General features: G+C 62.8%; 52 protein-coding genes, 1 tRNA gene and 2 pseudogenes (2 of these 55 running past the window's edge). 37 read left to right on the forward strand and 18 right to left on the reverse strand.

Annotation, left to right across the window (positions count from 1 at the left end):
- The 5 genes in view from dctA to QCM77_RS04065 are tightly spaced (at most 42 nt apart) and all read left to right on the forward strand, a layout consistent with a single transcriptional unit that may run on beyond the window.
- On the forward strand, positions 1-1281 hold the 3' portion of the coding sequence (dctA, locus tag QCM77_RS04045; RefSeq protein ID WP_279662786.1) for a C4-dicarboxylate transporter DctA. Its footprint begins 18 nt before the window's first position; the window shows 1281 of its 1299 coding nt (coding positions 19-1299); its start codon lies off the left edge, out of view; its stop codon occupies positions 1279-1281.
- Between the two features lie 42 nt (positions 1282-1323).
- Entirely contained in the window at positions 1324-2037 is a 714-nt protein-coding gene (locus QCM77_RS04050; protein ID WP_279662785.1) for a PIG-L deacetylase family protein, read from the forward strand.
- Entirely contained in the window at positions 2034-2717 is a 684-nt protein-coding gene (locus tag QCM77_RS04055; RefSeq protein WP_279662784.1) for a 4-carboxy-4-hydroxy-2-oxoadipate aldolase/oxaloacetate decarboxylase, read from the forward strand. Before QCM77_RS04050 ends, QCM77_RS04055 begins: the two co-directional genes overlap by 4 nt.
- Positions 2718-2738: 21 nt before the next feature.
- The gene (locus tag QCM77_RS04060) at positions 2739-3608 is read left to right on the forward strand and encodes a substrate-binding domain-containing protein (protein ID WP_279662783.1); all 870 of its coding nucleotides are present in this window, start codon (positions 2739-2741) and stop codon (positions 3606-3608) included.
- Positions 3608-4531 (forward strand): DUF1932 domain-containing protein, encoded by a 924-nt coding sequence (locus tag QCM77_RS04065; RefSeq protein WP_279683627.1) that lies wholly within the window; start codon positions 3608-3610, stop codon positions 4529-4531. The genes QCM77_RS04060 and QCM77_RS04065 overlap by 1 nt, the downstream gene beginning before the upstream one ends.
- A gap of 12 nt (positions 4532-4543) precedes the next feature.
- On the opposite strand, the gene QCM77_RS04070 is transcribed toward QCM77_RS04065, so the two are convergent.
- Together QCM77_RS04070 and QCM77_RS04075 are read right to left on the reverse strand one after the other, a co-directional pair.
- Positions 4544-4855 (reverse strand): hypothetical protein, encoded by a 312-nt coding sequence (locus QCM77_RS04070; protein WP_279683629.1) that lies wholly within the window; start codon positions 4853-4855, stop codon positions 4544-4546.
- 213 nt (positions 4856-5068) lie between these two features.
- Positions 5069-6310: an amidohydrolase family protein gene (locus QCM77_RS04075; RefSeq protein ID WP_279683631.1), complete on the reverse strand. Its 1242-nt coding sequence runs from the start codon at positions 6308-6310 to the stop codon at positions 5069-5071.
- A 143-nt stretch (positions 6311-6453) separates the two neighbouring features.
- On the opposite strand from QCM77_RS04075, the gene QCM77_RS04080 reads away from it, so the two are divergent.
- Complete coding sequence (locus QCM77_RS04080) at positions 6454-6873, forward strand: nuclear transport factor 2-like protein (RefSeq protein WP_279683633.1); 420 nt, start codon at positions 6454-6456, stop codon at positions 6871-6873.
- A 177-nt stretch (positions 6874-7050) separates the two neighbouring features.
- Positions 7051-7959 (forward strand): amino acid ABC transporter substrate-binding protein, encoded by a 909-nt coding sequence (locus QCM77_RS04085; protein WP_279662778.1) that lies wholly within the window; start codon positions 7051-7053, stop codon positions 7957-7959.
- A gap of 180 nt (positions 7960-8139) precedes the next feature.
- Here QCM77_RS04085 and QCM77_RS04090 read toward each other — a convergent pair whose 3' ends face one another.
- Entirely contained in the window at positions 8140-9351 is a 1212-nt protein-coding gene (locus QCM77_RS04090; RefSeq protein WP_279662777.1) for an acyl-CoA dehydrogenase family protein, read from the reverse strand.
- 51 nt (positions 9352-9402) lie between these two features.
- The gene (locus tag QCM77_RS04095) at positions 9403-11028 is read right to left on the reverse strand and encodes a long-chain fatty acid--CoA ligase (RefSeq protein ID WP_279662776.1); all 1626 of its coding nucleotides are present in this window, start codon (positions 11026-11028) and stop codon (positions 9403-9405) included.
- Between the two features lie 177 nt (positions 11029-11205).
- Here QCM77_RS04095 and QCM77_RS04100 point away from each other — a divergent pair, with 177 nt between their 5' ends.
- The 8 genes and pseudogenes from QCM77_RS04100 to QCM77_RS04135 all read left to right on the forward strand — a co-directional run.
- A complete protein-coding gene (locus QCM77_RS04100; protein WP_279662775.1) occupies positions 11206-13074 on the forward strand; it encodes a flavin-containing monooxygenase in 1869 nt (622 codons plus the stop codon).
- Complete coding sequence (locus tag QCM77_RS04105; protein WP_279662774.1) at positions 13071-13877, forward strand: shikimate dehydrogenase family protein; 807 nt, start codon at positions 13071-13073, stop codon at positions 13875-13877. The genes QCM77_RS04100 and QCM77_RS04105 overlap by 4 nt, the downstream gene beginning before the upstream one ends.
- A gap of 128 nt (positions 13878-14005) precedes the next feature.
- Complete coding sequence (locus tag QCM77_RS04110) at positions 14006-14824, forward strand: lytic murein transglycosylase (protein ID WP_279662773.1); 819 nt, start codon at positions 14006-14008, stop codon at positions 14822-14824.
- A gap of 197 nt (positions 14825-15021) precedes the next feature.
- Positions 15022-15243: a hypothetical protein gene (locus QCM77_RS04115; RefSeq protein ID WP_279662772.1), complete on the forward strand. Its 222-nt coding sequence runs from the start codon at positions 15022-15024 to the stop codon at positions 15241-15243.
- Positions 15244-15255: 12 nt separating this feature from the next.
- Positions 15256-15678 (forward strand): hypothetical protein, encoded by a 423-nt coding sequence (locus QCM77_RS04120; protein ID WP_279662771.1) that lies wholly within the window; start codon positions 15256-15258, stop codon positions 15676-15678.
- A gap of 471 nt (positions 15679-16149) precedes the next feature.
- The gene (locus QCM77_RS04125) at positions 16150-16596 is read left to right on the forward strand and encodes a MaoC family dehydratase (protein ID WP_279665687.1); all 447 of its coding nucleotides are present in this window, start codon (positions 16150-16152) and stop codon (positions 16594-16596) included.
- Positions 16597-16685: 89 nt separating this feature from the next.
- On the forward strand, positions 16686-17198 hold the full coding sequence (locus tag QCM77_RS04130; protein WP_279665686.1) for a hypothetical protein: 513 nt from the start codon (positions 16686-16688) through the stop codon (positions 17196-17198).
- Between the two features lie 409 nt (positions 17199-17607).
- Positions 17608-18216, forward strand: a pseudogene (locus QCM77_RS04135) (LuxR family transcriptional regulator); the annotation flags it as partial.
- Positions 18217-18278: 62 nt separating this feature from the next.
- Here QCM77_RS04135 and QCM77_RS04140 read toward each other — a convergent pair.
- Positions 18279-21478 (reverse strand): annotated as a pseudogene (locus QCM77_RS04140) (efflux RND transporter permease subunit).
- Positions 21479-21628: 150 nt separating this feature from the next.
- Positions 21629-22873, reverse strand: a complete 1245-nt coding sequence (locus tag QCM77_RS04145; RefSeq protein WP_279665682.1) for an efflux RND transporter periplasmic adaptor subunit — start codon at positions 22871-22873, stop codon at positions 21629-21631.
- 199 nt (positions 22874-23072) lie between these two features.
- On the opposite strand from QCM77_RS04145, the gene QCM77_RS04150 reads away from it, so the two are divergent.
- Positions 23073-23678, forward strand: coding sequence for a TetR/AcrR family transcriptional regulator (locus QCM77_RS04150; RefSeq protein WP_279665681.1), 606 nt, complete (start codon positions 23073-23075; stop codon positions 23676-23678).
- Positions 23679-23713: 35 nt separating this feature from the next.
- Here QCM77_RS04150 and QCM77_RS04155 read toward each other — a convergent pair whose 3' ends face one another.
- Positions 23714-25210, reverse strand: a complete 1497-nt coding sequence (locus QCM77_RS04155) for an amidase (protein ID WP_279665679.1) — start codon at positions 25208-25210, stop codon at positions 23714-23716.
- A 313-nt stretch (positions 25211-25523) separates the two neighbouring features.
- Between QCM77_RS04155 and rnz the strand changes: the two genes are divergently transcribed.
- The gene (gene rnz / locus QCM77_RS04160) at positions 25524-26429 is read left to right on the forward strand and encodes a ribonuclease Z (protein ID WP_279665696.1); all 906 of its coding nucleotides are present in this window, start codon (positions 25524-25526) and stop codon (positions 26427-26429) included.
- A gap of 15 nt (positions 26430-26444) precedes the next feature.
- Here the strand turns inward: rnz and QCM77_RS04165 are convergent, their stop codons facing one another.
- The gene (locus QCM77_RS04165; protein WP_279665677.1) at positions 26445-27278 is read right to left on the reverse strand and encodes an IclR family transcriptional regulator; all 834 of its coding nucleotides are present in this window, start codon (positions 27276-27278) and stop codon (positions 26445-26447) included.
- A gap of 121 nt (positions 27279-27399) precedes the next feature.
- Between QCM77_RS04165 and QCM77_RS04170 the strand changes: the two genes are divergently transcribed.
- Genes QCM77_RS04170 through QCM77_RS04195 form a run of 6 tightly spaced genes read left to right on the forward strand, consistent with a single transcriptional unit; the run spans position 27400 to position 34093 of the window.
- Positions 27400-28311, forward strand: a complete 912-nt coding sequence (locus QCM77_RS04170; protein WP_279665676.1) for a dihydrodipicolinate synthase family protein — start codon at positions 27400-27402, stop codon at positions 28309-28311.
- Positions 28312-28335: 24 nt separating this feature from the next.
- Complete coding sequence (locus QCM77_RS04175) at positions 28336-29775, forward strand: FAD-binding oxidoreductase (protein ID WP_279665675.1); 1440 nt, start codon at positions 28336-28338, stop codon at positions 29773-29775.
- 2 nt (positions 29776-29777) lie between these two features.
- On the forward strand, positions 29778-30884 hold the full coding sequence (locus QCM77_RS04180) for a four-carbon acid sugar kinase family protein (RefSeq protein ID WP_279665674.1): 1107 nt from the start codon (positions 29778-29780) through the stop codon (positions 30882-30884).
- A complete protein-coding gene (gene pdxA, locus QCM77_RS04185) occupies positions 30881-31915 on the forward strand; it encodes a 4-hydroxythreonine-4-phosphate dehydrogenase PdxA (RefSeq protein WP_279665673.1) in 1035 nt (344 codons plus the stop codon). Before QCM77_RS04180 ends, pdxA begins: the two co-directional genes overlap by 4 nt.
- Before the next feature lie 16 nt (positions 31916-31931).
- Entirely contained in the window at positions 31932-33062 is a 1131-nt protein-coding gene (locus QCM77_RS04190; protein ID WP_279665672.1) for an iron-containing alcohol dehydrogenase, read from the forward strand.
- A gap of 59 nt (positions 33063-33121) precedes the next feature.
- Positions 33122-34093, forward strand: coding sequence for a Bug family tripartite tricarboxylate transporter substrate binding protein (locus QCM77_RS04195; protein ID WP_279665671.1), 972 nt, complete (start codon positions 33122-33124; stop codon positions 34091-34093).
- Positions 34094-34196: 103 nt separating this feature from the next.
- Here the strand turns inward: QCM77_RS04195 and QCM77_RS04200 are convergent, their stop codons facing one another.
- The 4 genes from QCM77_RS04200 to QCM77_RS04215 are packed head-to-tail and all read right to left on the reverse strand — an operon-like array spanning position 34197 to position 38409.
- A complete protein-coding gene (locus QCM77_RS04200; protein WP_279665669.1) occupies positions 34197-35201 on the reverse strand; it encodes a G1 family glutamic endopeptidase in 1005 nt (334 codons plus the stop codon).
- Positions 35188-36153: a phosphatase PAP2 family protein gene (locus QCM77_RS04205; protein ID WP_279665667.1), complete on the reverse strand. Its 966-nt coding sequence runs from the start codon at positions 36151-36153 to the stop codon at positions 35188-35190. Before QCM77_RS04205 ends, QCM77_RS04200 begins: the two co-directional genes overlap by 14 nt.
- Positions 36154-36188: 35 nt before the next feature.
- Positions 36189-36773: a tetratricopeptide repeat protein gene (locus QCM77_RS04210; RefSeq protein WP_279683635.1), complete on the reverse strand. Its 585-nt coding sequence runs from the start codon at positions 36771-36773 to the stop codon at positions 36189-36191.
- 49 nt (positions 36774-36822) lie between these two features.
- Complete coding sequence (locus QCM77_RS04215) at positions 36823-38409, reverse strand: BTAD domain-containing putative transcriptional regulator (RefSeq protein ID WP_279683636.1); 1587 nt, start codon at positions 38407-38409, stop codon at positions 36823-36825.
- A gap of 390 nt (positions 38410-38799) precedes the next feature.
- On the opposite strand from QCM77_RS04215, the gene QCM77_RS04220 reads away from it, so the two are divergent.
- On the forward strand, positions 38800-39120 hold the full coding sequence (locus tag QCM77_RS04220; protein ID WP_279683637.1) for a hypothetical protein: 321 nt from the start codon (positions 38800-38802) through the stop codon (positions 39118-39120).
- Between the two features lie 469 nt (positions 39121-39589).
- Here QCM77_RS04220 and QCM77_RS04225 read toward each other — a convergent pair whose 3' ends face one another.
- Complete coding sequence (locus QCM77_RS04225; protein ID WP_279683640.1) at positions 39590-40030, reverse strand: hypothetical protein; 441 nt, start codon at positions 40028-40030, stop codon at positions 39590-39592.
- Between QCM77_RS04225 and QCM77_RS04230 the strand changes: the two genes are divergently transcribed.
- Positions 40019-41407, forward strand: a complete 1389-nt coding sequence (locus QCM77_RS04230) for a hypothetical protein (protein ID WP_279683641.1) — start codon at positions 40019-40021, stop codon at positions 41405-41407. The genes QCM77_RS04225 and QCM77_RS04230 overlap by 12 nt on opposite strands.
- Positions 41408-41475: 68 nt before the next feature.
- Positions 41476-42099 carry a hypothetical protein gene (locus QCM77_RS04235; protein ID WP_279665661.1) on the forward strand — a complete coding sequence of 208 codons (624 nt, stop codon included), beginning with the start codon at positions 41476-41478 and terminating at the stop codon, positions 42097-42099.
- A gap of 89 nt (positions 42100-42188) precedes the next feature.
- Here the strand turns inward: QCM77_RS04235 and QCM77_RS04240 are convergent.
- The 5 genes from QCM77_RS04240 to QCM77_RS04260 all read right to left on the reverse strand — a co-directional run bounded on the left by QCM77_RS04240 (position 42189) and on the right by QCM77_RS04260 (position 46128).
- Positions 42189-42262: transfer RNA gene (locus tag QCM77_RS04240), tRNA-Gln, on the reverse strand.
- Between the two features lie 298 nt (positions 42263-42560).
- Positions 42561-43742 carry a hypothetical protein gene (locus QCM77_RS04245; protein WP_279683642.1) on the reverse strand — a complete coding sequence of 394 codons (1182 nt, stop codon included), beginning with the start codon at positions 43740-43742 and terminating at the stop codon, positions 42561-42563.
- Positions 43729-44019 (reverse strand): helix-turn-helix transcriptional regulator, encoded by a 291-nt coding sequence (locus QCM77_RS04250; protein WP_279683643.1) that lies wholly within the window; start codon positions 44017-44019, stop codon positions 43729-43731. The genes QCM77_RS04245 and QCM77_RS04250 overlap by 14 nt, the downstream gene beginning before the upstream one ends.
- Positions 44020-44198: 179 nt before the next feature.
- Positions 44199-45221, reverse strand: coding sequence for a site-specific integrase (locus QCM77_RS04255; RefSeq protein ID WP_279683645.1), 1023 nt, complete (start codon positions 45219-45221; stop codon positions 44199-44201).
- Between the two features lie 79 nt (positions 45222-45300).
- Complete coding sequence (locus QCM77_RS04260) at positions 45301-46128, reverse strand: hypothetical protein (RefSeq protein WP_279683647.1); 828 nt, start codon at positions 46126-46128, stop codon at positions 45301-45303.
- Positions 46129-46563: 435 nt separating this feature from the next.
- Between QCM77_RS04260 and QCM77_RS04265 the strand changes: the two genes are divergently transcribed.
- The 11 genes from QCM77_RS04265 to QCM77_RS04315 form a co-directional block, all read left to right on the forward strand.
- Positions 46564-46860 (forward strand): type II toxin-antitoxin system RelE/ParE family toxin, encoded by a 297-nt coding sequence (locus QCM77_RS04265; protein ID WP_279683649.1) that lies wholly within the window; start codon positions 46564-46566, stop codon positions 46858-46860.
- Positions 46861-46874: 14 nt separating this feature from the next.
- Positions 46875-47978 carry an XRE family transcriptional regulator gene (locus tag QCM77_RS04270; RefSeq protein ID WP_279683651.1) on the forward strand — a complete coding sequence of 368 codons (1104 nt, stop codon included), beginning with the start codon at positions 46875-46877 and terminating at the stop codon, positions 47976-47978.
- Positions 47975-48439 carry a hypothetical protein gene (locus QCM77_RS04275; protein ID WP_279683653.1) on the forward strand — a complete coding sequence of 155 codons (465 nt, stop codon included), beginning with the start codon at positions 47975-47977 and terminating at the stop codon, positions 48437-48439. The genes QCM77_RS04270 and QCM77_RS04275 overlap by 4 nt, the downstream gene beginning before the upstream one ends.
- A gap of 65 nt (positions 48440-48504) precedes the next feature.
- Complete coding sequence (locus QCM77_RS04280) at positions 48505-48885, forward strand: hypothetical protein (RefSeq protein WP_279683655.1); 381 nt, start codon at positions 48505-48507, stop codon at positions 48883-48885.
- 535 nt (positions 48886-49420) lie between these two features.
- Entirely contained in the window at positions 49421-50335 is a 915-nt protein-coding gene (locus tag QCM77_RS04285) for a hypothetical protein (RefSeq protein ID WP_279683656.1), read from the forward strand.
- A 121-nt stretch (positions 50336-50456) separates the two neighbouring features.
- A complete protein-coding gene (locus tag QCM77_RS04290) occupies positions 50457-50693 on the forward strand; it encodes a helix-turn-helix domain-containing protein (protein WP_462804311.1) in 237 nt (78 codons plus the stop codon).
- A gap of 8 nt (positions 50694-50701) precedes the next feature.
- Positions 50702-51022 carry a hypothetical protein gene (locus QCM77_RS04295; RefSeq protein WP_279683657.1) on the forward strand — a complete coding sequence of 107 codons (321 nt, stop codon included), beginning with the start codon at positions 50702-50704 and terminating at the stop codon, positions 51020-51022.
- Positions 51012-53207, forward strand: coding sequence for an AICE element replication initiation protein (locus tag QCM77_RS04300; protein ID WP_279683658.1), 2196 nt, complete (start codon positions 51012-51014; stop codon positions 53205-53207). Before QCM77_RS04295 ends, QCM77_RS04300 begins: the two co-directional genes overlap by 11 nt.
- Positions 53176-53553, forward strand: coding sequence for a hypothetical protein (locus QCM77_RS04305; RefSeq protein ID WP_279683659.1), 378 nt, complete (start codon positions 53176-53178; stop codon positions 53551-53553). The genes QCM77_RS04300 and QCM77_RS04305 overlap by 32 nt, the downstream gene beginning before the upstream one ends.
- Positions 53554-53713: 160 nt before the next feature.
- On the forward strand, positions 53714-54043 hold the full coding sequence (locus QCM77_RS04310) for a hypothetical protein (RefSeq protein WP_279683660.1): 330 nt from the start codon (positions 53714-53716) through the stop codon (positions 54041-54043).
- A 1740-nt stretch (positions 54044-55783) separates the two neighbouring features.
- Positions 55784-57671: the 5' portion of a hypothetical protein gene (locus tag QCM77_RS04315; protein ID WP_279683662.1), read on the forward strand. 623 nt of this gene lie beyond the right edge of the window; only the first 1888 of its 2511 coding nucleotides appear in the window; the start codon lies at positions 55784-55786; its stop codon lies off the right edge, out of view.

Genomic DNA, 57671 nt, shown 5'->3' on the forward strand with positions numbered 1-57671 from the left:
GACAAGCCGCGCGGCCGCGCCTGGTGGAAGGAACTCTGGATCCAGGTGCTCATCGCTATGGCCGCCGGCATCGCGCTTGGGATCGTCAATCCCGAGGCGGGCGCCAAGATGCAGCCGCTTGGGGACGCCTTCATCAAGGCGATCCGGATGCTGATCGCGCCGATCATCTTCTGCACGGTCGTCCATGGCATCGCGCATATGGCCGACATGGCCCGTGTCGGGCGCGTCGCCGTCAAGGCAATCGTCTATTTCGAGATCATGACCACGATCGCGCTGATCATCGGCCTCGTCGCGGTCAATCTGCTCAAGCCCGGCGTCGGCATGAACATCGATCCCGCCAGCATCAATGCCAGCGCGATCGAGCCCTATGTCAAGCAGACCGGCGTGATCGGCTTCGTGCCGTTTTTCTTGAACATCGTGCCCGCAACCTTCATCGGCGCGTTTGCCGAGGGCAACATTCTCCAGGTGCTTTTCATCTCGGTGCTATCAGGCTTTGCGCTGGTGCAGCTCGGCGAGCGGGCTGCGCCGCTGGTCAATCTCATCGACATCGCCGCCAAGATGGTGTTCGCCGTTGTCGGCTTCGTGATGTTGGCGGCCCCGATCGGCGCGTTTGGCGCCATCGCCTTTACGGTCGGCAAGTTCGGCGTCGGCTCGCTGGCCTCGCTCGGCAAGCTGCTGGGCGGCTTCTATCTCACCTGCGTGATCTTCATCATCGTGGCGCTCGGCCCGGTCGCGCGGCTGTGCGGCTTCTCGTTGCTCAAGCTGATCCGCTACATCTGGGAAGAGTTGCTGATCTGCATCGCCACCACGTCGTCGGAGACGGTGTTGCCGAGGATGCTGACCAAGCTTGAGAAAGCCGGTTGCGAGCGCAGCGTCGTTGGGCTGGTGATTCCGACCGGGTATTCCTTCAATCTTGACGGCACCTGCCTCTACCTTGCCGCCGCCTCGGTGTTCCTGGCGCAGGCGACCAACACGCCGCTCGGGCTCGCCGAGCAGATCGAGCTGCTCTTGATCCTGCTGGTGACCTCCAAGGGTGCGGCGGGAATCGCGGGCGCCGCCTTCGTCGTGCTGGCGGCGACGCTGTCCGCCACCGGCAGCATTCCGGTGACGAGCGTGGCGCTCGTGCTCGGCATCCATCGCCTGATGTCACAGGGGTTGACGCCGACCAATCTGATCGGGAACGCGGTTGCGACCATTGCGATTGCCAAATGGGAAGGCGCGCTCGATGGCGAACGCCTGAAGCGCGTGCTCGACGGCGAGGAACCCGTCGCCGCGGCTTGATGAACTTATGACGCTTACGAACAAAAGAGGGGAGTTTGTCCCATGAAAACAGGTCTCGTGATCACAGCCCACCCGGGCGATTTCGTCTGGCGCGCCGGCGGCGCCATCGCGCTGCATGCAAAGAAGGGCTTTCGCATGAAGATCGTGTGCATGTCCTTCGGTGAGCGCGGCGAAAGCCAGTTCGCCTGGAAGGAGAAGGGGGCGACGCTGGAATCAGTCAAGGCCGGGCGCAAGGACGAGGCGGAGCGTGCAGCAAAGCTGCTCGGCGCTGAGATCGAGTTCTTCGATTGCGGCGACTATCCGCTGAAGCTGACCGAAGCGCATTTCGACCGCATGGTCGACATCTACCGTGAGCTCAATCCAAGCTTCGTGCTGACGCACGCGCTGGAAGACCCCTATAATTTCGACCATCCGAACGCGGCGCATTTCGCGCAGGAAACCCGCGTGGTCGCGCAGGCGATGGGCCACAAGCCCGGCGCGCAGTACCAATATTCTGCGCCGCCGGTGTTCCTGTTCGAGCCGCACCAGCCTGAGCAGTGCAATTACAAGCCGGACCTGCTCCTCAAGATCGACGAGGTCTGGAAGGAGAAGTACGAGGCATTCCAGATCCTGGCCGCCCAAAAACATCTCTGGGGCTATTACGAGCGCGTCGCGCTCAACCGCGGCATCCAGGGCAGCCGCAACACCGGCGTTCCCATGACCTATGGCGAGGCCTATCAGCGCCTGTTCCCGACCGTTGCGGAGGTGTTGGCATGAAGCCCGTCGTCGTTCGCAACATCAAGCGTGCCGATCCCGCCGGGATGGCGGAGTACGGCGTCTCGACCGTGCACGAGGCGTACGGCCGCATCGGCCTGATGAAGCCTTATCTGCGGCCGGTGTGGCCGGGCGCGGCGATTGCCGGGCCCGCCGTCACCGTGCTGGCGCAGCCCGGCGACAATTGGATGATTCATGTCGCGGTCGAGCAGTGCAAGAAGGGCGACATTCTCGTCGTCGGCTGCACCACCGACAATACTGACGGCATGTTCGGCGAATTGCTCGCGACCTCGCTTCAGGCGCGTGGCGTGCAGGGGCTGATCATCGATGCCGGCTGCCGCGACGTCAGAGCGCTGCACGAGATGAATTTTCCGGTGTGGTCGCGCGCGGTCTCGGCCAAGGGGACGGTGAAGGCGACGCTCGGCTCGGTCAACGTCCCCGTGGTCTGCGCCGGCGTCAACGTCGATCCCGGCGACATCATCGTGGCCGATGACGACGGCGTGGTGGTGGTGCCGAAGCGCTACGCGGCGGAGGTCGCCGAGAAGGCGAAGAAGCGCAACGCGGACGAAGGCGGCAAGCGCAAGCGGCTGGCTTCGGGCGAGCTTGGGCTCGACATGTACAGCATGCGCGAGGCCTTGGCGAAGGCCGGGCTCGTCTATGTCGACAATCCCGAGGATGTCTAAAGCAATCAGCGGAGTGGGCCGATGGATCGTCTCAAGCTGAAGGCCGTGCTCGGCAGTCACCCGCATGTCCAGGCGGTGAAGAGCGGCGTGCTCCGCTCCGACCGCTTCGATCTCGACTTCATCGAGTACACGCCGACCAACACGGCGTTCAAGCCGATGGTGCGTGAGCAGGCCTTCGACGTCTGCGAGATGGCGATTGTCACCTATCTGATGGCGAAAGCGCATGGCAAGCTGTTGGTGCTGCTGCCTGCCACCATGCTCGGCCGCTTCCAGCATTCCTACGCGCTCTATAATCCTGCGCATGGAACGCTCGGCCCGTCCGATCTCGAAGGCAAGCGCGTCGGCATCCGCTCGTTCACAACCACGACCGGCGCCTGGATCAGGGGCATCCTCGCCAACGACTACGGCGTCAACCTCGACAACATCCGCTGGGTGACCTTCGAGGACCCGCACGTCGCCGAATATGTCGACACCACCGAGCGCGCGCCGAAGGACAAGAAGATCCTTCAGATGCTGCTCGACGGCGAGCTCGACGCGGTCCTCGGTGAGACCTCGAACGATCCGAAGCTGAAGACGCTCTTCCCCGATCCGGCCGCGGAAGCCGCCAAATGGTACGCGCTTCGCGGCGTCGTGCCGGTCAACCATCTCGTGGTCGTGACCGAACAGCTCGCGAAATCGCGCCCCGAAACGGTCGCGGGCGTTTATGATCTCCTCAAGCGGAACAAGGCGCAGGCGGGACCGGCGGCAACGCCCGATCTCGTGCCGTTCGGGATCGAGGCCAACAGGAAGCCGTTGGAGCTGATCGTCGACTACGCATTCCAGCAGGCGCTGATCCCGCGTCGCTATGCGGTCGAGGAGCTGTTCGACGAGACGACGCGAGGACTGAACTGATGGCTGGTGATCCCAAGCTATGGCAGATCGGACTGGTCGGTTACGGCGAGGTCGGCAGGATCCTGGCCGAGGATTTGCGCCAGCAGGACATCAAGGTCTCAGCCTTTGATATCAAGCTCGGGGGCGACCAGAGCGCTTCGCTGAAGGAGCATGCGGAAAGATTCGGTGTCGGGTTCACAGCTTCTCATGCCGAGCTGTCGGCGAAATGCGATTTCATCATCTCGGCGGTCACCGCGAGCCAGGCCGTGCCGGTGGCGGAAGCCTGCGCGGCCGCGATCAATCAGGGCACCTGGTTCCTGGATTTCAATTCGGCGTCTCCCGGCGCCAAGCAGCGCGCCGCGGCGCTGATCGACGGCGCTGCGGGACGCTATGTCGAAGGTGCCGTGATGACCTCGGTGCCGCCTTATCGCATCAAGGTGCCGCTGCTGCTCGGCGGTCGCGGCGCCAAGGAGCTGGAGCCGCTTTTGAACGCGATCGGTTTTGCGGCCAGGGTTGCCAGCGACAAGCTCGGTGTTTCATCGGCGGTGAAGATGTGCCGCAGCATCATGATCAAGGGCCTGGAGGCCATGGTGATCGAAAGCTTCACCACCGCGCGCGCCTATGGCGTCGAGGATGCGGTGCTGGCTTCACTGGCGGAAACCTTTCCCACGATCAATTGGGAGAAGCAGGGTGCTTACTTCTTCCAGCGCGTGATCGAGCATGGTCGCCGCCGTGCCGAGGAAGTGCGCGAGGTCGCCGAGACCGTGCGCGAGGCCGGGCTGACGCCGTGGTCGGCGCAGGGCACCGCCGAGCGTCAGGCCTGGGTGGCCGATCTCGCCGATGAAGGGCTGTTCGGCGCCAGAGGCACCAAGGAGTTCGCCCGCAGCGCTGACTGGCGCACCGAGGCGGATCGAATCCTGGCGAAGATCAATCGCGAGAAATAAAGCGGCTCCTTCTCAGGACTTTGCCGCGCGACAGCCAGTGAGCTCGTCGCGGGCGCGTTCGATCAGCGCCATCAGGTTTTCGGCCTTGCGGGCCAGCCGATCGCTCGCGGCTTCGGTACGGAATTCTGCGCGGATCGACCGAATGCACTTGTCGGCGGTATCGAGCGTCAGGAGCTTGCGGGTCAGGTCATCCCGTGTCTGGACGCCCGCCAGATCGAGGTTCGACAGGACATGCCCGATGCCGTCGAGCCGCTTCACGGCGGCCTCGCTGGGCGTTCTCGCTCGAATGGAATGGTAGTCGATGCCGCTGAATGCGCTGAACATGTCAATGCTTCCCCGTTGAATGCAGACATCAGTGCGGGTCCTACTATGACCGGCACCGCGGGACTTGCAATGCGCGCAGCTATCGGGAATCAGCGAGAATCTACTATCCGGGATTCTACCGGATTCGGAATTTTGGAACGATCGGCGGTAACATCGAACGGAAGCTCGGCCGCAATCGGCCGTGCTTCAAGGCAGATATGCATTGAGAGCGGATCAGGAACTTGGGCTGAATAGAGTGGGCCGTTGCCGCGCAAAAGTCTGCCGGCCGCTCTTGAAGCCCATCACGATATCCGGCAGCTCGGCGATGGCGAAGCGGCTGTCTTGCGTATCGAGCACGACGAGATCGGCGGGGTTTCCGACCTTGATGCCGTAATCCCCGAGGTTCATCAGCCGCGCCGGCAGCTCGGTCACGAGATCAAGGCAGATATCGAAGTCGTTGACCGAGGCATGCGCGACATTGGCGTAGAAATTCGCCATTCGCAGCAGTGAGGCATCGCCGAACGGCGTGAAGGGATTGAGCACATTGTTGGTCGCGACCGAGCACACCACGCCTTCGCGGGCGAGCTTGTGGGCGAGCGCCAGCCCGCGTGGCGCGTTGTGGGTCACCTCGCGCCCCATCAGATAGAGATCGGTTGCCGGCAACACGGTGACGGCAACGCCGGCTTGCGCCAGCTGCGCGGTGGCGGACTTCAGCCGCTCCGGTGGCAGTGCCGAGAGTTTCGTCGCATGGCCGATTGCCACGCGCCCCCCGTAATTGCGTCGCTCGGTCTGCCGGCAGACCTCGTCGAGGTGCCACCAGGAGGGATCGAGATCGAAATCGAGATGGAGATCGACGTCCACGTCGAATTCGTGTGCGAGGTCGAAGATGCGGGTGAGATGGACGTTCGGGTCGGTGTCCGTGTAGGGGCAGCCACCGATCACCTTGCCGCCGTCGCGGAGCGCCTGGATCAGCAGCTCCTCGCTGCCGGGATCGTTGGTGAGGCCTTCTTGCGGAAAGACGCAGAGCGACAGGTCGATCGCCCAGGCATAGTCGCGCTTCAGCGCCTTCACCGCCTCGAAGCCGCGCAAGCCGATGCGCGGATCGATCTCGACGTGGGTTCGCATGCGCGTCGTGCCGTGCACGATGGCACGTTCGAGCACCCGGGCGCCGCGAGCGTAGACGTCCTCGACCGTGAAATCCTTTTTCATCCCGGCGACGGCGCGGATCGCTTCGGAGACGCTGCCGTGATCATGCCCGCAGCGGCCGAGCAGGCAGGCCTTGTCGAGATGGATGTGGCTGTCGACGAAGCCGGGCAGGGCGAGGCGCCCGCCGACATCGACTTCGACGGCCTCGCAGGCGAGCGTCGGTTCGATGGCGGTGATCCGGCCGCGCGTTACGCCGATATCCATTGGGTCGGCGGCATCGCGCAACACGGCATTGCGAAAGATGAGGTCAAAGGCGGATGGCGTGGTCATGGCTCTTGCGGAAGGAATTTAGAGCAATCGGCCGGGATCGGCGGCTCCAGATTGTCGGCAGTGTAGCGAGGGAAATGTTCAAAATATATGCACGTATTACCTGTGAGCGGCGGTAGTATTGCGCAAACCCGGGCGAATGAGCCATGTCCGTTGCCGCAAGAGCCGATGCCGGTCCGTTGTCCGATGCTGCGATCGTGGAAGCCTATCTCACGGCTTCGATGGTTCCAGATCCGGACGCCGCGGCGGCCTATATGGCGGCGGGCACCGTGATTACTTTTACCGGGGGGCGCGAGTTCGATCACCCGCGCGGCCCGACAGCCTTCAACGCCAAGCGCTACCGCTGGGTCAAGAAGAAGATGGACCGGTTCGACGTCTGCCCCGGCGACGGCGAAACCGTGGTCTATAGCGTCGGCACGCTCTACGGCGAATGGAAGGATGGGACCCCGTTCGAGGGCAACCGCTACGTCGACCGCTTCGTGGTGCGGAATGGCAAGATCACCAAGATGGACGTCTGGAACGACAGCGCCGAGCGCATCCTGGTCCAGCGCGGCATCGACGCGTAACAGCGATCTCGGCACTTGGGCCGGGCCGCTTCCACGGTGACAAACTACCGGTCATCATATCGCAAGCCGCGATAGCTGATAGACGCAAGCTCGTCTGGCGGCTGCCATGCGCCTGCGCTATCAACGGTGCGATTGCAGCGCCCGGCATGGAGGCGCAAGCCTCTTTAGGAGCCCCCGATGCGTTTACCCACCGTTCTCCTGGCCCTCACATGCCTTGCGACAGCCGCCTCGGCCGAAGACCTGTCGGGTACGCTTCAGAAGGTGAAGGAGACGAAGAAGATCACGCTGGGCTATCAGGAGGCCTCGGTCCCGTTCAGCTATCTCGACGGCAACCAGAAGCCGGTCGGCTTCGCCATGGATATCTGTCTCAGGATCGTGGATGCCGTGAAGAAGCAGCTCGGCATGCCCGACATCGCCGTCGACACTCTCGCCGTGACGTCGTCGAACCGGATTCCGCTGATGGTCAACGGGACGCTCGATCTGCATTGCTCGGCGACCACCAACAACGCCGATCGCCAGAAGCAGGTCGCCTTCACCAACACGCACTTCCTCAGCGCGACGCGATTTGCGGCCAAGAAAGCCGCAAAGATCAACACCATCGACGATCTCAAGGGTAAGGCGGTGACGGCGGTGGCCGGCTCGGTCAACCTGACGCAACTCGCCAAGGTCAACACCGAGCGCAATCTCGGCATCAATGTGATGCCGGCCAAGGACCAGGCCGAGGCCTTCCTGTTGCTGGAAACCGACCGCGCGCAGGCTTACGCGCTCGACGACGTGCAGCTCGCTGTCGCGATCGCGCGCTCGAAGGAGCCGCAGCTCTTCATGATCAGCGAGGAGACGTTCTCGAAGCCGGAGCCTTACGGAATCATGCTGCGGCGGGAGGACGCGCCGTTCAAGGCGCTCGTCGACCGCGCCACTGCAGAGCTGTACGCAAGCCCGGAGATCGAGGTGCTCTACAAGAGGTGGCTGGAATCGCCGACGCCGCCGAGCGGCCTCAACTACAACGTCCCGATGTCGCCGGCCTTGCACAATGCCTTCAAGAAGCCGAGCTCCAGCTTCGATCCTGATGTGTACGTGGTGAACTGAGCGAGAGCGCTGGGCGTTGCTGTGCCCTCTCCCCTTGCGGGAGAGGGCAGCTCCGCCGGTTGACACAAGCTCACTCGGGTGAGGGTTCCGTCTCTGCGGACGGAGACCCCTCATCCGGCGTTTCGCGCCACCTTCTCCCAGAAGGGAAGAGCACACGGTGCTTTCGGCCAGTGCAGCGTTCTACGCGTTCGAATATTTCTTCAGCTCGAACCGCGCGATCTGATTTCTGTGCACCTCGTCGGGTCCGTCGGCGAGGCGCAGCAAACGCGCGGTCGCATAGGCCTGCGTCAATCCGAAATCGTTCGACGTGCCGCCGCCGCCGTGCGCCTGGATCGCCCAGTCGATGATCTGGCAGGCCATGTTGGGCACGGCGACCTTGATCATCGCGATCTCGGCTTTTGCCACCTTGTTGCCGACAATGTCCATCGCGTAGGCGGCGTTGAGCGTCAGCAGCCGGGCCTGCTCGATCATGATACGTGCCTCGGCGATGCGCTCCTGCGTCACCGTCTGCTCCGAGACAGGCTTGCCGAAGGCGACGCGGCTGCGCACCCGGCTGCACATCTTTTCCAGCGTGCGTTCGGAGAGCCCGATCAGTCGCATGCAATGGTGGATGCGGCCGGGGCCGAGGCGTCCCTGCGCGATCTCGAAGCCGCGGCCTTCGCCCAGCAGCATGTTCTCCTTGGGCACGCGCACATCGGTGAAGACGACCTCGGAGGCGCGGTCGGGCACGCCGTAGAAGCCGAACACGGGCAGGGCACGCTTGACCTCGACGCCCGATGTGTCCATCGGCACCAGGACCATGGATTGCTGCTTGTGGCGGTCCGCATTGTCGGGATCGGTCTTGCCCATGAAGATGCAGATCTTGCAGCGCGGGTCGGTCGCGTTGGTCGTGTACCATTTGCGGCCGTTGATGACGTAATGGTCGCCGTCGCGGACGATCGAGCTTTCGATGTTGGTCGCATCGGATGAGGCGACGGCAGGCTCGGTCATGGCGAAGCAGGAGCGGATTTCGCCTGCGAGCAGCGGCTTCAGCCAGCGCTCCTTGTCCTTCTCCGTGCCATAGCGCTCCAGCACCTCCATGTTGCCGGCGTCGGGCGCCGAACAGTTGAACACTTCGGGCGCGAGATGCGAGCGGCCCATGACCTCGCAGAGCGGGGCATATTCGAGATTGGTCAGGCCCGCACCGTGGCTGGATTCCGGCAGGAACAGGTTCCAGAGGCCTTCGGCGCGCGCCAGCGGCTTCAACTCTTCGACGACCGGATAGACCTTCCAGGGCCCGAGCTCCTCCGCCTCGCGATAGAAGCGTTCCTCGTTCGGATAGATGAGCCGGTCCATGAAGCTTTCGAGCTTGCGCTTGAGCTCGACGACTTTGGACGACATCGGGTAGAGCATCTTTCGTCTCCTTGATCGATAGACAGGCCGGTGCGCGATCGGGCGGTCGGCTCAGGCGACGCGATACTCTCTGAACTTCTCGCGTAGCGCCGATTTGAGCACCTTGCCGGTGCCGGTCATCGGGAACTCGTCCAGAAATTCGACGGCGTCGGGCATCCACCAGCTCGCGATCTTCGGACGCATGTGGTCGAGCAGCGTCTTGCCGTCGACGGTCGCGCCCTTCTTGCGGACGACGAGGAGCAGGGGCCGCTCCTGCCACTTCTCATGGTTGATAGCGACCACCGCGGCCTGAAGCACATCGGGGTGAGACAAGGCGACGTCCTCGAGCTGGATCGATGAGATCCACTCGCCGCCGGACTTGATCACGTCCTTGGAGCGGTCGGTCAGCGTGACGTGGCCCTGTGGATCGATCACGGCCATGTCGCCGGTGATCAGCCAGCCGTCGCGGTCGAGGGCTTCGTCGAGCTTCATATAGCCGGAGGCAACCCACGGTCCCCGCGCGCGCAGATGGCCGACGCTCTTGCCGTCGCGCGGCAGCTCGCTGCCGCCGTCGTCGACGATGCGCAAACTCGTGCCGAAACAGGCGCGGCCGGACACCTGGCGCCGGTCGAATTTCTCCTTGTCGCCGAGATGCTCGGAGCCCGGCCGCAAGCCCGGCATCGAGCAGCCCAAGGCTTCGGTCATGCCCCAGGCCTGGACGTAGTCGATGTCATACTCGCGCTTGAGCTTCTCGACCATCGCCCGCGGCGGCGCCGAGCCCGACGACAGCGATGCGCGAAGTGTCGAGAATCTGTTGCCGGTGCGTCCGAGCCAGTCGAGCAGGATCAGCCAGAAGCTCGGCACGCCCGCCGACAGCGTCACCTTCTCGCCTTCGAGCAGTTCATAGAGCTTGTCAGGCTCGTAATTGCGGCCGGGCAGCACCAGCTTCGAGCCGGTATAGGGCGCGGTGAACGGCATGTTCCAGCCGTTGCCGTGGAACAGCGGCGCCATCGGCATCATCACCTCGCGCACGCCTTCGACATGACCCGGCAGAAAATCGAAACTGGAGCAGGTCATGGTCTGCAGGATCGCGGCGCGGTGCGAATAGATCACGCCCTTGGGATTGCCCGTGGTGCCGGAGGTGTAGCAGATCGTGGAGGCGGACTTCTCGTCGAACTCCGGCCAGGCGAAGCCGGCATCGTTCTCCCTGTCCAGAAGCTCCTCGTAGCAATGGACGTTGGCAAGCTTCGTCTCCGGCATCCGCTCGCGCGAGGACATCACGATATAGGCTTCGATCGATTTGAGCTGCGGCGCGATCGCCTCCACGATCGGCAGCGTGGCGCGGTCGATGAACAGCAGCCGGTCCTCGGCGTGGTTGACGATGTAGACGAGCTGCTCGGGAAACAGCCGCGGGTTGATGGTGTGCAGCACATAGCCCATGCCCGGCGCGGCGTAGAACATCTCGAAATGGCGGTGGGTATTCCAGGCCAGCGTGCCGACGCGATCGCCGGCCTTCATGCCGAGCCGCTTCAAGGCCAGCGCCATGCGCTTGATGCGCGGATGGGCGTCCGCATAAGTGTAGCGATGGATGTCGCCCTCGATCTCGCGCGCAACGATCTCCGCTTCGCCGTGATAGTCCGCGGCGTACTGGATCAGGCCGCTGATCAGGAGCGGCATGTCCATCATCAATCCCTGCATCGTTTCCTCCGGACCGCCATGTCGTTGCATGGCGTACGCTTGTGATGTGCGCTTGAGGTTAGCGGAACGCCACGCGACGTTCACGCAAAAAGCGATGGACGTGATTGCATGCGTCACTTTTTCAGGGCTAAGTGATGCGAGCTGCCGGCGAAGCAGTGTCCGCCGGGGAGGAAACGGATGTCAGCGCAAAGACACAAGACCGGTGCAGCCGGCGACTCTACAATCGACATTGTCGCACTCCGTGCGCGCTATCGCGACGAGCGCGATCGTCGCCTGCGCACCGAGGGCAAGGCGCAATATGTCGAGGTGACCGGCGAGTTCGGGCGCTATCTCGACGATCCCTGGGCCAATCCCGGATTTGCGCGCGAGGCTGTCAGCGAAGAGACCGAGGTGCTCATCGTCGGCGGCGGCTTCGGCGGCCTTCTGTGTGGCGCGCGTCTGCGCGAAGCCGGCGTCGACGATTTCCGGATCGTGGAAAAGGCCGCCGATTTCGGCGGCACCTGGTACTGGAATCGTTACCCTGGTGCGGCCTGCGATACCGAGAGCTACATCTACCTGCCGCTGCTGGAAGAGACCGGCTACATGCCGGTACGCAAATATGCGCGAGCACCCGAGATCTACGAGCACTCGCGCCGCATCGGTCGTCACTTCAGTCTCTACGATCGCGCGCTGTTTCAGACCGTCATCTCGCGGATGACATGGCAAGAGAATGAGGCACGCTGGCTGGTCGAGACCGATCGCGGTGACTGCATCCGCGCGCGCTTCGTCATCCTTGCTGGCGGCCCGCTCAGCCGGCCGAAGCTGCCGGGCATTCCCGGCATCGATACTTTCAAGGGCCACAGCTTCCACACCAGCCGCTGGGATTACGCTTACACCGGTGGCACGGCCGAAGGTGGTCTCACCGGTCTTGCCGACAAGCGCGTCGGCATCATCGGCACCGGCGCCACCGCCGTGCAATGCGTGCCGCATCTCGGCCGCTCCGCAAAAGAGCTCTACGTCTTCCAGCGTACGCCCTCGGCGATCGGCGTGCGCGACGACCGCCCGACGGATCAGGGCTGGGCGCAGGGCCTCAAGCCCGGCTGGCAGCGCGAGCGCATGGACAATTTCACCGCGGTGATCTCCGGCGAGCCGTTCGAACAGGATCTGGTGCAGGACGGCTGGACCGGCCTGCTCGGCGAGATCCTGCTGGCGCCGCGCCGCCGGCCGCAGCCGGTGACCTCGATCGAGGAGGCGCTCAAGGTCATTGAGCAAGCCGACTATCGCAAGATGGAAGAGATCCGTGCGCGCGTCGATGCGATCGTTAAGGACGAGGCGACTGCTTCGGCGCTAAAACCCTGGTACAAGGCGTTCTGCAAGCGGCCGTGTTTCCACGACGAATATCTCGACACCTTCAATCGCCCCAACGTGCATCTGGTCGATACCAGGGGGCAGGGCGTCGCGTGCGTCACCGAGAATGCCGTCGTGGTCGACGGCAAGGCTTATGAACTTGACTGCCTGATCTATGCCAGCGGCTTCGAGGTCGGCACCGATTACGCGCGCCGCATGGGCTTTGAGGTCTACGGCCGTGACGGCATCAGCCTGTCCGCTCGCTGGCGCGACGGCGTCAAGACGCTGCACGGCTTCTACAGCCGCGGCTTCCCGAATTGCTTCCAGATCGTCACGGTGCAGGCCGGCCAGAGCGCAAACTTCCCGCACATCATCGACGAGCAGTCGCAGCACATCGCCTATGTGATCGGCGAGGCGCGGAAGCGCATTGCCCGGACGCTGGAGCCGACGCTCGACGCCGAGAGCGCCTGGGTCGAGGAGGTCGTCAAAGCCGCGCTCGGCCGCCAGACTTATCTGGCCGAATGCACGCCCGGCTACTACAACAATGAAGGCGTGTTCGATCCGATCGCCGCGAGAAACAGCCAGTATTGGCGCGGGCCGGTGGCATTCCTGCGGCTGCTCGACAAGTGGCGTAAGGAGGGCAATTTGGCAGGGTTGGAATTGAGCCAGGGAATTGCTGGAGAGGCGGACGGCTCCGCGGTTCCGGCTCGAACGGCATGATCCCGGCACCGTCTGGCGCGACGCGGCTCTACGTCATCGTCGGCGATCCCATTGCGCAGGTGCGCTCGCCGGCAGGCGTGAGCAGCGCCTTCGCCGCCTGCGGTCACGACGGCATTCTCGTGCCGGTCCAGGTCTCGGTTTCCGACCTGCCGGACTTCCTGTCGCTCGCGACGCGTCTGAAGAATCTCGACGGCATCGTCGTGACCATCCCGCACAAGTTCGCTTGCTACCAGGCCTGCGCGAGCGCGACCGAGCGCGCGCATTTCCTGCGTACCGTAAACCTGATGCGCCGGCGCGCCGACGGTTCGTGGCATGGCGACATGGTGGACGGTCTGGGCTTCGTCGGTGCGGCGCGGGCGCAGGGGATCGATCCGAAGGGGATGCGGGCACTCCTCGTCGGCGCCGGCGGCGCGGGATCGGCGATGGCGCTGGCGCTGGTCGAGGCCGGCGTGAGCGATCTCGCCATTCATGACAGCGCGACTGTGCGCCGCGACGCGTTGATCGGCCGGCTCAACGGACTCGGCAAGACCCCTGTGCGGGTCGGCACCGTGGATCCCACGGGCTTCGACTTCGTCGCCAATGCGACACCGGCGGGGATGACGGACGGCGACCCGCTGCCGGTCGATGTCATGCGGCTTGCGCCGTCGGCCTATTGCGGCTGCGTGATCACCAAGCCTGAAGTCTCGCCCTTCATCGCAGCGGCCCGAAAGCTCGGCTGCGTGACGGGAACCGGCACGGACATGTACGAGCAGCACCAGAGCATCATGGTCGATTTCCTGCTCGGTCGCGACGGCGGAGGGTAGGCGATCGCCCGGTGTCAAGGGGCCTTGCCGGCACCGGTTGCCCCCTATGGGGCTTGAGCGATCAGAGCCGACGTAGGATCATGGGCCCGCGCGAGCCGGTCGCGCACCCCGGGGGAGAGGAACGAGGAATGATCAAGGGCAGGACCGTTGCAACGGCGGTGATCGGTGCTACCGCGCTGCTTCTCTCTTTGGCAAATGCGGCCGAGGCCGCGCAATGCGGCAGTTCGTCGGCCGGCTTCGAGGCCTGGAAGCGCGAGTTCGGTGCGGAGGCACAGGGCAAGGGCATTGGCCAGACCGCGGTCTCGGCGTTGATGCAGACCAGTTACGCCAGTGCCACCATCGCGGCCGACCGCGGCCAGCGCAGCTTCTCGCTGTCGCTCGACCAATTCCTCGCCAAGCGCGGCGCCACCACCATCGTTGCCAAGGGTCGCCAGCTCAAGCAGTCGCAGGCCGCCTTGTTCGCCTCGATCCAGCAGCGCTATGGCGTCCCGCCGGGGCCGCTGATCGCGATCTGGGGCATGGAGACCGGCTTCGGCAGCCAGCGCGGCAACCAGAACATGCTCTCCTCGATCGCGACACTCGCCTACGACTGCCGCCGTCCCGAATTCTTCACCGACCAGCTCTATGCGGCGCTGAAGCTGATCGATCGCGGCACGCTGTCGGGCGCAACCCGCGGCTCGATGCACGGCGAAGTCGGCCAGACCCAGTTCATGCCCAAGAACATCCTGGCCTATGGCACCGGCAATCTCGAAGTTGCGGCCAATGCGTTGAACTCGACGGCGAATTTCCTCAAGGCGCACGGCTGGCGCGCAGGAGCCGGTTACCAGCCGGGCGAGGCGAATTTCGCCGCCATCGAGGCCTGGAATGCGGCTGGCGTCTATCAGAAGGCGATCGCCCTGATGGGACGGCAGATCGACGAGGGAGGAGGAGCGGCCGCCTCGCGTTGACCAGAGCCCCGTTTCGAACGGGGCTCTGGATTCCTGTTTTGGCGCGTTTCTTTATGCGAACCGGCATCCACTTCGCTTGAAAACGCTCTTGCTCAGCAAGGCGTGATGCGCCGGCAAGAGAAAGTTGTTGCCATCGGGAACCGACGGCACGAGGTTTGCTTTGATCAAGTTCGGGGCTGGGCATGAGGAGACTCAACATGGCGACCCAGATCGTGATGGACCAGACGGGCGACACGCGCCACGAGTTTGATCCTGGCAATGCCGAAGCGCTGACGCGGGCCGAACGGCGCTTTCGGGAGCTGACCGGAGCCGGCTTCACCGCCGCGCTGCGAACCGGACCCGGCGAAGTCACCCGGATCCGATCGTTCGACCCGACCGCGCATGAAACGCTGTTCTATCCCCGCCTGGTCGGCGGTTGATCTGAGCTGCCCATGATCGCGGCAGTTTGGCTTCGCGCGCCGGCGCGTGCGCGTCTGCATGCGCTGCGCGAACTCTATCGGCGCTTCTTCGGCGAGAACACGCCGGATGCGCGCGGCCGCCGGCTTCTGGCCGAATGGCTGTCACCGGCGCAGCGCGCGCAGTTCGAGCAGCACCGGTATTTCGATGTCGTCGGCTGCGAGACCGGCAAGATCTATCGCATCCATTATGGCACGGCCGCCAACGTCCATGAGATCGACGAGGGCGGAATTGCAACGATGGGGTGGTGCTTCGTCCCGTCAGGCTTCCTCGTCCCTGGGGACGTGATGCTCGCACAGAAGATCGCGCTCGAGACGGACGAGAGGGGCGCGCTGGCGCTCGCCAACAGGTTTCCGCCGGCAACGCATTCCGAGCACTTTTACCGGCGGCCGTTCTAAAGCATGATCCGGAAAAGTGCGAAGCGGTTTTCCGAAAAGATCATGCTCAAACAACAACCTAAAGCGCGATGATGATTCATCCTCATCTCATCGCGCTTTAGGGCGAGGCGATCAGTAATGCGTGGTGCGATAGGCATCCAGCGCGTGCGCCGCAAAAACGCCGACGCTGCAAAGGGCAAGCAGGGCCGAGATCAGCTCGATCATAGCTCGTCCTCCTGCGGCGAGAGGGCGACGAGGTGCTGGCAGCACGAATAATCCCAGATCAGGTCGAGGAAGAATTGCATGGTGGCCGTCCCTGTATGATTTTGACAGTTAGATAACCGGACATCTGTTTCAGGCGTGTTTCGTCGCATCGGGAAACAGGTTTCGTGGAGCCCCCGGACTGGTTTGTGCGCTGCGGAGCCGCTACATCCCGCTCTTCCTCAATCCTGTTAGCCGCGAAGGCGGCGCATCACATTGCGAGGCGAAATCATGGCGCAGGTCGAGTGGTTCGACGATCTCACCATCGGAATGCAGTTCAAATCCCCCGAAGTTCACGTCACCGAGGCCGACATCAAGCGTTTCGCGGCCGAGTTCGATCCGCAGCCGATGCATCTCGACCACGAAGCCGCCAAGCAGACCCTGTTCAGGGGTCTCGCCGCCTCGGGATGGCACACCGCCGCGATTGCCATGAACCTCGCGATCCAGACCCGCCCCTTCGGTCCGCATCCGCTGATCGGCGCCGGCGTCGACGGACTGCGCTGGACCATCCCGGTGCGGCCCGATGACCGCCTGCATCTGGTCGGCGAGGTCATGAGCCTGACGCCGTCGAAGTCGAAGCCGCAGGGTATCGCGCTGGTGAAATGGACGATGTTCAACCAGAACGGCGAGGAGGTTTACACCTTCACCCCGATTGCGATCGTGCCGCGGCGCGAGTAGGGGGCGGCGCTCGACGCCGGCGGCTGAAACCCTTGCGAGCCGCCGGCAGAGATGGTCATCTCGGCCCGGGGAAGACGCTGGAGGCTGACATGAAACGATCCCTTCTCGCCGCCGGGTTGCTTGCCGGCGTCTTGGGCGCAGTCGCTTTGACCGCAAGGCCGGCGCTCGCGCAACAGTCCAAGGTCGGCGACTGGACCATCGAGAAGCGCACGCAGGACGCGCATTGCAACGCGAGCCGCGGCTACAAGGACAAGGAAGACGAGAACCGCGACTACGTCATCGTCATCACCTATTCCGAGAAGGCTATCGTCCTCGTGATGATCTATGACGGCTGGGAGTGGGACAAGGTCGGCGAGATCCTGCGGGCCGATGTCGGCACCGATGACGCCGATATCATGAAGAAGGCGAAGTGGGAGGTCATGGACAAAACCACCGTGCGCGGCATCTTCGAGTACGATCAGTCCATGATGGACCGGCTGTCCAAGGCCAAGCGTCTTTCGCTCGATTTCGAGGACGATGACGACGACAGCATCGAGATGCAGGTCCCGCGCGCCGGAGAAGCGCTGGCGGCGCTGAAATTCTGCGAGGAGAATCGGAAGTGAATTGCCGGCGCCGGCCGACGAAGCCGGCGGGATCGGCGGCGACAAGATTCTGCGGCGCGCTCCACCGCGTGACTCATCGCACACAGTCCGCGCGCTGTTCGCATTTATCCTAAAGCATGATCCGGAAAAGTGCGAAGCGGTTTTCCGAAAAGATCATGCTCAAACAACAACCTAAAGCGCGATGATAATTCATCCTGATCTCATCGCGCTTTAGTCTTTGGCGAAAATGTCCAAGCCGCATCCTGCGGTTGACGTTACGCAAGGACGATGTTCGATATTCCAGCATTTCGTTGCAACGTTTTCTCCTCGTCGAAGGCGACGATCGACCGGCCCGTCTCCCACGCCAGTTCCTGGATCGCGCTCTCTCTCTCGCGCGCGCGGGCAACACGCGGATTGCGTCGTCCGGCCGATGACGATCCTCCAGGCAGATCGGTTCTCGTCCCTCCTCGGCGAGATCTACGACGCGGCGATCGACCCCGCGCTGCGCAGCGGGGCGTTGGAACAGGTTTCGCATTTCGTCGGCGGCTGTGCCGCGACCATCCTGTCCAGGGACTCAGCCAGGCTCTCGATCGAGATCCAACAGCATTTTGGCACCGAATCCCGCTTCCGTCAGCTCTATCGCGACCGATAAGTCGAGCTCGATCCTCTGCTCGATCGTCATCTCACGCTCGCGGCCGAGCAGACCATCGGCGTGACCGACGTCATGCCGCATGCGGATTTTCTGGCAACGAGCTTCTATCGCGAGTGGGTGGAACCGCAAGGGGCGATAGACCTCGCAACCGTCGCGCTTGAGAAGTCGGACGCGCGCACCACGATCCTGCAGGTGCTGCGCCACCGGTCGCGCGGAACGGTCGATGAGCCGATGCGTGAGCGCATGCGGCTGCTCGCTCCGCACCTCCGGCGCTCCAGCATCATGGGCCGGCAGATCAGGGCGCGCTCGCATACCGTGGACGACCTTGCCGATGTCCTTGATGGGTTGAGCACGGCGATCTGCCTGCTCGACGCAGACGGTCGGGTCAACGAGACGGTCTTTCGCAAGACCGTGCTCGTTCTGTTGTTGCTGTCAGGGATTTCCCTGATCTAGTGACCAGGATTGGTGATTGAGCCCTGGACCGGGGCCGCGCTGGTGTCGTTGCCGTGATGCACCAGCGGCTTCATGCCGGTGACGGTCCGCAGCAGCACATAGAACACCGGCGTCAGGAACAGGCCGAACACGGTGACGCCGATCATGCCGGAGAACACGGCGACGCCCATCGCGCGCCGCATCTCCGAGCCCGCGCCGGTCGAGAGCACCAGCGGCAAGACGCCCATGATGAACGCCATCGACGTCATCAGGATCGGGCGCAGCCGCAGCCGGCTCGCCTCGATCGCGGCCCGGATCGGCGTGCGGCCCACGAATTCGAGCTCGCGCGCGAATTCGACGATCAGGATCGCGTTCTTGGCCGAGAGTCCCACCAGCACGATCAAGCCGATCTGGGTGAAGACGTTGTTGTCGCCCTTGGAGATCCAGACGCCGAACATTGCCGCCAGCAGACCCATCGGCACGATCATGATGATCGAGAGCGGCAAGGTCAGGCTCTCATAGAGCGCGGCCAGCACCAGGAACACCAGCAGGATCGCCAGCGGGAACACCCAGAGGCCGGAATTGCCGGCGATGAACTCTTGATAGGTCAGGTCGGTCCATTCGAAGGCAAAGCCGGGCGGCAATGTCTCCGCCGCGATCCGCGTCGCGACTTCCTGTGCCTGGCCCGATGAAAAGCCGGGCGCAGCCGCCGCGTTGATGTCGGACGACAGGAAGCCGTTGTAACGGATCGCACGTTCGGGACCCGCGCTCTGGCGGATCGTGAGCAACGCCGACAGCGGCACCATGTCGCCGGAGGACGAGCGCACCTTCAACTGCCTGATGTCGTCGGCACGCGCGCGGAACGGCGCATCGGCCTGCACGTAGACGGAGTAGGTGCGTCCAAACTTGTTGAAGTCGTTGACGTAGTAGGAGCCGAGGTAGATCTGCAGCGTGTTGAACACCTCCGTCACGGGCACGCCGAGCTGGAGCGCCTTGGTGCGGTCGATGTCGGCAAAGAGCTGGGGCACGTTGACCTGGAAGCTCGAGAATACGCCGGCGATCTCCGGCGCCTTCTGCATCGCCGCCATGAAGGCTTTGGTCGCCTCGTTCAGCGCCTCATAGCCGAGGCCGGCACGATCCTCGATCTGCAGCTTGAAGCCGCCGATGGTGCCGAGACCGTTGACCGGCGGCGGCGGGAACATGGCGATAAAGGCTTCCTGGATGCCGGCGTATTTCTTGTTCAACTCGGCCGCGAGCGCGGGGCCGCTGAGCGAAGGATCCTTGCGCTCATCGAACGGCTTGAGCGTTGAGAACACGATGCCGGCATTGGAGGAGTTGGTGAAGCCGGCGATCGACAGGCCCGGAAACGCGACCGAGCTCTCGACACCGGGCTGGGTCAGCGCGATGTGCTCATCTTGCGGATCACCTCTTCGGTGCGATCGAGCGCTGCACCATCGGGCAGCCGCGAGAAGCCGACCAGGTACTGCTTGTCCTGGCCCGGCACGAAGCCGCTCGGCACCTGCTGAAACAGGAAGGCGGTCACACCAACCAGCACCACGTAGAGGCCCATCACCGCGGCCTTGCCTGAGATCACCTTGGTGACGGTGCCGCTATAATTCTCCGAAGAGCGCGTGAACGCCTTGTTGAAGCCACGGAAGAACCAGCCAAGGCTCTTTTCCATGATGATCGTCAGCCTGTCCTTCGGCTCATTGTGGCCCTTGAGCAGAAGGGCCGACAGCGCCGGCGACAGCGTCAGCGAGTTGACGGCGGAGATCACGGTCGAGATCGCGATCGTCAGCGCGAACTGCTTGTAGAACTGCCCGGTGAGGCCGGAGATGAAGGCGAGCGGCACGAACACTGCGATCAGCACCATGGCGATCGCGATGATCGGGCCGGAGACTTCGCGCATTGCCTGGTAGGTCGCATCGCGCGGCGACAGCCCGCCCTCGATGTTGCGTTCGACATTCTCGACCACGACGATAGCGTCGTCGACGACGATGCCGATCGCGAGCACCAGGCCAAACAGGCTGAGTGCGTTGATGGAGAAGCCGAACAGGTGCATCACGGCGAAGGTGCCGACGATCGACACGGGCACGGCCAGCAGCGGAATGATCGATGCGCGCCAGGTCTGGAGGAACAGGATCACCACCAGCACCACCAGCGCGATCGCCTCCAGCAGCGTGTGGATGACGGCTTCGATCGACGAGCGCACGAACTGGGTGGGGTCGTAGACGATCTGATAGGACACGCCTTCCGGCATGTTCTTCTTGATCTCGGCCATGGTGGCGCGGACGTGATCGGAAATCTCGAGCGCGTTGGAGCCAGGCGCCTGGAAGATCGGGATCGCGACTGCCTGCTTGTTGTCGAGCAGCGATCGCAGGCCGTATTCGGACGCGCCAAGCTCGATGCGCGCGACGTCGCGTAAGCGCACGACTTCGCCGCGCGTGCCGGTCTTGACCACGATGTCGCCGAACTGCTCCTCGTTCGCGAGCCGCCCTTCCGCATTGACGGACATTTGCAGGTCGATACCCCTGACGTTGGGGGAGGAGCCGACGACGCCGGCGGCGGCCTCGACGTTCTGCGCCTGGATCGCCTTGACGATATCACTCGCGGTCAGGCCATGCTCCGCCGCCTTCTGCGGATCGACCCAGACCCGCATCGAATAGTCGCCGGCACCATAGAGCTGGACGTCGCCGACGCCGTCGATCCGCGCCAGCCGGTCCTTGACGTTGAGCACGGCGTAATTGCGCAAATACGTCATGTCGTAGCGGTTGTTCGGCGACAACAGATGCACGACCATGGTGAGGTCGGGCGACGACTTCTTGGTGATGATGCCGAGCTGGCGCACCACGGCGGGGAGGCGCGGCTCGGCCTGCTGCACGCGATTCTGCACCAGCTGCGTCGCCTTGTCGGGGTCGGTGCCGAGCCGGAACGTCACCGTCAGCGTCATCGCGCCGTCGGTGGTGGCCTGGCTCGACATGTACAGCATGCCTTCGACGCCGTTGATCTGCTCCTCGATTGGGGTCGCCACCGTTTCCGCGATCACCTTCGGATTGGCGCCGGGATAGGTTGCACGCACCAGGACCGAGGGCGGCACGACGTCCGGATATTCCGAGATCGGCATCGCGAACAGCGAGATCAGGCCGGCGAGGAAGATCAGGACCGAGAGCACCCCGGCAAAAATCGGACGATCAATGAAGAACTTTGAGAGATTCATGGCTTTGCCCCTGCGCGAGAGACGACTCTCCCGTCATTCTGGGCGTGGGCAAAGCCCGCGAACCCGGAATCCAGAAGTGATGTCTTGGTAGTTCAACGATTCCGCCATGCCGGTTCGCGCTGCCCGCGCCCCCCGGCATGGCGGAGAACGCTAACGCTGCACGACGTCCTGGTTGCTGTGGTTGGATACCTGCTGTGGCCCGCGCGCGCCCATCGCCGCGATCTCCGTCTTGAGCAGGGCACCCGGGCGCACGCGCTGGAGGCCGTTGACGATGATGCGGTCGCCCGTCTTCAGCCCCGCTGTCACGATACGCAACCCGTCGACGGAGCCGCCGAGCGTGATCGGTCGATAAACCGCGCGGCTGTCGTCCCCGACCCCCATCACGAACTTCTTGTCCTGGTCGGTGCCGATCGCGCGCTCGTCGATCATGACCAGCGACTGTTGCTTGGGCTGGCCCATGCGCACGCGGGCGAACTGGCCTGGGATGAGACGCCCGTCCTCGTTGTCGAACACCGCGCGGACACGGATGGTGCCGCTCTGGCCGTTGACCTGGTTGTCGATGAGCTGGATGTGTCCCTTCGCCGAGAGGCCGCCGGAGGTCGCCATCGCGACCGGGATCTGGTCGAGATTGCCGCGCTTGCCGGAGACCTCGGATATCGAGTTCAACGCCCGTACCACCAGCTCCTCATCCGCATCGAACGATGCATAGATCGGATTGACCGAGACCAGCGAGGTCAGCACGGGGGAGGCGGTGCCGGCGGCGACGAGATTGCCGACGGTGATCTCGATCTTGCCGACCCGGCCGTCGACCGGCGCACGCACCTCGGTGTAATCGAGATTGAGCTTTGCGGTCTGGAGCGTCGCCTCGGCCGCCTTCACGTTGGCGATGGCTTCGCGGTTGGCGTTGTCGCGCTGGTCGTAGTCGCGCCGCGTGACCACGGCGTTGCCGACGAGCTGCGCGCCGCGCTCGAGCTCACTCTGGGTGAACACGACGCGCGCTTTCGCCGCCTCGAGCTGGGCGGCGGCCTTGTCGACCTCGGCAGCGTAGGGCGCCGGATCGATCTTGAACAGGACATCGCCGGCTTTCACCAACGCGCCTTCGGTGAAGTTGGTCGACAGGATCGCGCCGGCCACGCGCGGGCGAAGCTCTACGCGCTGGATGGCTTCCAGCCGGCCGGAGAAATCGTCCCACAGCGCGGTCTGCTTTGGTTCGATCAGCGCGACCGTGACCGGAACGGCCTGCTCGGTCGCGGCCGCCGTGGCGGTCGCTTGCGCGGCACGAAAGTAATGGCCGGTCGCGATCGAGCCAGCCACGGCGAGGGCGCCCACGATGGCGGCGCCGCCGAGGAGGCGGCGGAAACGGACGGTATGGGCGGTATTTTGGGAGGGGTGCATTTGCGCGCTCCAGATATGTAGTGTTCACTACAGATGTGGAGCTGGATGCCGCAGTGCAAGATACTTATGTACCATTCACTAAGAAAATTGTAGCGGCATACCGCAAGAATTGGAAGACGGCGGGAAAATAAAGCTAGAACAAATAGATAGGATTTGGCGTTAGCCTCCGGCAGACCGCGAATTCTGAGGAGACAGGCACATGGGCATGGGACGCCCCCGCGAATTCAACGCCGAGACGGCGTTGGACCAGGCGATGGAAGTGTTTTGGCGCCATGGCTATGAGGGCGCCACCATCGCCCAGCTCACCGAGGCCATGGGCATCAATCCCCCGAGCCTTTACGCCTGTTTCGGCAACAAGGAAGGCCTGCTGAAGGCCGCGCTCGACCGCTACACCAAACTACGTGGCGTCTGGATGGACGAGGTGGTGGCAGCGCCGACCGCCCGCGAGGTCGCGGAGCGGATGCTGAGGGGCATCGCCGACAAGCAGACCGATCCCGCCAACCCGCCTGGCTGCCTGCTCGTGCAAGGCGGCATCGCCTGCGGCACCGGCTCCGAAAGCGTCCCCTTCGAGCTCGCCGCCCGCCGCGCTGAGAACGAGGACCAGCTCCGCGACCGCTTCATCCGCGCCAAGGCCGAAGGCGATCTGAAGCCGACGTCAGATCCCGCTGCGCTCGCGCGCTACGTCTCGGCCGTCTCTGTCGGCATGGGCGTGATGGCATCCTCGGGCTCCGACCGCGAGGCGCTGCGGCAAGTGGCGAGTGTGGCCGTGCAGGCGGTCGAGGCGCAGTCGACTGAAAGGAAGTGACCGCGCGTTAGCGTCTTCGCCTCTCATCTCGCGGGTTAGGTGGTAGGCAGCGACGGCGGCGGGACAAAGCCGCCGAACTCGCGTTCGAGCAGCTCGGCCAGCGCAATCGTTGTGCGGTCCTCTAGATAAGGCCCGATGATCTGGACGCCGATCGGCAGGCCCGAAGGCGTGCGCTCGATCGGGACGGCGGTCGCAGGCAGTCCGCAGGTCGAGGCGGGGTCGGCCCAGATGAAGCACGCATCGGCGTAGGGATGGAGCTTTCCGTCGATGTCGAGTTGTCGCGCGTCGAACGGTTCGGAATGGTCATGTGGAAAGGCCGGCACGGCGGCGGCCGGGTAGATCACCGCGTCGACATCGCGGAACAGCTCCTGCCATCGTTGTTGCAGTTGCAGGCGCGCCGCATCGGTCGCCAGCCATTCACGATGGAGCATGGCCCAGCCGCGCGCGCGCTCGGCCTGCAGGCCGCGGTCGTCGGGCGCGAGTGCCGCGGCAAGGCCTTGCGCCTCTGCGAGGGCGCCCGGTGTCAGGCGTGGACTTCGCGCTGCGTTCAACAGCTTCATGTAGAGCCGAGCGGATTCGGCGAGATCGGGCAGCGACGTGCTTGAGCACGCGACCCGCGCGCCTGATCGTTCGAGCCGCTCGGCCAATCGTCCAATGGCTGAGCGCACCGCGTCACCCGTCGGCATCAGCGGATGGGTATCGATCACGAGGATCCTGAAACCCTTGAGCTGGTCATGGCGCGGGGCGGGCAGCGCCAGGCGATAGCCGATGCCGTCGCGCATCTCGTCGGGGCCCGCAATCACGTCGAGCGCCAACGCAAGGTCCGAGGCGGTGCGCGTCATCGGCCCAACGACAGCCAGATCACCCTGGCCCGGGACGGGCGGTGCCGGCGGCAGACTGTATCCGCGTAGCGGGACCAGGCCGAGGCTTGGCTTGTGTCCGAACACCCCGCAGAAATGTGCGGGCACCCGGATCGAGCCGCCGATATCAGAGCCGATCGAGAGCGGGCCGAACCCCGCCGCCAGCGCCGCCCCCGAGCCGCCTGAAGAGCCACCGGGCGACCGGCCGAGGTCCCACGGGTTGTTCGTCATCCCGTAGATATCGTTATAGCTCTGGAAGTCCCTGAGGCCGATCGGGATATTGGTCTTGCCGATGGTGACGGCGCCCGCCGCCTTTAACCGCGAGACGACAAGGGCGTCCTCCACGGGTTGGAAATCCCTGAAATGCGGAAAGCCCCATGTCGTCGACAGGCCGGCGACATTGAACGGTTCTTTCAAGGTCACGGGGATGCCGAGCAATGGCTGCCGCTCGCCGCGGCCAAGAGCGGCATCGGCGGCGCGCGCGGCGTCTCTTGCGCGATCGAAATCGCGAACGATGACGGCATTGATCCGGCCGTCCAGCGCTTCGATGCGCGCAATCGTGTGCGCGAGCAACTCTGACGCGGAAATCTTTCGCGCGTGCAGGGCGCTCAGCAGCGTGCTGATCGAACCGTAGTCGCAGTCAGTGGCATCTGCGGGCAATCCTGGTTGCATCACGATCTCCATTGTCTCGCATCGCCGTGTCGATGTCGTTCGGCTGCAATTCGATCCTTGTATCGAACATGCGACGGGAAATGGTGCGGTCGGCCATGCCTCCCGAACCGTTAACGGCGAAACCGCCTTCGCTGGCAGGATTCGCACCATTGGAGTGCGAAATTCTTCAACGATTTGTACTGTGCATGGGGTTGTTTTCGCGTTTTTTAATCGAGCGTCCCGCGGGGAACGGCGCTCTATGCGGGATCGATGGGTCTGTACGCGCCGCTGCTCGCGTGGCATTGGGGACGGTGAAGCCTGGACACTGACGACCATGTTCGCCCTGACATTCCTTGGGACCTCGGCCAGCGTTCCGTCAGCGGAGCGCAACCATCCGGCTCTCCTCGTAGAGGTGGCGGGCAAGCGCATCCTCATCGATTGCGGCGAGGGTACGCAGCGCCAGTTGCTGCGCAGCGGCGCGGGCTTTCGACGGCTTGACCGCATCCTGCTGACGCACGGTCATCTCGATCACGTGCTCGGCATCCCCGGCCTGTTCTCAACGCTGGGGTTGCGCCAGAATTCCGACGTGATGACCGTCCATGCAGGGCAGGGTACGCTCGACATCGTCATCCGCATGCTTGCGGGCCTGTGGGGCGCAGGCAGGGCGCCGATCCCTGTCGAGTTCGCGCCGCTGACCGAAGGACAGGTCATCGACGCCGGCGACTTCAGCGTCGATTGTTTTCCAGTCCGCCACCGCGAGACCGACAGCTTTGGCTTCTGTTTCCAGAGTCCCGCACGTCGCCATCTGGAGCGGGAGCGACTCGCTGCCCTCGGTGTTCCCGATGGGCCGATGCGCGGAGAACTGGCCGCAGGACGCCCGGTCGTGATCGAGGACGGCCGAACCATCGATCCCGAAGACGTTCTGGGGCCGCCGGGCGGCGGCAGGAAGCTCGTGGTGATCGGCGACACCGAAACCACCGACGGGCTGTCGCAATACGTCGCCGACGCCGATCTGCTGGTGATCGAGGCGACGTTCCTCGATCGCGACGCGCCAACCGCGCGGGACTATGGCCACCTCACCGCGCTCGAGGCGGCTTCGTTTGCCGCCGCGAACAACGTCGGGCAACTCGTGCTGAATCACATGTCGGGGCGCTATCAGGACCAAGAGCTGCTGGCCGAAGCGACGAGGTTTTTTCCAAACACGCGGATCGCCGCCGATTTCGACCAGATCGCCATCTAGTCGGGTCGACGTGACTCATCTCGTCAATCCCGACTTGATCGCGAGATCCTGCACCTCTCTGGTCGCCTGCATCAGCCTTGGCAGTGCCTGATCGCGGAAGGTCGGCATGTCCATGCGCATCGCATCGACAGTGACGCTCAATCCCCCGATCACAAGACCCTGGGCGTCGAAGATCGGCGTTGCCAGCGTGCGCAGGCCATAGGCGTTCTCGCCGTCGGAGACGGCATGGCCTTTCTTCTTCACCTGATCGAGCCGGGCGAGCAGGGCATCGAGATCGGTCAGCGTTCGCTCCGACAGCTTTACGCGGGGTCGCAATTCCAGTCGCGCGATCTGCTCGTCCCGCGCCAGATGCGCCAACATGACATGGCCGAGGGCGGCGCTGTAGGCGGGAATGCGCGTGCCCGGCCGGCGATCCAGCTTGTGGCGGTCGAGGCCCGCGCCGATGCGCGCGAGATAGATCACGTCGCCGCCGTCGAGGACCCCGAGCGAGGCCGCATCGCCGACATCAGGTACGAGATCGCGCAGCAGCGGCTCGACGATCGGCCGCAAGGATCCGTGCGACAGCACGGTGTAGCCGAGGTCCAGGCAGGCAACCCCGAGGCGGAACCGGCGGCTTTGCGGAACCGCCTGGACGTAGCCGAGCTCGACCAGGGTCTGGATCAGCCGGAACGCCGTCCCGCGATCGAGATCGGCGCGTGCGGCAATCTCACTCAGGGTCAGCTCGAAGGCCTCGCTGGTGAAGCCCTTGAGCACTGCGAAGGCCTTGCCGACGGAGGCGACATAATTCTTGGGATTCTTCGGGGGCGTTTCCGAAGCGCGCTTTGTGGCCTTCTTTTCGATCTTGGCCATACTCTAATGTCTCGCCATGACATGTCGCCCTTGACGTGACGGCAAGCTGATTTTACGACAGGTCGAGTTAATAACAAATGTTCGCATTCCGAACAACATCGATTTGACGATCGGAGGAAGTTTGTCGACATCATCGCTGCACCCCCATGGCGTGTTCTCCGCCGCGCTGACGCCGCTCGACGCCGAGCTCGCCCCCGATCATGCGCGTTTCGTCGCGCATTGCCGCCATCTTCTGGACGAAGGCTGCGACGGCATCGCGTTGCTGGGCACGACAGGCGAGGCGAACTCCTTCTCGGCCGCCGAGCGCACCGCACTGCTCGAGGCAGTGGTCGCCGCCGGCATCGCGCCGCAGCGGCTTCTGCCCGGCACCGGCGTCGCCGCGCTCAGCGAGACTGTCGCCTTGACGCGGCACGCGCTCTCGGTCGGCGTCGATTCCGTCGTGATGCTGCCGCCGTTCTACTACAAGGGCGTTACCGATGACGGCATCTTCGCCTCCTACAGCGAAGTCGTGCAGCGCATCGGCGATGTCAGGCTCAAAATCGTGCTCTATCATATCCCGCAGATGTCGGCGCAGCCGATCTCGCATGCGCTGATCGAACGGCTGCGCGCGGCTTATCCGTCCACCTTCACCGGCATCAAGGATTCCTCCGGCGACTTCGCCAACATGACCGCGATGGTCGAGCGCTTCCCGGGCTTTTCGGTCCTGGTCGGGGCCGATCCGCTGCTGCTGCCGTTGCTGCGCAAGGGCGGCGCCGGCTGCATCACCGCGACTTCCAATCTCGTCGCGCGCGATCTTGCCTATGTCTACAAGCATTTTCGCGATAGCGACGACGACACGGCACTCAAGGCGGCGCAGGCGCGCATCGTAAATGCGCGCGAATTGGTCTCGCGTTTCCCGCAGATGGCCTCCCTGAAGGCGCTGGTCGCCGAGCGCACCGGCCATGCCGGATGGCAGCGCCTGCGGCCGCCGCTGGAATCCTTGCCGCCGGGCCAGGTGAAAGAGCTGCTCGCGAATGCGACGGCATTCGCCTAGCGTGGCGCGCGACGAGGCGATCCGATGTCCGACACTTTCCGTGATGCGTTGACCGGGCTTGCCGCCATCGTCGGCGACAAGCACGTCATCGCGTCCGGGCCCGACCAGGAGCCCTATGTGGTGGACTGGCGCGGGCGCTATCACGGTCGCGCCGCCGCTGTGGTGAAGCCCGGCTCGACCGCCGAGGTCGCTTCCGTCGTCAAGTTCTGCGCGGGAAGGCAGCTCGCGATCGTGCCGCAAGGCGGCAACACCGGCATGTGCGGAGCCGCGACCCCGGACGATCGTGCGGCCAATGTCGTGATCCGGCTCGACCGCATGCGGGCCGTGCGCGACGTCAGCCCGCTCGCCAACACCATTACCGTGGAGGCCGGCTGCATCCTCGCCGACGTGCAGAATGCGGCCCGGGACGTCGATCGCTATTTCCCCCTGAGCCTGGGTGCCGAGGGCTCCTGCCAGATCGGCGGCAACATCTCGACCAATGCCGGCGGCACGGCCGTACTGCGCTACGGGCCGACGCGCGATCTCGTGCTCGGGCTGGAGGTCGTGCTGCCCGACGGGAGAATTTTCAACGGCCTGCGTGGGCTCCGCAAGGACAACACAGGTTACGCGCTCAAGCAGCTCTTCATCGGCGCAGAGGGGACGCTCGGCATTGTCACCGCTGCCGTGTTGAAATTGTTCTCGCCGCCGCGCAGCTCGGCACTGGCGCTGCTCAAATTGCAGGGCGTCGAGCAGGCGCTCGAGATCATGCAACGCCTGCGCGGTGCGGTCGGCGACCGGCTCGGCAGCCTCGAGATCATGTCGCGATCACAGATTGAAGCGATCGCGGAGACCGTGCCTGATGTCACGATCCCGTTCGAGCTGACGACGCCGTGGTATCTGATCGTCGAGCTGACCGACACGCTCGCGGGCGTCGATCTTGATGAGCCGCTCGGGGCGGTGCTCGCGGATGCGATGGAGGCCGGGCTTGCCGAAGACGTCATCCTGGCGTCCAACCTCGCGCAGGCGAAGGCGATCTGGGCCGTCAGGCACAGTGTCTCCGAAGGCAACAAGCGCAGCGGTTATGTGGTGTCGCACGACAGCGTGGTGCCGCTGGACCGTCAGGCTGTCTTCGTCACCAATGTCGAGGCCCGGATCAACGCCGCCGTGCCGGATGCGCGCGTCGTGATGCACGGCCATATCGGCGACGGCAACATCCACGTGATCGCCCTGATCGACCGCGCGCATAGCCGGGACCCGGACGCGACGGCCGCGCTGGTAGCTGAGATCAACGAGATCGTCGACGACGAGACCGCGGCGCAGGGCGGGGCCATCAGCGCCGAACATGGCATCGGGATCACAAATCGCAGCCGGCTCGCCCGCGTCGCCGACCCGCTCGACATCGAGCTGATGCGGGGCATCAAGCAACTGCTTGATCCGCACGGTCTGATGAACCCCGGCAAGATTTTTGGCGCAGGAGCGGTATGACGATGACGAGCGTCCGCCTGCTTGCCGACGATCTCACCGGTGCGCTCGACACCGCCGCGGAGTTTGTCGGCTTGTGCGGACCGTTCAACGTCGCCTGGCCTGAAGCGTCTGCTCCGCTGGATTGCGGGAGCCTCGCGATCGATAGCGGCACCCGCGAGCGGTCGAAGGTTGAGTGCATCGAGATCGTCGGACGGCTGGCGCCGCTGCTCCGCGAGGCGACGATCGCCTACAAGAAGGTGGATAGCCTGCTGCGCGGCGCATGGGCCGCCGAGCTCGGCGCATGCCTGCGCAGTGGCCATTGGGCGTCGTGCGTGGTCGCACCTGCCTTCGACTATCAGGGGCGCCGCACCGTGGGTGGCCAGCAATTTGCGCGTACGGTGCAAGGCGACTGGCATCGGGTCGGCGATAATCTCCTGACCCAATTGCAAGTGGAAGGCATCGAGGCGCGGCAGGGCCGGGCTGATGCGCTCGCGCAAGGCGGTGTTCAGGTCTTCGATGCCGAGAACGATATGGAGCTCGACCGTGTCGTCGAGATGGGACGGCGCATGCCCGGGCCCGTGCTCTGGTGCGGAAGCGGCGGGCTGGCCGGCGCGCTCGCCTGTAGTCATCGCGCCGATGCACCGGGTCAGTTGAAGCTGCCGGTGCTGGGGCTGTTCGGCTCCGACCAGGTTGCCACCGTCTCCCAGCTGGCCGCCTGCGGTGAGGCAACCATCGCGCTTGCGGAAGGTGAGGGCGCGACGCGCGTCCAGCGCCAGCTGGCCGATGACGGCGTGGCGCTGGTCCAGTTTTCCCTCGCCGACGGCCTGACCCGCGCCGAGGCGGCACGGCGGATCGCGCGCGAGATGACGGCGCTGATCGCGGCACTTGAACGGCCGGGCACGCTGATCGTTGCCGGCGGAGAGACTTTGAAGGCAGCATGCGTTGCCCTCGGCGCGCATGCGTTGCAGGTGACGGGACGTATCGTGCCGGGCTTGCCGCGTTCGATGTTGCAGGGCGGCCGCTGGGCCGGCGTCGATGTCGTCTCGAAATCCGGCGCATTTGGCACCACCGAGCTCTGGCGCGATCTGCTCCGGACCAATCATTTGCTCAACATGGAGAGTCCGACATGACCTCTCGCCATCTTGCCATCACCATGGGCGATCCGGCCGGGATCGGGCCGGAGATCATCGTCAAGGCCTGCGTCGGGCTGAAGGACCGGATCGCGACGGGCGATCTGCGTCTGCTGATCATCGGCAGTGGCGCGGCGCTCGATGGCGCGAAAGCCACGCTCGGTGTCGGCATTGCGATCCCGGAGGTCATGCCCGACGATCGCGACTGGCCGAACCTCTGCTTCCTCCAGGCCGACGTCGAAGGTGAGCCAATCAAGCCCGGCGTGCTCACGGCCGATGGCGGCCGCTTTGCCTACAAGGCGATCGAGCAGGGCGTGCGCCTGACGCAGGCGGGACGGACCGCGGCCATCGTCACGGCTCCGCTCAACAAGGAAGCCCTCAACAAGGCCGGCTATCATTTTCCTGGTCATACCGAAATGCTGGCGCATCTCACCGGTGTGCGCGGCTCGGTGATGCTGCTCGCCCACGGCAACATGCGCGTCAGCCATGTCTCGACCCATGTGGCGCTGGAGGACGTGCCGAAGCGTCTGACGCCGGAGCGCCTGCGCATGGTCATCGACCTCACCAACGATGCGCTGCTCCAGCTTGGCATCGCCAAGCCGAAGATCGCGATCGCCGCGCTCAATCCTCACGCCGGCGAGGGTGGCCTGTTCGGCCGGCAGGACATCGACGTGTCCGCGCCGACGATTGCGAAAGCGGTCGCCGACGGCCTCGATGTCGTCGGTCCCGTGCCCGGCGACACCATCTTCGTCAAGCTGCGCGCCGGTCAGTACGATGCTGCGGTGGCGATGTATCACGACCAGGGACACATCCCCGTCAAACTGCTCGGCTTCCAGGTCGATCCCGCAACCGGCCGCTGGCAGGAGCTCTCCGGCGTCAACATCACGCTGGGCCTGCCGATCATCCGCACCTCGGTCGATCACGGCACCGCCTTCGACATCGCCGGCAAAGGCATCGCCAACGAGCACAGCCTGATCGAGGCCATCGACTATGCCGAACGGCTGGCCGCTGGCGCCTCCGCATCCAAGTGACGAGATCGAGCGCACGATGACCAACGCCTTCACACCCATCGAAATCCTTCGTCCGACCGTCCTCGAGTTCGGCTGCGGCACGATCACCGCAGCGGCGCGCTTCGCCGAGCGCATCGGCGCCAAACGACCGCTCGTAATTTCCGATCCGTTCAACGCCCGCCGCGTCGACATGCTCGCGCTGCCGGGTGCAGTGAAGGTGTTCGGCGAGGTAAAGCCCGAGCCGGACCTGCCCAATCTCGACAAGGCCGTGGCGATGGCGCGCGACGTCAAGCCCGATCTCGTGATCGGCTTCGGCGGCGGCAGCGCGATGGATCTCGCCAAGCTGGTGGCAGTGCTCTGTACCTCCGAGGTAGCCTTTGCCGACATCGTCGGTCCCGAGAAGGTGGCCGGCCGCAGCGTGGCGCTGATGCAGATTCCGACCACGTCGGGCACCGGCAGCGAGGCCGGCACCCGCGCGCTCGTCACCGATCCCGCCAGCCAGAACAAGCAGGCGGTGCAGAGCCGCTTCATGCTGGCTGATATCGCCATCGTCGATCCCGATCTCACCATGACCGTGCCGAAGGAGATCACTGCGGCCACCGGCGTCGATGCGCTGGCGCATTGCGTCGAGGCCTATACCAGCCGCAAGGCACATCCGGCGATCGACCTCTATGCACTCGAAGGCGCCCGGCTGGTCGGCCAATATCTCAAGCGCGCGGTCGCCGACGGCGGCGATCGCGAGGCGCGCGCGGGTCTGGCGCTGGCCTCGCTCTATGGCGGCTATTGCCTCGGGCCGGTGAACACGACCGCCGGCCATGCGGTGGCCTATCCGCTCGGCACGCGCCACCACGTGGCGCACGGGCTCGCCTGCGCGGTGATCTTCCCACATACGCTGGCGTTCAACATGCCGGCGGCCGAGGCGAAGACGGTGGCGGTGCTGGCGGCACTCGGACTGCCGGCGCAGAGTGATGCGAAGCCTGCATTCGAGGCGGCTTATGGGTTTTGCAGGAATCTCGGCATCGAGATGCGGCTGTCCGCGCTCGGCGTCCCCCGGGACGATCTCGGCGTGATGGCCGACGAGGCGCACGCCATTCGCCGCCTGCTCGACAACAATCCGCGCGACCTCGGCCGGGATGCGATCCTGAACATGTACGAGGCCGCGTTCTAGCCATCTCCGCGCACGCGCGCGGCAGCCAATCAACAACAGCAAATGCAGAGGAAACTTCGATGAGATCGATGTGGATTGTTCTTGCCTCGGTCGTGCTGCTGGCGGCGTCGCCGGCGAAGGCCCAGGACGGCTATCCGTCCAAGCAGGTGACGGTGATCGTTCCCTTCGCCGCCGGCGGCACCGCGGATATTTTCGCGCGTATGGTCGCGAACCATCTGCAAGTGAAGTTCGGCAAGCCGTTCGTGGTCGAGAATGTCGGCGGCGCCGGCTCGATCCTCGGCGTGACGCGGTTGGCGAAGTCGGCGCCCGACGGCATCACGCTCGGGCTTGCGAGCACGTCCGCGCTTGCTATCAATCCCACGCTCTACGGGCCGAAGCTCAGCTACCAGCCGGACAAGGATCTGGCGCCGGTTGCGCAGATCAGCGTCGTGCCCAACGTTCTCGTCGTCAACCCCGACAAGATCAAGGCGCGCACCGTGCCGGAGCTGATCGCCTACCTGAAGGCGAACCCGGACAAGGTCTCGTTCGGCTCGGCCGGCGTCGGCACTTCGCAGCATCTCGCCGGCGAGCTGTTTCAGCAGATGACCGGCACCAAGATGGTGCACGTTCCCTACAAGGGCTCGAGCCAGATGCTGACGGATCTGCTGGGTGGCCAAATCGATCTCGCTTTCGACAACGTGCCGCTGCTGCTGCCACAGGTGAAGACCGGCCAGCTCGCGATACTTGCGACCGCAACGCCGAAGCGCGCTGTCTTCGATCCGGAAGTGCCCGCCGTTGCCGAATTTCTGCCCGGCTTCGAGGCCGTCGCCTGGCACGGCTTCTTCGTTCCCGCCGCAACGCCGAGACCGATCGTCGAAAAACTCTCGGCCGAGATCCGCGCCTTCATGCAGCAGCCGGAGACGGTGCAGAAGATGGCCGAACTCGGCGCAGCCGCGGTCGCGGTGGATTCCGAACCGTTCGCGGCCTACATCGCAGCGGAAACGGCGCGCTGGAAGAAAGTGATCGAAGCCGCAAACATCAAGCTGGAGTAGGCGGCCGGGTCTTCCGACACTCGAACCGGCTACAGGCCGGATCGCGACCGACCGCTCCATGGCGGTTGGAGCGCGCTCCGGCCCCGAAACGCACAATCTGCGCTTACGTCAAGGGATCCTGGAACGTGCATGTGACGCCGACCGGGCCGTTTGGCGTCTCCTGCCGCGGCGCCGCGCGTGACACAATGACGGTACGCTCGGGATTCGCGAAAGTCTCGCGCATCTCGATCATGAGTGCGTTGTCTGCGAGCGTCATCATGCGTCCTGATCCGACCGCTGCATCGGCAGCCCGGGCCACGCAGTAGTTGAAATTCACGGGATCATAATCCGGAAGCGGGAATAGATCGCGGCTCTCCGGGTCCGTCGGCCGCTCCATAACCCATTCCACTGATGATCCGAGCGGTTCGATCTCGCCTGGCGGCTGCCGGGCGAGAAACGAGCGGAACTCACCGGTGCTCCGGTTTTTGATGAAGTACAGAATGTCTCCACTGACCTGAACCGCGAGGCCAGCAAGAATATGGTCGTCTTCGTTGATTGGGAGGTTTTCGATCAACGTGATCGCTTGTGGCCTCGGCGAGGCCGACGATTTCGTGGTCGCCTGATCCGGCGGACTGTTGTGCCACCAATCCCACCATGCAAAGTGCTTGGGCTTGCGATTGGGCCAGTGGCCGGTGCCGATTTGAGGCAGGGAGATATTCGGTAGCATGCCGTTGCGGCCGTCGAGACCCACCCACAACAATGATTTTGGATCGTCCGCGTGCGTGTCCAAGGCCGACGCGGATGGCCGGCGCACGTCCGGCACATTCCACCCAGCTGCGGCGAAGACGATCCGCTGTGGCCATGGCGTAGAAATGAGCGCCCCCGACCAGTTCAGCATCGATTGAAGCGAGCCCCCGAGCGACGGGGGATCGATGCTGCCGAATACCGGCTGCTTCGCCGAAAAAGGTTCCGAAACCAGCTGTGTCCAGAACTCGAACAGTTCCGGCTCGGTGACGACATCAGGCTTTTGCGGGATGCCGTAGCGATCGAGCGTGGCGGGGGGTGCGTCGAGGAGATTGAAGTCGGGAGGCACGACTTCGTAAAGCGCAAAGCGATCATTCTCGAACATGTTTTCCTCCTGCGGAGACGCACGTTTCCTTCCCTTCGTAGAAGACGCCGAAGTCACTCCACTCTTGCTTGGCGTTGTCGACGAGCGTTGCAAACTTCGGCAGGTAAGTCCTATCCAGGAGAATCTTGTCGGTGATTGCTGCTGCGAGTTTCAATCCGGCCTTGGTATCCGACGGATAATGAAGGCCGGCGATTTCGCGATTCCGTGAAACTCTGTCGGCAAGGGCGACAAGCGTCTTTCCGATGGTGGTTCTGCCGGCAGCGCCCGGAGCAGGAGCGGGAATACCGAGTGTTTGCGGTATGACTTCCGCGAGGAGCGCGGCGAAGACGTGAGATTGGGTGGCGTGTCCGCTTGGGAACGACGCATGGCCGCTGTGCTGGATCGGCGACATGAATCCAGGGACCACTTGCGTGGGGCGGGGACGATTGAAGTGAGCCTTGTAGTGCATCGCGATCAGCGCTGTGAGTGCGTCGGCCACGATCAGCATGCGCGATGTCGCCGGGTGCGTCGTCGCCGTCGCGGACACGAGGTGCAGGAACTTGCTGATGAATTCGTCAGCCTCCGTTACGATTTCGTCCATGGCCACGGCGCGTTCATTGACCGCCATGTTTCTCAACGCGCTGATATCGTCCTCGAGATCCGCACTCCATGGGGTCAGACCCGAACCGACCAGGGCAAACCCGCCGAGCCTTTCGAGCCAATCTGCCCGACTGGCAAGATCGGACATCACGACCCACGCATACCAGCGCGTCGACCAGAGCCTCGTGCCAAAGCCGGTGGCATCGAATCTGGCGCCCTTGATGTCACGTTCGCTCACGAACGGGCGATCGACGCGATCGGCGAACATTGCGCCGCCCGGTCCGCTGGCGCCGCCATACCCACCATACCCACCATAGCCCCCGTAACCGCCATACCCGCCGTAACCGCCATATCCCCCGTATCCGCCTGCCATATCGACCTCCTCTGTTGCGATTGATTGGTGCCGCCTTAGGTACTTCCGTGCCGAAGTGTCGACGCCAGCCGTGACAGCGCCGCTTCGATGCGCGCCAGGGGCGGTTTCGGCCACGGCGACAGCGCGAGCCACCCCATGTCGATCTCGCCTGCCTTCATGAGCGAGCGGGCATGGGCCTGCGCCTCGGCGAAACGTCCGCTCTCCATGAGAGCAGCGACCAGAATGCGCAGGTTCACCTGATTGTTGGGCAGGAGCGTCGCGACCCGCGTCCCATGCTCGATGGCGGGGGCAAGATCTTTCATGGCAAAGTGGGCCTGAGCCGAAATCATCTCCGCGAACCAGGCGTGCCGGTCTCGCGGCGAAAGGCGTAGATTGATGGCCGCGTCGCGGAGCGCGTCCTGGTAGTTTTCGCAGCGAACGTGCACGGCGGCCCGGTACGCGAATGCGAGTGCGAGGTTCGGCGTGAGCTCGATCGAACGGTCCAGCTGCTTGAGCGCGCCGAGATGGTCGTGCTTGCACTGCGACAGCGTGTAGCCGCCGACGGCATTGGCGAGCGGATCGGCCGAATTGCGCTCCAGCGCTCGTTCGGCAAGCGCCCGCGCGGTGTCGCGTTCGTTCAATGCGTTCGCAGACCACCCGCGCGCCACGCGCTGCATGTGCCAGATGGCGCTATAGGAGAGGGGCGGCGCCCAATTGGGACTGAGCACATGCGCCCGCTCGAAATTGGTGCGCGCTGTCACGAACGTCGTGTAGTCCGGACTGAACATCTGATCGTAGCCGACCAGCGCCAACTGATAGGCGTCGAGATCGTCTGGTCTCTTCTGCATCGCGCGATGAAGCTCCCGGTCGCGGACCTGAGGCGCCAGCGCGTATGACCTCGACGGCGATGCGATCCTGCAAGTCGAAGACGTCGGCTGCTGTTCCACTGAGACGGTCGACGCGGACGACCTCGACTGTTTCGGCGGCAACCAGCTCGGTCGAGATCCGGATCTGATCGCCGACGCGCTGAATGCTTCCGTGAAGCAGATATTGCGCATTGAGATCACGGCCGATGGCACGCAGATCCGGTGTCTGCGACATCGGGATCATCGTCGAGCCGCGGGAAATGACGAACAGCTCTTTCAAGCTCGATAGGGCCTGGACGACGCTGTCGACGATACCGATCGTGAATTGAGGCTCCAGCGTTGGCGACAGCGCGCGAAAGGGGAGAACGGCAACCGATGGCCGGCTGGCGTCAAATCCGACCAGACCGATTGCCCGTGCCGCTACGGAGGACGGGGCCGGCTGTACGACAGTCTCGGGCTGCTGCTGTCGCAAGCCGGCGATCAAGTCCTGCGTGAGTTTGTGCGGCTCGATGTCGTAAGTATCTTCGAGCTGGCGCCAGAGCCGCGCATAGGTCGCGAGCGCCGCACCGATGCTTCCGGCAGCGACGTGGCTCTTGATGAGAACGCGAACGGCCCGCTCGTTCTCGGAGTCCAGTCGGTACATGGCCTTTGCCGCGGCTTCCGCGGTGGCCGTGACAATCGTTTGCCCCTCATCGGGCAGCAGCCTCGTCAATGCATCGATCAGCCGTTCGTGAACCAGCGGCCGTGTCTCGGCAAGCCAATCCGAAAATGCCGGATCGACACCTTCCAGATCGTCGAGAATATCGTCGGTCAGGCGTTCGTGCGCGAGCAGGGTTGGATGGACGATACCGCGCTCGGCATCCGAGACGATCTCGATCACATCACACGCCACCCGTTCGATTTCGAGCGCCACGTGCATCTGGTCTGCATGAAAGTGCGTGCAGCCGCGCGCCTTTAGTTCGCGCTGGATCTGACTGAGCGATTGACGCAGAGAACCCTTCGCGAGCGGATCTTCCTTCTCGCTCCAGAGCAGCCCGACCAATTTGGTCCTGGGCAACTGACGTGCGGAGGAGAGCATCATGTAGCCGAGAAGCGCTTGCGCTTTTCGGCTGAGCCCGATCTCGTGCCCGTCCACCGACGCGGAAAATGCTCCGATAATGTTCAGTCTCAGGCGCCCGGACCCGCCTTCGCCAACCGCCTTGTCGCCGTTGACTCCCGACATCTCGTCCCATCCCCCGTCGACATCGTCGACGACAGTGTAGGAGGGCAGGTCCAGGGAGCCGATGCTTGGTGGAATGCAGATGATCGGTTCGCGTTGGCCGTGAAGCCAATGACACGTGAGCTCAGGAATGCAGCCCGCCGGATCTGGTGCAATTGGTGAATGGTACATCTTGGGTTGCCAGATGGTCAAGGGTTGCGAACTGATCGAAATGCGACCTGACGGTCGAAATGAAAAACGCTCCTCACTTCGACCCGACGGGCGTGAAATGAGCGTGAATGGGTCGGTTTTCAGCGGCCTGCGCCCGCATGTGAGCCGGCTGCCACGTCGCCGGCAACTCATGCGCGAGTGGGATTTGACGTGTTCGCGTCGTCCGACATGCCGCGGTCAGCGGCATAAGGTCGGGCACGGCCGGACAATGTCTCCCGGCCAGTATCGCGTGGGCATCACGCCCAGGCCGTCGGCCCGGCGTCTGGCACGCGCATCGCATTCACGGGCGATTCACGATCGGCTTCGCTTTGTCGGCCTATGTTGGGTCCGGGACCGTAAGGTCGCGCCAACTTGGCAGAGGAGAGACGTGTCATGACTGTTCTGCTGAGAGACACCTTCAAGGCCTGGATCGACCGCGCCCCGGGCGCGCCGCCCAAGCTGATCATGACGGGCCACGTGCGGGTACCGACCAATGGCTGGCAGGCCCGGTTGACCAAGCGCTCGCCACAGGGCGTCAACCCGAAGATCCTGATCCTCGACGTGAACACGCAGCCGCAGGGCGGCGAAGCACAGGAAGCGATCACAACGATTCCGCTCCGCTATGAGGAGAGTCCGCCGCAGGACGAATATGGCCAGGTGATGATCGCAAACGGCAAGGGTGAAATCGTCGTCCGTATCTGCGACTCCCACTGAATGAAGCGTTGACGGTCAATTCACGCTCAACTCACACGCCAATGAAAATGTAATCGGTAGTACCTGGAAGCGAGTCCTGGAAGCGAGTCCTGGAAGTCCAGGAAGCCGATGATTGCCGCTTGAGCGACATTGACCCTGGAAATGCCTCTGCCACCGCCGAGCCAGACAAGCATGGTCGGAAACAGGAGTACTCGCCATGATGCTCGATAGCGCTGAAAAATGGATCATCGCGTTCGCTTTCGGCGCCGTGATGGTCGGAATGTACTCTTGGTCTCGCTTCGACGAGCCGAGTTGCGACAGCCAGTCGGAATACTTCTTCCGCTACAAGCCTCGATTCTCCACATCTTACGGTCGGTATGCCCGCGCCAAGTGGGCCTATGTCGGGGCGATGATGGTCGTGTACGTGGCTTTTTCGCTCGTGCCGGGGCTCGTCAATGCGTTCGCCAGCTTGCGTGCGAGTGACGATTCGTCAAAGACGATCGACGGGCTTCCGTTGGCCGTTGCCCTGGCGCTGGTCACGCTCCAGAACGTGCCGGGTCTCAAAGAGCTGGAGAAGCGCATTCGCGGATACCTGCATACTGTCGCGCGCATCCCCGACTGCGTCCGTCGAACCGTGGCGCAGATGCGTAGTTCGCCGTTCAATTTCGAGCCAGGCGTTTACCAGTGCCAGTCCAAAAGGCTTTTGGCGCAGCCCGGGACGGCGAGCCCGCTGACCGGCGACCTCAGCAAGCTGAGGGACGACGACGAGATCCTTCACACCTGGTATTGCGTTGGGAACGTGCTCGCCGCTCTGTCGGAACGAAGGCGGGACGGCGTTGGGATTGACCCGATCTTCTTTGCCAATTACAGGGACGAACTCGACAGCATCGCCGCAAAACATATTGCGCTTGTCGAGCTCGTGCGCGAGCACGTCGGCGAGTGCTTGAAGGGCAGCAGCCCCACGGATCTCGGAACGCTCAGCGAAGTTCGCGATCTTCGCGATCGGCTGTACACATTTGTCGCTTGCGGCGTTCATTCCACCGTCAGGAATGAGGCTGACAGCCTGGATGTCGTGGCGAGGCTCGGTTTCGTTATCGCCGATGAGCCTGGCAGGGGGCAGGGGCACGCCATTGGTCCGCTCGCCGGCTTGTCATTCATCTCCCTCGCGATGTTGTCGATCTTTACCGGCTATTCAACCGAGGCGTTCAGCGAGTTTGTCGTGGAGCGGGTCGGCCGCGACTGGCTTCCCGGGCTTGGCATCCCGACGGGTACGCTTGGACTTTTTGCGTGGACGTGGCTCACGGCCGCATTCTATTTCTCCACGATTTTTGGCGCGCTCGCGGTTCGTAACGCGAGAATTGCGCGACGCGAATGGTTCGATCTCAACAATTTGAATCGCGAAAGGCCGTTGCTCCGCTACGTCACGCCGATCATGGTCGGAACCGCGCTCGGCAACATCACGCTGTCGATCATTGCGGTCATCGGAGCCAAGATGTCGTCGGGCGAGACGGGAGCTGCGATCAGCGGAGCGCTTCCATGGTTTCCGCTCGCAACCGTCATGGCAGCCATCGTCGTCGTGCTGAGCGACGGGCGCCTGATGGAAGACGGATTTTGGCGCAGCACGGCGGCCCGAGCAGCGCTGGGAGCGCTGATCATGGCCTTGATCGGCTTTCTGACCAGCCGACTGAGCATCCCCATGAGCCTCACGGCGTTTGCGACGGGCAACAAGATAGACCTTACCGACGCGGTCCGTCAGACCGGTGCGTACACGAGCGTTTTCATCGCAGCCCAGATCGGTTTGTTTGCATTTGTCTTGTGTGTCATTGCGCAGGTCGCGGAGCGCTACATCACGCGTGGCCGGCTGCCTGCGGCTGCCGGAAAGCTCGTCGAACTGATCACGCGGCAAGGACCCGAGTTCTCCGTTGTCCTGGATGACGCGTGCGAAGCGTCGCTGTTTGCTGCGAACAGGACGGAAAAAAACATTACGGCCGCGGGCTGCCGGGGCCGATGGCAACTCTTCCCTGAAGGCATGGCAGTGAAATGGAGTGCGGGCTCCGGGGAAGGCTATTGCAAGGTCGGAGAGTTTGGCTTGATCCGCCGGTACGGGGACGCCGTGATCTACGAAGGCTATGTCGGCCAGTTCTCTGCCAAGAAGAAGCCGGTCTTCGACGCCCGGGTCGATGAGCGCAGCAATGACAATCGCATGTCTTCAAAGCGGCGGCGCGAGGCGCGGGCGCCCGCAGGTGTGCAGCCGGGTCTGAAGACCGCCGTTGTCGTGGGATCTGTAGCCGAGGAGATGCGGACATGATTCTGCAAGACCGATGTTTCGTGCCGGTGTGCCTCTATCCCCACACCAGATATCGCACGGCGGCCGGCGTGACGGCGCTCTTCGAGAAATACATCGTGCCGTCTCGGGAGTACCTGATCGTCGTCGCCGACCGACTCCTGGTCCTGGATCGCCTGATCACGGGGCGCTACTTCACCGTCAATTCGGCGATCAGCAAGGCGAGAAAGGAGGCAGAGCAGGTCTCCAGTCTCATCGAGCGGATTGCCCGCAAGGCCGGCGCCGGCGTAACCGGTCGGGTTGTCCTTTGGGACGAAGTCGCCGAGACCGCCGAATTCAGCGAATTCGCACCACGGCTGCGGGAGGTGGTATCGGCGGACGCGTTTCTCGCTCAAGCCATCGAGGAGTTCATCGATCGCCGGGTCAAGCGGTTCGGCTCGGGCAGCGCACCCGATCGCGAGCGTGAGCACGAGCGCGACTATCTTCTTTCGGAAGTCTGCATGAGTGTTTACAGCACGGAGGTGCTGGGGTTCTGCAACGAGGTGTGGGAGCGTCCTCCGGCACCGGAAATTCCCGATCCGCTGAAACTGCTTTATGCGCACCGACCCGAGCTGGTCTCCCGGGTTACGGGCAGGCCGGTCGTTCGCAAGCTTCATTTCCTCTATCCGGAAGCCGATCGGTCCGCCGATCAGATCGACAACGTGACGCTTGCGTAAAGGCCGGGCATCTTCGATTTGCACCGAAGATGCCAATCGCCTCCGTTTGGGAGGCCGGCCAAGTCATCGAACTGGAAGGACGGATTTCGTGGCTGGGGAACTAGGATTCGAACCTAGACAAACAGAGTCAGAGTCTGTTGTGCTACCGTTACACCATTCCCCACCGAAGGTCTTGATATCGCAAGACTTTCTTCAGAAGTTTTGCAAGACTGGCTGAAAGTTTTGCAAATCAGCGGCTCGCAGGCGGTCATATAGCCGCGTCCGCGTTCGCGGTCCAGTCCTTCTGACGATATCCGGCACCTTGTTCTGGTCACCTATGATCGAGTTTCGTTTCGCCTTTTTTTGGCGTAGCTTTGCTTCGGCGTTGGGGCGGGCCAATGGCTAATATTCCGGTCTCGATCGTCCTGGGCAAGAAAGAGTTGCTGCCCAATGGCACTTTGGTTCGGGGGTCTGAAGCCTGTTCATTTATCGCTGCTGACAACCCGTAGCCGCTGCTGCCCGTCGGCGCCGACTTTCATCTGGTCCCTGAACCGCATGTAGTGCTCGACGTTCTGCCTGGACATGCCGATGTCGTTGGCGATCTGGTCGACGCCGTAGCCGGCCTCGGCGCGGGCGAGAATGCCGGTGCCGCGCAACCCGTGAATGGTCGGGTGGTCGGCATCTTCGGGGTCGATGTCCCACTCGTATTTCTTCACTTGGGCCGCCACCCATTGCTTCCAGCGCTTGCACAGCGCGCGGCCGTGCTCGGCGTCTTCCAGCCACCTGTTCCAGCGCGCGCGCAGGCCGTCGCCGGTGTATGGCGCGCCCTTCGGCGAGTAGAGGTACAGATCCTCGCGGAAGCGATCGATTGGCTTCAGCCAGCGCGAATTGGTGAAGCGCACCGGCGTCTCGGCCCAGCGGTCCAGCTCGAGCGCATCGGCGGTCGTGAGCGGGATGTGGAAGGCGCGCCGGCGCTTGCGCGTCTTCTTCGGCCGGCACCAGATGCCGCTGCGCTCGCGGTGCTCCGGGCCCATCCGGATCATGTCGCTGCCGCGCTGGCAGGTCATGACGCCAAGCCGCAGCATCCGTACCAGGTCGGGCGGGGCGTGCGCGCGAACGTGCTCGATCACGAAGGCCGGCCACGGCACGTGGCCGCGATCGGGAATGTCGAAGTCGCGGACCTTGTCGTACGGGTTGGTCTCGGCCAGCGCCAGCGGAATGGCCCAGTCCCAGATCGTGCGGCCGACCGAAAGCATCTGGTTGGCCATCACCGGCGTATCCTTCATCGCATCGCGCGCGGTCTGCACCACCAGCGGCACCAGCTCGCCGACCGCGACCAGGCCCCAGGTCTCGACGGATTCGAAGCGTCGCATGTGGACGTCGTAATTGCTCTGCGTGCCCTTGGAGAGCCGCTTGAATTCGTCGCTGGCGCGGTAGAGCGCGATCAAGGCGCCGACCGATCCGGGCGGCAACTCGGCCGGCATGGCAGCGCGCCGGCGCTGCACCTCGCGCCAGAACGCATCCGGCTGCTTGTCGGCACTGGGAAGCTTGATGCGCTCGCCCTCACGCGAGGTGCCGCGGCCGGGATTCCAGTAATAGTAGGTGTAGACCTTGCCGCTCGCCTTGCGGACAACAGTCTTTTCGACGCCTTCAGGCAGCGTCACGCCGGCCACCCGGTTTCTTGCCAAAGTTCGCCGCTCCCTTGAGGGCGGCGTCTAGGCCGACGACCGTCCTGCCGGACAGCTTACGGTCAACGTCCTCCCAGCGCCAGCGGGGGGAGCCCGCTGGCAGGGCGTCACAAGGTCCCGGCAAGCAACCGTCCTTTACCCACTGGTCCCAGGTGTCCGGCGAGATCTGCAGCTCGGCGGCGCCGGTCTCGCGATTCACATAGGCCGGCGTGCGATCCCCTCGTAGCAGATTATGGTCCTTGCGCACGGTCATTCAGGCACGCCCTGGGCATTGGTTGCGGCTGGCTCAGCATCTCGACGCAGCGTAACGGCGAGGCTCCCGGATAGAGGTTAGTCCGACCGTTTAGGAGACAAGCGCCAAGTTCCAAAAATGCGTAAGTCGTGGCCCGAATTCGTACGACATTCTTTCAGACCGCCAGATCGCTTCGAGACCTAAACCAGGGCGAAGCTTGCGGCATTGCCCTCGAACAGCGAACCCATCTGGATGTATTCCAAAGTCGTTGTGAACGATTTGTGCCGAAGCTGCCGCTGAATCGCATGCCCCGGCGCTCCATTTTTGGCAGCCGAGGTGGCTAGGCCTGAGCGAAGGGAATGTCCGGAGAAGGTGCGAGCCAATGCCAACGCCTTTTCGATAGTTATTCCCTCGGATAGGGCAGTCCTTCCCACGACGCGCTTTACAACCAGAGCCACGCCTGCACCTGTGATCGCGAGCTGGCCCATCTTGCCATGTCGACTGACAGGCCGGAATAGCGGTCCCGTCGTAATCCCTGAGACGGTAAGCCAAGTTCTATAGGCACGCACAGGGCAGACGGTCTCGTCCCTTCCGAAGGGAATGCCGATCGCTTCTTCCTCGCCCGCCTGGTTAGTCTTTGAGCTGGCTAGTTGCACGATGAGGCCGTCGGAAGTCTCCTCAATCCACCCAGGAGCGTTTGGATCCTGGGTCCTCCAAAGGCCAGCGAGCTCAGACCGGCGAAGCCCGGCGGCAAACCCAATCAGAAGTAGGGCACGATCGCGATGGCCCTGCAATGTATTCGGGAGGCCCTGTATGGCTCGTCGCAAGTCGGGTGACATCAGCGGCGCTTTCTTTGTCTTGCGCACATGATGCTTGTTGCGCAGGCCCTGCCAGAAAACGCGAAAGCGTTCGTCGGAGGTATCCAGCTTCGAGCCACGGGCCCGGTGGATCACTCGAATGGCGGTTAGGCGTCGGAGTAAGGTCGACACCTTAAGGAGGCCAGCGTAAGCCGTAAGATAGGGCACGATCGTCTCGAAGAGGTCCGCGGGGAAGGAAGAGCGGTCATGCGCCGTGCACCAGGCATCAAAATGCCCCCAGTCGGTCTTATAGGCGCGCTGGGTGTTCTTTGAGTGCGCGTTCTTCACGTACTCGCCGGCGCGCTCTCGCAGCTCTTCCATAACTGTGGGCAGACTCGTGGTCTGCACGATGAGCTCGGTGGTCATCGCGTTGTCCGTTCTGATAATTGAGGGTTATCGAAAGTCAGATGAATGCCGCCGCCGCGCGGGCGGCGGCATTAGATTGCTATTCGAAATCGTAACCAAGAGAGTGCACATAACCCGCTACATCAGGCGTTGGCTTGCCGGAAAGCCTGGATAGCGCCTTGATGAGATTGCGGCAGTGCAGTGCTTCGACGGAGTCGTCGGTTTCGTCGCCTTCCGTGATCATCGACAGCAGGAAGCAAGCCAGAGCGGCGCATCCTTCCATCGTGATGGGTAACGAGTTCTCGATGCGCATCAGCGTTTCGTGTTCGGCTGCCTGGGCTGTCTCCTGCTGCTCTTTCGCCTGCTCGTAGGAGATCGAAGCCCACACCTTTTTAAAGGCCTCGATTTGTGATCGAAGCTCCTCGTGTAGCTCTTCGCGCGATTGGGCGCCTATCCAGGTCGCCGCTATGTGTTCTGCGAAATCTGGTGTGTCATCAAAAAATGCGTCGATATCCGCAGCGTTGAAGGCGTATCTCTGCGGTGACAGAGACACGCGCGGCCGGCGATGGTGCGGTGCTGGAGCATCTTTGTCGAAGCAATCCATTATAAACGTAGCCCTTCCCAGGGCCGTGGTTTGCTCACGATATAGATCGAACAAGGCAAGGAGAGGATCGGCCGAGCCTGCGCTATTATCTTGGACCGCTTTCGGTCGACGGTGTGGGAATGTTGACGGCCGAGACGGTTGGAGGGCGAGCGACTTCGGCGTGGCATTGGCGGTTGCTGTTTTACGCATAGAACTTGTCTCCGTTTGTTTGTCCGGCGGGGCTTTGCCGGTGCGTTCATTCGGAGGTGTCTTGCGTGAGCTGGCAACCTTCTTATCGGTATCTCCAGACGGAGTCGTGCTATCGTCGGAATCAGCCTTCGGCATGACTTACCTCGTGCTCGATGGTTAGGGTCGGATTGGTGTTACGAGCACCTTTCCGACTCGCCTATTTTCTAGTACCATAAATTCAGCATGTCAATTTCTAATACCAGAAAAAAGAAGGGGCGGGGCCGACCGCCGGTCGGGGCGACGCCGTTGCAGGTCCGAATGCCGCCGGTCCAATTGGAGGCGCTGGATTCTTGGATTGCAAAACAGAAGGATGCTTCTTTGACGCGACCAGAGGCCGTCCGACGCCTTGTTGACCAAGCCCTTAGCAAGAAATGATGCGGGCGCTTCCGCTCGCGCGGATTGGAAATACCCACCAATAATCTGTAAAAACACGGCATAATTTCAATATGTTAAATCATATTACGTCATTGCGCGACGTAATGGCTTGAAATAGCCTGTAAATGGGTTATATCTGGTGTCCATGAGGGCGACATGGACGTGGACTTTGCCGACGAAAATCTCGACCGTCTGGAAACTGATCTCCAATTCGACGGCGGATTCGACAAAGCGATCGTCAAAGGGTTTCGGAAGGTTATGCAGCTAATACGGGCTGCTCCAGACGAGCGCGACTTCTACGCCCTTAAGAGCTTGCATTTCGAAAAATTGGAAGGCGCACGATCTCATCAAAGGTCCATGCGCCTGACCAAGAAGTGGCGCCTGATCGTGGAGCTAAGCGGGGATGCTCCTCTGAAGGTAGTCAAAGTCATGAGCATCGAGGATTACCACTAGAGGGAGAAACCGAGATGGCACACAGGGTAGCCGCCGAAGTATTTCCTCCCGGGGAATTTTTGGCAGACGAACTTGAGGCGCGAGGTTGGACGCAGACGGAATTTGCGGAAATTATCGGTCGGTCTCAGAAGCTCGTAAATGACGTCATTCTGGCAAAGCGTAGCGTAACGCCGGAAACGGCTGCGGATTTTGCTGCTGCGCTCGGGACGTCTCCGCAATTGTGGATGAACTTAGAGACGTCGTGGCAGCTCTCGAAGGTACCGCCCCGCGACGATTCTATAGCTCGTGCTGCAAAGCTTCGTGAGCGCTTCCCTGTTAGGGAAATGTGCAAGCGAGGCTGGATCTGTCCTGGTTCGCCTGTCGAGCTGGAGCAAAACGTGCTGACTTTCTTTGGGCTCAATTCGGTCGATGATCCCATCGAATTTCAGCACGCGGCGCGTCGCAACTACGAGAGAGAAGTGACTGCGCATCAGTGGGCGTGGATTTTTCGCGTTAATCAATTGGCATCTTCGCTGCAGGCTCCGCCTTTCTCAGGCGCGACACTAAGGGCAAAGATTCCCGAACTGGAAAAACTCATGGTCGAACCGGAGGAGATTCGCCATGTTCCCCGCATCCTGCTGGAGTGCGGAGTACGGTTCGTCATTGTAGAGCCCATTCCCGGTTCCGAAATTCAGGGAGTTTGCTTTTGGATCAACCAAAATAAGTCGCCAGTTATTGGCCTTACGCTCAAGGGCGATCAGATTGACAAGTTTTGGTTCGACCTCTGGCACGAACTCGAGCACGTCCTCAACGGTGATGGAAAGGACAACCTCATTATTGAGGACTTCGAGGAGAATGGCGAGTTCGACGACGAAAGCGAAAAGGTTGCCAACCGGAGTGCAGCAAACCACTGCGTTCCTCTCGGTGCAATGAGCGATTTTATCTTGCGCCACAACCCGATGTTTTCGGAGAAGAACATGCTTGGGTTTGCTCGGATTGTCCGCCGCCATCCGGGAATCGTCGCAGGACAGATACAGCGGCGCACCAAGCGATGGGAATTGTTCAAAAAGTACCAGCCGCGAATTCGGCATATCATCACGCAGACTGCGCTAACCGACGGTTATGGAGTAAGCTCATGACTTACGTAAAGCAGATGCAGCGTATTGTTGATGAGTATCGCTTGGAGGGGCTGCCGTGGCCGACCTCGGCGAAGAATATTGCCGATTGGGCAATCTCCACGAGCCGGTGGGAGTTGCCAGCCGCCGCCATTCGAAGGCGATGTGCTGATGACATCGCATCGGCCATGCGCGAGGAATACATGACCGACCGCAAGGGACGCCGTGTGCGGTTGTTGCATCCCGCACCTCTTGAGACGGTGGGCCAGACGGAGATGATCTGGGACGACATCCGAACCGCTCCACGCGACCACATGCTGATGTCCTTTCAGCATCGCCGACGCGGCATCGTCGGGGACTGTCGACAGATGAAGACGGATGTTGACAGCTACAACGACGCCCATCCTGAGGCGGAAGCGATCCAAATCGTTTTCGACTTCACTATGGACTTGGCCGAATTGGAAGCGGCGGAAGACGCTGCTTAGCTGGGATAGCTCGCCGGTTGAAGGACTTGCTGCGGATCGAGCTCGCTAATGTTTCGGAGGCAAACATGGATAAAAGGATCTCGGCGGAATACAGAAATCTGGGAGAGGCGATGCGGCTCGCTCTCGCCTTATACGTCCAGGAGTCCACTCGTCCTTCGTCCAGGGTCAAACGCGATCAGCAGGTGCACGACTTGCTTCAGCGAATTAATCGTGGCGAGTCAGTGGAATTACCGAGTTGGGTATGGGAGCGGATCAATAAACTGAACTGCTACCATACCGAAGCGCTCAAAGAAATTCATGAAGAATTCAGGCTGAGCGAGTTGTCGCTTTCAGGCGAGGACGCCGCTCTTACGTCGTGGCAGTTGAGCGAAGCTGTCACTTCCGGCAAGGATGCCTTATCAGCGTGGCTCCGCAGCGCAAAGGGCGGTTCTCGAGAGGCAGACTGAGTGGGCCCGACCGAAGGGGCGCTGCAATCGTCTGCATTTGACCATTAAGACAGATTTCGGAGACCGCCGTTCTTGACAGATGGAGTTCTCACCCTCAGCGGCGGTGTCGTCGGGCGCACAGTCGCGGTAAGCCCTAATTATCGCAACTCAGAGGGTTGTCACCGCTCAACCTGAGGAGGATTGAGGCCAGCACTTTCGCTGTTGAAAAGTGGATGGCTTTACGACGATTCCCAAACTATGCTGATTCCCGTGCACGGCGCGGGTGCTCGGCTTGAGCATTTCGAGGCGCGCGTGAAGGGAGCGTTGGCTCCCAGGAGTTGAGGCGCTGCCTCAGTGGTCCGCCGGTGCGCGGACAGACCGGGATGCTTTTCCGACTTTCCTACGATGCGTTTCCAATTGAAAAGTGCGTTTGCGAGAGATGCTTTGCATCGCCCCGACTCCGCGGGGGCTAAGCCGGCCAGCTGAAAGCCGACGCCCCACATCGGTTGCCCCCGCGATCCGTTTTCTTGTGGGTTTTCCCGGGTGGAGGACGGACATGTCATACGATGAATCAGACCAGCAAGCCGGTCGGCTGCGAACTGAGAATAGCGATTGCGTCGGCCCCATCACGATCGGTGTTGCATTGGAAATGGTGCGAACTCATTTGGCGTCCCATGCGCCAGATGAGGCTGTGCAGGGCGTTTTCTTTGAAGCGATGTCTTCCGGCCAAGTGTACCACCGGCAGTCGCGGAAGGAGCGTTTCCATCGAGATCCGCTGTTTTGGCAGACTGCAGAGCTTAGGCGAGGCGACGACGACCATGTGCGGGTCGTGCATCGGTTTCCCGGAACCTACGTCGGCAATTTTGCCCTGTCCGAAGAGCTCACACGCCTTGGCGTCTCGATAAGTGGTGACGGGCTAGCATTTTGGCTCAGGCGTCACTTCGCGACCTCGATCGAATATCTGCTTCAAGAGCCCGAGAACCGATCGACCATCGACCGTGCAATAGCCGGCGTGCAGTCGGAAAGCGTGCCGACAGACCATGTCGAAAGGGGCAAGCGCGAGCTCAGTGAAATCGACACGGCCGCAGGCCGTCCTATAAAGACAGACGATGAGACGCGTCGGCAACAGCTCGTGCTTATGATGGCAGCGCGTCTGTGGGAAACCAACGAGAAGGTGATAGTGAAGCAGGCCGACGGCATGCGGAGTCTTGGCAATGGAAAAGACGCGGTCGTTGCTCTGGCTAGGCATTTCAACAAGTCGCTCGACATAAAAAGGAGGATCCGAGGCAACGTCCATCATTGGCGTGATAGCTTCGCCATCACGTTGGGAGCGTCGAAACAGGGCCCGCGGACCCAGGCCGATATTTCTAGAATGTCCAAGATTGCGAAGGAGAAGTGTTGCGAGCTCAGCGATTGGAGAGACGGGGAAATCTACCTTGAAGAGATCTTGCGCGAGTTGGTTGCGGCCTAACCTGACTTTTTGTCGTGCGAGACCTAGCCTACGACTTACGGATTTATGAGCGGTTGGCTTTCTCTCGTATGTCGGTTCCCGGCCGCCTTTGTTCGCGGTTGTCAATAAAGGACCGACCCAAATGTCAGCGCATACCTGCACGACCGAGGGACCTCCGTTTCATCTGCGCCCGGTCTGCACAGTACAAGAAGCGTGCCGTGCGACCGGGCTGAGCCGTACCACACTTTATGCGCACATGGCCTCTGGGCGGTTAGCTACCAAATCCGTCGGGCGTCGTCGTATTGTAAATGTCCGATCACTGCTGAGCCTTGTTGGCGCTGAGCCGGACGCGGAGTCTTCATCCAAGCTGACCGTCTGAGCGTTCAGATGTCAGGCAGGGTGGTGCGCAAAATTGCGTTCGGCCGTGTCGCGGAAGCGGCGCTGTCGAGTTGCGAGAGGATCGTCGAGCGCTGGTTGCCAGACGGCCGGCGAAAGGGCCGGGAGTGGGTGGCGATCAATCCTACCCGCGCAGATGCCAAGAAGGGCTCGTTCAAAGTCAACCTTCAGACCGGGCGCTGGTCCGATTTCGCGACGGGAGACGGCGGCGGAGATCTCATCAGCCTGGCCGCCTACATCCATAAGCTTAAGCAAGGCGACGCGGCGGTCCGTGTCGCCGCGATGCTCGGGATCGATCCCTATGAGCGATAACGACGCATTCGCTCCGCTTGGAGAAGGGGAGGCGCCACGGCGGCGTTCCCGAACGGAATGGCATTCAATCATGCCGGTGCCTGACGATGCGCCGCGGCCGCCGGCATCGCATTCCCGTTTTGGCAAGGCGGCCGGGACCTGGACGTATCTTGATGAGGCGCGCCGGTTGCTCGGTTATGTCCGGCGTTTCAATACCGTCGAGGGGAAGCAATTCCTCCCGCTAACCTTCGGGCGCACCACGGAAGGTGCAAAGCCGGAGTGGAGGTTCAAGAGCTGGTCCGGCAAACGGCCCCTATATGGCCTCGATCGGCTGGCCGAGCGCCTTCAGGCGCCAGTTCTGGTGACCGAGGGAGAGAAGGCGGCCGACGCGGCTGCACAGCTTCTGCTCGACATGGTTGTCATTACCTCGCCGAACGGATCAAAGAGCGCATCGAAAGCCGACTGGGCGCCGATGCGCGGCCGGGCCGTGACGATCTGGCCGGACAGCGATGCTGCCGGGCTCCAATACGCAGAGGATGTGGCGAAGCTGGCGCGCGCGGCCGGCGCCGAGCCGATAACCATCATCTCGCCGCCGGCCGGTGTGGCCACAGGCTGGGATGCTGACGATGCCTTGACCGAAGGATGGACGCCGACACAAGCCGCGCAGCTTGTGGTAGATGCGCGCCCCGCTCCGAATGGCGGCGCCGCTGCCGAGGGAGGGGAGGCCGGCCGCCGGCGGCCTACACAGAGAGACGTCGTCATCGACCTGACTGACTGTTGTGAGTTCTGGCATGACGCGAACCGGCTCGCATATGCGACCTTCCCGGTGAACTCGCATCAGGAGAACTGGCTACTCAAATCGCGCGAATTCCGGATGTGGCTGTCCGGCCGATATTACCATGCGACCGGCCGAGCGATCGGAGGGCAATCGCTCGAGGACGCGATTAGGATTTTTGAGGCACGTGCTGTTCATGATGGCAGGCAGTACAAGCCCTTCACTCGGGTTGGAGAGCACGCGGGCAAGATCTATCTTGATCTATGCGATGCGAGCTGGCGGTCCGTAGAGATCAACAGGAACGACTGGCGGACCGTCGCCGCGGCGCCTGTCAAATTTATGCGGCCTGCTTCGCTGCGACCGATGCCGCAGCCCGAGGCAGGCGGCATGATCGAGGAACTGCGCTTGTATCTGAACGTGTTTGAAGATCAATGGATGCTGATCGTGGGTTGGCTTGTGGCCACACTTCGCCCGAAAGGCCCGTATCCGATCCTGGTGCTGAACGGCGAACAGGGATCCGGCAAGTCGATGGTCTCGCGAATGCTGCGCGAGCTCGTCGACCCGAGCGCGGCGGCTATCCGGTCGGTACCGAAGGACGACCACAATCTGATCGTCTCGGCTTCGAACAGTCACATCCTCGGTTTCGACAACCTGTCCAACGTCCCGCCTTGGCTGGCAGATGCCTTATGTCGGCTCTCCACGGGGGGCGGCTACGCAACGCGAACGCTTCACACAGACAGAGACGAGACCATTTTTGAAGGGCAGCGGCCGATCATGCTGAACGGCATTCCACTACTGACTGATCGGGCCGACCTGGCCGATCGCGCTTTGACAGTACACCTGCGTGCGATACCCGAGAGCGATCGCCGACCCGAGGACGAGATCTGGGTAAACTTTGAGCGAGCCCGACCGCGATTGCTCGGTGCCCTCCTGAGCGCAATGTCCGCTGCATTGCGCAACTTGCCCCAGACGAGATTGGAGCGATCGGGACGAATGGCGGACTTCGAGAAGCTTGTGACCGCAGCAGAGTCCGGCCTCGGATGGGAGCCGGGCAGCTTTCAAAAGGTCGTGCGGGCGAACAGGGAAGAGATTACAGAATCTGCTTACGAAGCCGATTCTGTCGCGGTGGCAATTGGGAAGCTGGTCCGGAGGGACTTCCCCGATGGGCTGACGTGCACGGCCACAGAATTGCTGACCAAGCTGAACGCGACCGATTTGGTCTCTGATGGGGTTCGAAAGCAGCGGTCTTGGCCCACGACATCCCAAGGTCTCGGGAATCGCATTGACCGTATTTCGCCATTGTTGAAGTCTCGAGGTTTCACGGTTGAGAAGAGGCACTCCGGAGCGAGGACGATCACGATCGTGCCGCCTGCGGCGAGCGCGGTGAGCGGCGAGCGAGATGATGAAGAGCAGCACGATGTCAGAGGATGAGAAGCGGTCCGGCCGTGCTGGGGAAGAGGAATTGAAGATGGTCGATGGCTTGGACGTGCCGGTGCCGAAGAGGATCCACGAACGCGACGAGCTAGATGCGTGGTTCGAGCGCCTGTCCGAGAGTGACATGCGGCGGATATTGCCGTCCCGCGAGCTCAGCGAAGCGCTACAAGGGCGCCGCGATTTATCGACCATCCGCAGCAAGCCCAGCTTGCGCGCCGTCATGCGGGACCTGGGCATCGCGCCAGCCACCCTAGCGACGGCTCTGCGCTCGACGGTTTCCGACGATGGCGAGGCGGCGGAAGCTTCGAATGTGATGCAATTCCGGCCCCAACCCCGGCGATGAGCAAGGCGCAAATTTGCGCCTTGGTCCTCCGTGCGGTTCCTAACCCGCTCAGCGCGCAGTACTCAGCGGCTCAATTGAGCCTCTGATCCGTCCTCCGCCGTTCTCCATCTTGCCGATATCGGCGGCGGACCACCTGGTCAAGCTGAGGAAACAGCGCTTGATGACTCATTCGAATGCTGAGGAGCGTTGGCACATCCTGGAGCCGTTCGTTTCCGAAGAGGCGATGACCTCAGCATGCGCCGAAGCAAGAGCCGGCGTGACGGAGCGGACCATCCTTAACTGGAGCGAAGGGCACGGCATCGGTCGGCTGATCGCCGGGCGCTGGAAAATCAGCAGGGTAGCGCTCGAAATGCTGTTGGAGGGAAATTCGGCGGCGCTCGCCTTATACCTCGACGATGATCGTGAGGATCGGCGCGTCGCGGAGTACTTCGAGCGTCATGGGGTGCCACTACGCCGGAGTTTTAGGCGGTGCCGAAGCGGAAGGGCCTAAATTTCCCGCTGTACCCACAGAGAACTGCGGGGGCCACGGCCGTGCGGGGAATTGTTCCGAGCGGGCACAATTCTTCGCGGCTTCTCAAGGGCTCAATTGAGCAATTGCGGGGGGGGGCCTGACAGATCGAGCGGGATCGCACGGTGAGCTACGGTGCGATAGGTGGCGAAACTGGTGGCCGCTTGGGTACCGGTTCTGTGTGAACAGGTCGTCGGACTGGCACGAAGTATTGGCCCTGCCCGAGCGGGAAGCGCCAATGCGAACCCCGGCCGCCAAAAGGTCTAGCGCGACTAGACCGCGCTCAAAGGCTCAATTGAGCCTTTGAGCGCCCCTGCGAGTCTGAGAGCACGGCGGGCGGCCAGCCGGCAAAAACGCGGCTGTTCCGGCTCGGTCGCATGGAGATCATCTGCATTATTGAAGTCCGGCAGCTTGCCGATTACCTTCCCACTGCGCGGCGGCGGCGCTTGGGACGTCCCGTGCACCAGGGCGAGAGCTTGATCACTCTCGCCCTCTTTCGTTCGCGAAGGTCTCTGTGTGCAGGAGACAGCGGCAAGCCCTCCCCACGCGGGGACCGGACCAAGGGGCCAATTGGCCCCTTGAGCGCCGAGGGCGCGCGCGCCTGTTGGCTTCGCCTGGTTGCCCCTTCTGTAATTCCGCCAGGCGGATTTTCTCATTGCGGCTGTTCGAGGCTGCACCACGCCTGTCGATGCGGGCGCGGCCATGATGGCAATCCGCTTGTCTATTTCCCCGCACCCCTTGGTTCTCAAGTTTCCGGCACGTTGTCCGGGGGCGACCTGCGCACGGCTTGACCATGCGTCTCGCAACTGGGGCGACAATTGGACTTTTTGGACCTGAAAGGACTCTCCCCCTCTGCAGGGCGGTCTTACACGCCTCGCTCTGCGCCACCTGCATGATGGAGCGATCTGGTGTGGCAAGGATTCGGCCGCCGGCGATCGTGGCGGCCGCGAGTCGCGCGGAATCGTCAAGATTGGCGAGCGCGATCAACGATCGAGTTCGACAGAAATGTGTCGCGATGATTCCTAATGATCTGTTTCGGCGGCCAGTCATCTGGACAACTTTGGACGGCCGTGGACGGCTCGACGAATCTGCCAACTGCCCTGTCAACATAGGGTTTTGGACGGCTTGGACGGCTTGGACGGCTCTATTCTTTAAAAAGAAAGGGGCGTCAGTAAGAGCGTACAGAGTTGGCAGAACGTCCCGCTAACACATCGCGCGTCCATCATGGCAACAGGACGAAGTGCGTAGAGAGAGCGCGAGAAGCCGTCCAAGCCGTCCAGCGCCGACATTCCGGCGAAATTTCAATCGCTTACAGCGATCTCGCACATCGTCCAACGTCGTCCACATCGAAGCGGAGCCGTCCAAGCCTCACCGGTTGCGCACCTTCACTCGTTTGGCGCAAAGCCATGCGCTGATTGCATCCCGCCGCCTTCGGACACCCCCGGACAGGGGTGCGGAAATTTGAGGAAGGGGGGAGGGGAATTTTCTGAGGTCGCAAGTGTGGACTGATTATCCTGCGGTGCGCAGTGGCGCGCGCTTGCTTCGCGGTCGTCGCTCAACATGGTCCCCACGGACAGAGATATTTGTCGTACGAATTTTCTCACGACATTCAGTAGTTCGCGGCGGGGAGATCAGCGGTTTATAGATGCACCGACGCAGTAAGGGGTGCCGGCGAAGCGTTCGATAATCGAGTGTTATCGAAAGTCGGCCGGTGCCTTCGCAATGAAATCAAGCTCGGTGCCGATGGGCCATCCGCTCGAATACACGCCTTTCCCCACAGTCGACCCCAGCGGAGGTACGGGTGCGCGCGAGCGCATCACGACCGATGCTGGAATGTTCGGCGGTGGAATAGCGCAGGGGCTAGAAACTTTCGGTGCCGGCCTCGAGAAAGCAGCGAATACCGGTCTGCAAATCGCTTCGGAGCACCAGGAAAAGCAGAACGAGGTGCACGCGGCGGAAGTGGGGACGTGGCTCGCCGATCGCGTCACGGATCGCCACGCCAAATATGCGACGCTCGAAGGCAGGGCCGCAATCGAGGACTTGCCGCAATACAAGCAGGACCTCGACGGTCTGTACAAGCAGGCGATGGAGCAAGCGCCGAGCGAGTCCGAGAGGGCGATGGTCGCCAAGTCGGGGCGGTATCTCACGTCTCAATTCTATCGCTATGCCGCAGTCCACGCGGCGAGCCAATCGAGGGCGTGGGCAGATAAGACCGCCGTCGATCGAGCAGGCAACAACGCGAACCTGGCGTCAATCGCGAACCAAAACAACGACCCGCAAGGTATGGAAGTTGCCTTGCACGGTTCGGATGATGAAGTTCGAAAGCTGTTCGAACAAAAGGGCTATGATGACGAGGCGATCGGGGCGGAAGTCAGCAAGAACCGCGGCCGCAATCTGCAACGCATCATCAAGGAGACTGCCAGCAACGACTCCGATGCTGCCGTAAAGATGTTCGTGAAATACGCGCCCCAGATGGACGCGCAGAGCAGGGCGGACACGGGCGTGTTTTTAAAGCCTATCCGTACCCAACAGATCGGTAAGCAGATTGGTGACGAAGCGCTCGGTCAATCGCCGCTTGCTCCTACGTTGAACGACGAAGTCGACCGTGCGGCCTCGATCGCCGGTCTCGATCCGGCGCTCTTGCGCGGCGTGATCCGCATCGAGAGTTCGGGCAACCCGACTGCCGTGAAGGGTAGTTACAAAGGCCTGGGTCAGCTCTCTGACGATCAGTTTCAGAAGTACGGGGGCGGCGACATCTTCAATGCGCGCGACAATCTGCGTGCGACCGCTCGCAAGCTTGCGAACGAGGCCGGTGAGTTCGAGCAGAGATATGGTCGCCTGCCGACGCCGGCCGAGATGTACTTGACGCATCAGCAGGGCGTCGGCGGCTTTGCTGCGCACACAGCGAACCCGGACCGGCCGGCGTGGCAGAACATGCTGTCCACGAAGGAGGGGCAGCAAAAAGGTGAGGGCTGGGCCAAGGCCGCAATCTGGGGAAACATTCCTGACCGGGACAAGCAGCAGTTCGGCAGCGTCGAAAACGTCACCAGCCGGCAGTTCACCCAACTGTGGGAACGAAAGGTCGACGCGGCGACTGGGCGTCTGCTGCCGGACAAGTCCGAGGCCTTCTCTCGCGCGCGCGATCTCCTCGAGGCCGGTAATGCCGGGCCCGCCCTGGAGGCGGCCACGCTCACCTACCTCGGTCGCCGTTACTCTCATGCAGAGTCAGAAACGGCGATGGAAACCCAGCGTGTCGAAGGGCTCGTCAAAAGCGACCTGTCGTCGATGCTGACAACCGGTCGCGGCGTCGACGATCTCAACCCATACCGCGTGCAGCACGCGCTGGGGGCCACGGCTGCGCAAAAGTGGGATGACGATCGAAACGACGCTCTGGCAACGTGGTCGGCAACCCATGATCTGCCGTCGCTCACGAATGCGCAGATCGAAGACCGGCTGAATTCGATCGCGCCGAAGGCAGGCGACCCGGATTTCATCCGAAAGCAGGCTGTGTACACGGCGACGAACGAAGCCGCCGTAGCACTGCGCAAGCAGCGAGATACGGATCCAGCTGCGACCGTAAAGGCCGATCCGCTGGTCAAGGCCGCTGAAG

Origin of the sequence: Bradyrhizobium nivariense (assembly GCF_029846695.2) — a bacterium.
In the GTDB taxonomy this organism is placed as follows: Bacteria; Pseudomonadota; Alphaproteobacteria; order Rhizobiales; family Xanthobacteraceae; genus Bradyrhizobium.

Coding starts and splice junctions, on each gene's coding strand:
- QCM77_RS04050 (WP_279662785.1), top strand. CDS start 1,324: ATGAAAACAGGTCTCGTGATCACAGCCCACCCGGGCGATTTCGTCTGG.
- QCM77_RS04055 (WP_279662784.1), top strand. CDS start 2,034: ATGAAGCCCGTCGTCGTTCGCAACATCAAGCGTGCCGATCCCGCCGGG.
- QCM77_RS04060 (WP_279662783.1), top strand. CDS start 2,739: ATGGATCGTCTCAAGCTGAAGGCCGTGCTCGGCAGTCACCCGCATGTC.
- QCM77_RS04065 (WP_279683627.1), top strand. CDS start 3,608: ATGGCTGGTGATCCCAAGCTATGGCAGATCGGACTGGTCGGTTACGGC.
- QCM77_RS04070 (WP_279683629.1), bottom strand. CDS start 4,855: ATGTTCAGCGCATTCAGCGGCATCGACTACCATTCCATTCGAGCGAGA.
- QCM77_RS04075 (WP_279683631.1), bottom strand. CDS start 6,310: ATGACCACGCCATCCGCCTTTGACCTCATCTTTCGCAATGCCGTGTTG.
- QCM77_RS04080 (WP_279683633.1), top strand. CDS start 6,454: ATGTCCGTTGCCGCAAGAGCCGATGCCGGTCCGTTGTCCGATGCTGCG.
- QCM77_RS04085 (WP_279662778.1), top strand. CDS start 7,051: ATGCGTTTACCCACCGTTCTCCTGGCCCTCACATGCCTTGCGACAGCC.
- QCM77_RS04090 (WP_279662777.1), bottom strand. CDS start 9,351: ATGCTCTACCCGATGTCGTCCAAAGTCGTCGAGCTCAAGCGCAAGCTC.
- QCM77_RS04095 (WP_279662776.1), bottom strand. CDS start 11,028: ATGCAGGGATTGATGATGGACATGCCGCTCCTGATCAGCGGCCTGATC.
- QCM77_RS04100 (WP_279662775.1), top strand. CDS start 11,206: ATGTCAGCGCAAAGACACAAGACCGGTGCAGCCGGCGACTCTACAATC.
- QCM77_RS04105 (WP_279662774.1), top strand. CDS start 13,071: ATGATCCCGGCACCGTCTGGCGCGACGCGGCTCTACGTCATCGTCGGC.
- QCM77_RS04110 (WP_279662773.1), top strand. CDS start 14,006: ATGATCAAGGGCAGGACCGTTGCAACGGCGGTGATCGGTGCTACCGCG.
- QCM77_RS04115 (WP_279662772.1), top strand. CDS start 15,022: ATGGCGACCCAGATCGTGATGGACCAGACGGGCGACACGCGCCACGAG.
- QCM77_RS04120 (WP_279662771.1), top strand. CDS start 15,256: ATGATCGCGGCAGTTTGGCTTCGCGCGCCGGCGCGTGCGCGTCTGCAT.
- QCM77_RS04125 (WP_279665687.1), top strand. CDS start 16,150: ATGGCGCAGGTCGAGTGGTTCGACGATCTCACCATCGGAATGCAGTTC.
- QCM77_RS04130 (WP_279665686.1), top strand. CDS start 16,686: ATGAAACGATCCCTTCTCGCCGCCGGGTTGCTTGCCGGCGTCTTGGGC.
- QCM77_RS04145 (WP_279665682.1), bottom strand. CDS start 22,873: ATGCACCCCTCCCAAAATACCGCCCATACCGTCCGTTTCCGCCGCCTC.
- QCM77_RS04150 (WP_279665681.1), top strand. CDS start 23,073: ATGGGCATGGGACGCCCCCGCGAATTCAACGCCGAGACGGCGTTGGAC.
- QCM77_RS04155 (WP_279665679.1), bottom strand. CDS start 25,210: ATGCAACCAGGATTGCCCGCAGATGCCACTGACTGCGACTACGGTTCG.
- rnz (WP_279665696.1), top strand. CDS start 25,524: ATGTTCGCCCTGACATTCCTTGGGACCTCGGCCAGCGTTCCGTCAGCG.
- QCM77_RS04165 (WP_279665677.1), bottom strand. CDS start 27,278: ATGGCCAAGATCGAAAAGAAGGCCACAAAGCGCGCTTCGGAAACGCCC.
- QCM77_RS04175 (WP_279665675.1), top strand. CDS start 28,336: ATGTCCGACACTTTCCGTGATGCGTTGACCGGGCTTGCCGCCATCGTC.
- QCM77_RS04180 (WP_279665674.1), top strand. CDS start 29,778: ATGACGAGCGTCCGCCTGCTTGCCGACGATCTCACCGGTGCGCTCGAC.
- pdxA (WP_279665673.1), top strand. CDS start 30,881: ATGACCTCTCGCCATCTTGCCATCACCATGGGCGATCCGGCCGGGATC.
- QCM77_RS04190 (WP_279665672.1), top strand. CDS start 31,932: ATGACCAACGCCTTCACACCCATCGAAATCCTTCGTCCGACCGTCCTC.
- QCM77_RS04195 (WP_279665671.1), top strand. CDS start 33,122: ATGAGATCGATGTGGATTGTTCTTGCCTCGGTCGTGCTGCTGGCGGCG.
- QCM77_RS04200 (WP_279665669.1), bottom strand. CDS start 35,201: ATGTTCGAGAATGATCGCTTTGCGCTTTACGAAGTCGTGCCTCCCGAC.
- QCM77_RS04205 (WP_279665667.1), bottom strand. CDS start 36,153: ATGGCAGGCGGATACGGGGGATATGGCGGTTACGGCGGGTATGGCGGT.
- QCM77_RS04220 (WP_279683637.1), top strand. CDS start 38,800: ATGACTGTTCTGCTGAGAGACACCTTCAAGGCCTGGATCGACCGCGCC.
- QCM77_RS04250 (WP_279683643.1), bottom strand. CDS start 44,019: ATGACCGTGCGCAAGGACCATAATCTGCTACGAGGGGATCGCACGCCG.
- QCM77_RS04255 (WP_279683645.1), bottom strand. CDS start 45,221: ATGACCACCGAGCTCATCGTGCAGACCACGAGTCTGCCCACAGTTATG.
- QCM77_RS04260 (WP_279683647.1), bottom strand. CDS start 46,128: ATGCCGAAGGCTGATTCCGACGATAGCACGACTCCGTCTGGAGATACC.
- QCM77_RS04265 (WP_279683649.1), top strand. CDS start 46,564: ATGGACGTGGACTTTGCCGACGAAAATCTCGACCGTCTGGAAACTGAT.
- QCM77_RS04270 (WP_279683651.1), top strand. CDS start 46,875: ATGGCACACAGGGTAGCCGCCGAAGTATTTCCTCCCGGGGAATTTTTG.
- QCM77_RS04275 (WP_279683653.1), top strand. CDS start 47,975: ATGACTTACGTAAAGCAGATGCAGCGTATTGTTGATGAGTATCGCTTG.
- QCM77_RS04280 (WP_279683655.1), top strand. CDS start 48,505: ATGGATAAAAGGATCTCGGCGGAATACAGAAATCTGGGAGAGGCGATG.
- QCM77_RS04285 (WP_279683656.1), top strand. CDS start 49,421: ATGTCATACGATGAATCAGACCAGCAAGCCGGTCGGCTGCGAACTGAG.
- QCM77_RS04290 (WP_462804311.1), top strand. CDS start 50,457: ATGTCAGCGCATACCTGCACGACCGAGGGACCTCCGTTTCATCTGCGC.
- QCM77_RS04295 (WP_279683657.1), top strand. CDS start 50,702: ATGTCAGGCAGGGTGGTGCGCAAAATTGCGTTCGGCCGTGTCGCGGAA.
- QCM77_RS04300 (WP_279683658.1), top strand. CDS start 51,012: ATGAGCGATAACGACGCATTCGCTCCGCTTGGAGAAGGGGAGGCGCCA.
- QCM77_RS04305 (WP_279683659.1), top strand. CDS start 53,176: ATGATGAAGAGCAGCACGATGTCAGAGGATGAGAAGCGGTCCGGCCGT.
- QCM77_RS04310 (WP_279683660.1), top strand. CDS start 53,714: ATGACTCATTCGAATGCTGAGGAGCGTTGGCACATCCTGGAGCCGTTC.